The following is a 45438-nucleotide window of genomic DNA, read 5'->3' as shown; positions in this document are numbered from 1 at the left end:
TCCGAACATCGATTTCGGAAAATGGCTAAAAGTGATCGGATAAAACCGAAATAGGCGATCGGATTAAACCGAAATGGGTGATCGGATTGGACCGAAATGAGTGTTCGGATTCATCCGAAACATGCAAGAGCTCTAATATGTCATGTCACCAATAACTACAATTCAACACCTGCTTCTATGCAGAGTAATAAGGAAAGACTGATGCAACGACTACGATGGATTAATAAGAACTGGTATCCGACCTATGCGCCGCAAATACATTTACCAAGCTACACCTTATATAGCTATAAGCAGAACGACAAAGTAATTAAAGTGGAAATTAGCTTTTACCTAGGCAAATAGACCAAGTAGTGGAAGATCAAACGATCACGACATCAATGAGAGAAGCTAAGCCAGCGGGAATATATCTTAAACCTAGAGTAACAGCAGTCGACTTTGAATTTGCAAGCAGCACAGAGCAGGATCTGTGTATTGAGATAAGCTTCTTTGTTACTACAACGAATTTTGGAACTTTGACGTAAAAAAAAGCCGGCAGTAGCCGGCTTTTTAAGTTCGAGTAAATTACTCAGCTGCAGTTTCTTCAACTGGCAGAGCGCCCACTTCTGGACGGTCAACTAACTCGATATATGCCATTGGTGCATTGTCACCGGCACGGAAGCCACACTTCAGAATACGAGTGTAACCACCTGGACGCACGTTATAACGCGGACCCAGCACGTTGAACAACAAACCAACAACTTCTTTATCACGAGTACGGGCAAAAGCTAAACGGCGGTTTGCAACGCTATCAATCTTAGCCAGTGTAATCAGAGGTTCGATTACACGACGTAACTCTTTTGCTTTTGGCAAAGTCGTTTTGATGATTTCGTGCTTCACCAATGAGCTTGCCATATTACGGAACATCGCCTGACGGTGGCTGCTGTTCCGGTTTAACTGACGACCACTCTTACGATGGCGCATGATCTATTCCTTCTCACTAAACCAGGAACTGGTGTCTGGTTAGTCTTTGTTTACCAAACTAGCTGGCGGCCAGTTTTCCAGGCGCATGCCTAAGGACAAACCGCGTGACGCCAACACGTCTTTAATTTCGGTAAGTGACTTTTTACCCAGGTTTGGCGTCTTAAGAAGCTCAACCTCGGTACGTTGCACCAGATCACCGATATACTGAATCTGCTCTGCTTTCAAACAGTTGGCAGAACGAACTGTTAATTCCAGGTCATCAACCGGACGCAACAGAATCGGATCAAACTCCGGCTTCTCTTCGCGTTTTTCAGGCTCACTCTTATCACGCAGTTCAACAAAGAATTCCAGCTGTTCAGCTAAAATCGTTGCGGCGCGACGAATGGCTTCCTCTGGCTCAACAGTGCCATTGGTTTCCATGTCAATAACCAGTTTGTCCAGGTCAGTACGTTGTTCTACCCGAGCGGCTTCAACTGAATAAGCAATACGCTCAACAGGACTGAAAGACGCATCAAGTAACAAACGACCAATCGGACGTTCGTCATCTTCAGAGGAGACACGGGCTGATGCAGGCACATAACCGCGACCACGTTGCACTTTCAGACGCATACTGAATTCAGTTTCGCCAGTCAGATTGCAAATAACGTGTTCAGGGTTAACGATGACAACACCGTCGCCACGCTGGATATCACCAGCTGTTACAGGGCCAGCACCTTTTTTCGTTAAAGTCAGTGTGACTTCATCTTTGTCTTCCAAACGAACGGCTAAGCCTTTCAGGTTCAAAAGGATATCGATGATATCTTCTTGCACGCCTTCTTTGGCGCTGTACTCATGAAGCACGCCGTCGATTTCCACTTCCGTCACTGCACAACCTGGCATTGACGATAAAAGGATGCGACGTAACGCGTTGCCCAAGGTATGCCCGAAACCGCGCTCAAGTGGTTCCAAAGTAACTTTGGCACGAGTTGGGTTGATTTTTTCGATACCAACTAATCTCGGCTTAAGGAATTCGGTGACAGAACCCTGCATTGTATCCTCTCTTAAGAAAATGCCTTACTACTTAGAGTAAAGTTCGACGATTAACTGTTCGTTGATGTCAGCTGACAAATCTGAACGCTCTGGATGACGTTTGAAAACACCTTCCATTTTCTTCGTGTCAACTTCAATCCAAGTTGGCTTTTCGCGTTGTTCAGCGACTTCCAAAGCAGCAACGATACGCGCTTGCTTCTTAGCTTTCTCACGAACTGCGATAACTTGTTCTGGAGCAACAGCATAAGAAGGAATGTTCACAACTTTACCGTCAAGCAGAATAGCTTTGTGGCTTACTAACTGACGCGCTTCTGCACGTGTGCTAGCAAGACCCATGCGATAAACCACGTTATCTAAACGTGACTCCAGTAACTGAAGCAGGTTTTCGCCAGTGTTACCTTTTAAACGAGCAGCTTCTTTATATAAATTGCGGAACTGCTTTTCAAGAACGCCATAAATACGACGAACTTTTTGTTTTTCGCGTAATTGCAAACCGTAATCTGATAAACGACCGCGACGAGCGCCGTGCTGACCAGGAGCAGTTGCTAAATTACACTTTGAATCAATTGCTCGGACGCCGCTTTTCAGGAACAGATCTGTACCTTCGCGACGACTCAGTTTGAGCTTAGGACCCAAATATCTTGCCATCTTCTTTCTCCAATAATCTTAGAAGCGCTAATTACACGCGACGTTTTTTCGGTGGACGACAACCATTGTGTGGAATCGGCGTCACGTCGGTGATGTTTGTGATGCGGTAACCAGCAGCGTTCAGCGCACGAATGGCTGATTCACGGCCTGGACCAGGACCATTAACAAACACTTCAAGATTCTTCAGACCATATTCTAACGCGGCAGTACCAGCACGCTCAGCAGCAACCTGTGCAGCGAACGGCGTAGACTTACGCGAACCACGGAAACCAGAACCACCGGCAGTTGCCCAGCACAGGGCATTACCTTGACGGTCAGTGATCGTGACAATGGTATTGTTGAAAGACGCATGGATATGAGCCATACCGTCAGAAACTTGCTTTTTTACCCGTTTACGAGTACGAACTGGTGCTTTAGCCATGTTGAATCACCTTATTTCTTAATCGCTTTACGTGGGCCCTTGCGGGTACGCGCATTTGTTTTAGTGCGCTGACCACGAACCGGCAGACTACGACGATGGCGCAGGCCACGGTAGCAACCCAGGTCCATTAAACGCTTAATATTTAATGTAACTTCACGGCGCAAGTCACCTTCAACGGTGTACTTAGCAACTTCTTCACGAAGAGAATCCAACTCAGCGTCTGATAACGTAGAGATTTTACGGTTTTCTTCGATACCCACTGCAGAAAGGATAGCCTTTGAGCGGGTTTTACCGATACCAAAAACATAAGTCAAAGAAATGACTGCATGTTTATTATCGGGGATGTTAATGCCAGCGATACGGGCCACTAACGTTCTCCTATAAAAGATTAAAAGGGTGCCGATTTGAAAAGCCCGTAAGGATACTCAAACGGCGGCCATATTGCAACAATAAGTCGGGGCTAAACTAAATAGTCTAGCCCTTTCTTAATATTTTTCTGCTGTATTAGCCTTGGCGTTGTTTATGCTTTGGCTCTACGCAAATTACCCGCACAACGTTGTTGCGCTTGATAACTTTACAGTTACGGCAGATCTTCTTAACGGAAGCTCGTACTTTCATGACTTAACTCCGCAAAATTACCTTAACGACCGAAGCCCTTAAGATTTGCCTTTTTAAGCACAGAATCATATTGATGTGACATCAAGTGAGTCTGTACCTGTGCCATAAAGTCCATGATTACCACAACGATAATCAACAATGATGTACCACCGAAGTAGAATTGCACGTTCAGTGCAACCATCATGAACTCAGGAACCAAACAGATAAAGGTGATATACGCTGCGCCAGCTAAGGTTAAACGCGTCATTACTTTATCAATGTATTTTGATGTCTGTTCACCCGGACGAATGCCTGGAATAAAAGCACCAGATTTTTTCAGGTTATCTGCTGTTTCACGCGGGTTGAACACCAACGCAGTGTAAAAGAAACAGAAGAAAATAATCGCTGAAGCATACAAAATGATGTACAGCGGTTGCCCCTGAGACAGATTTAACGCTAACTCCTGGAAGAAGTTGGCAATCATACCCTCACCTGAGCCGAACCAAGTTGCAATCGTCCCTGGAAACAGGATGATGCTTGAAGCGAAGATTGGTGGAATAACCCCAGCCATGTTCACCTTCAGCGGTAAATGACTGCTCTGCGCGGCAAAAACCTGACGGCCTTGCTGACGCTTCGCGTAATTCACCACAATCCGGCGCTGACCACGTTCGAAGAACACAACGAACCAGGTAACAACCACAACAATCGCAACGATAAACAGCAATAACAAAAAGTGCAGATCGCCTTGACGTGCCATCTCAATCGTCTGGCCTACGGCAGACGGGAAGCCAGCAACGATACCGACAAAGATCAGCAACGAGATACCATTACCAATACCGCGCTCAGTAATCTGTTCACCTAACCACATCAAAAACATGGTGCCGGTGACCAAACTTACAACTGCAGTAAAGTAGAAACCAAAACCTGGGTTAATCACCAGTCCGGGCATCATGTTTGGCAGACCAGTGGCAATACTTGCCGCCTGGACCAATGCTAAAGCTAAGGTACCGTAACGTGTATACTGATTGATTTTGCGCTTGCCTGCTTCACCTTCTTTCTTCAACTCAGCCATCTTCGGGTGCATGACCGTCAGTAACTGGACAATAATTGAAGCAGAAATGTAAGGCATAATGCCAAGTGCAAATACAGATGCACGCTCAAGAGCACCACCGCTGAACATGTTAAACATTTCAACGATGGTACCTTTTTGCTGTTCGAATAATTGAGCAAGCACGGTGGCGTCAATTCCAGGAATTGGCACAAATGAGCCTAATCGGAAAACGATTATGGCCATCAGTACAAATAACAGACGGGATTTCAGCTCGCTGAAGCCGCCTTTTGCACTTTTTGAGTCCTGACCTGGTCTAGCCATCGCGTACTATCCTTATTATTCTTCTACTTTGCCGCCAGCAGCTTCGATTGCAGCACGCGCACCTTTAGTTACACGAAGGCCTTTTACTGTGATTGGACGAGCTAACTCGCCAGACAGTACAACCTTTGCAAACTTGATGTTGCGAGTGATTACGTTCGCTTCAGCCAGAGTAGTCAGATCAGCTACATCACCAACAACCAAGGCCAGCTCGTGCAGACGCACTTCAGCAGACACTAAGCCTTTTAATGACGTAAAACCAAACTTAGGCAGACGCTGTTTCAAAGGCATTTGACCGCCTTCAAAACCTGGACGTACTTTACCGCCAGAGCGTGATTTCAGACCTTTGTGACCACGGCCACCAGTCTTACCTAAGCCAGAACCGATACCACGACCTAAACGGCGCTTCTCTTTTTTCGAGCCTGGAGCCGGAGAAAGTGTATTTAATAACATCGCTTACTCCTCCACTTTAACCATGTAATACACAGTGTTAATCATACCGCGTACTGAAGGTGTATCTTCCAGCGTTACGGTGTGACCAATACGGCGTAAGCCTAAACCAACTAAAGTCGCGCGGTGCTTCGGTAAACGACCGATGCTAGACTTAGTTTGGGTTACTGTTACTGTTTTTTGAGCCATGGCAAATTACCCCAGAATGTCGTCAACGCGTAAGCCACGTTTAGCGGCTACCTGTGCTGGCGATTTGATCGCAGACAGAGCGTTGATAGTGGCGCGAACCACGTTGATCGGGTTAGTTGAGCCGTAGCACTTAGACAGTACGTTTTGTACGCCAGCTACTTCTAACACGGCGCGCATTGCACCACCGGCAATAATACCAGTACCTTCAGAAGCCGGTTGCATATACACGTTGGAACCAGCGTGTACACCTTTAACCGGGTGATGAAGGGTGTTACCGTTTAACTCAACTTGAGTCATGTTACGGCGCGCTTTTTCCATTGCTTTTTGAATAGCAGCTGGTACTTCGCGTGCTTTACCGTAACCGAAGCCAACACGGCCGGTACCGTCGCCTACAACTGTCAGAGCTGTGAAGGAAAAAATCCGACCACCCTTAACAACTTTAGACACACGATTCACAGCAACCAGCTTCTCTTGCAAGTCAGATTGTTGTTTTGCTTCTACGTTAGCCATGATCTACTCCTAGAATTGAAGACCGGCTTCACGCGCCGCGTCGGCTAACGCCTGCACACGACCATGATACTGGAAACCGCTGCGGTCAAAGGCAACATTCGTCACGCCTTTAGCCAGTGCACGTTCAGCAATCGCCTTACCAATAGCTTTAGCAGCGTCGACGTTACCAGTGTACTTCAACGATTCACGGATTGAAGCTTCAACGGTAGACGCAGCAGCAATCACTTCAGCATTTGGTGCGATAAGCTGGGCATAGATGTGACGTGGCGTACGGTGTACAACCAAGCGATTCGCACCTTGTTCGATAATATTTCTGCGAACGCGTTTAGCGCGGCGCAGACGAGCAAGTTTCTTATCCATCGTCCTACCCTACTTTTTCTTCGCTTCTTTACGACGCACGTTTTCATTAGCGTAACGAACACCTTTACCTTTATAAGGCTCTGGTTTGCGATACGCGCGGATGTTTGCAGCGACTTGACCAACTAATTGTTTGTCAGCACCTTTCACCAACACTTCTGTCTGAGAAGGGGTTTCGATCGTGATACCGTTAGGTACCTCGAACACTACCGGGTGAGAAAAGCCAAGGCTCAGGTTTAATACTTTACCTTCAGCTTTTGCACGGTAACCAACACCAACTAACTCAAGTTTACGGGTGTAGCCTTCAGCTACGCCAGTTACTAAGTTGTTGATCAACGCGCGAGCGGTACCCGCTTGTGCGTCTGCGTTATCAAAACCGTCACGTGGATTGGTACGAACTACATTACCATCAACAACGATTTCAACTGCAGGGTTAACGTTTAACGTTAACTCGCCGTTTTTACCCTTTACCACGACGTTCTGACCATTCAGTGTGATAGTCACACCTGCAGGGACGGCGATGGGGGCTTTAGCAACACGAGACATAGATTACTACCTCCGTTACGCTACGTAGCCGATGATTTCGCCACCGATACCAACCTTGCGCGCTGCGCGGTCAGTCATTAACCCTTTAGATGTAGAAATAATTGCTACACCTAAACCGCCCATTACTTTTGGTAATTCGCCGCGTTTCTTATAGATACGCAGACCAGGCCGGCTAACACGATCGATAGTCTCAATAACTGATTTGCCCTGGAAATACTTTAATGTAACTTCCAGCTCTGCTTTTACGTCAGCAGACACAGCGAAATCTTCGATGTAACCTTCGTCTTTTAATACTTTCGCGATAGCAATCTTCATTTTTGAAGATGGCATCTTAACCGCAATCTTTTTGGCAGCTTGGCCGTTGCGGATGCGAGTAAACATATCCGCTACTGGATCTTGCATGCTCATAGCTGTTACTCCCGTGATTCTTACCAGCTAGCCTTACGAAGGCCAGGAATTTCACCGCGCATCGCTGCTTCACGTACCTTGATCCGGCTCATGCCGAACTTGCGAAGGTAACCGTGAGGACGACCTGTTACACGACAACGATTACGTTGACGAGCAGGGCTTGAATCACGCGGCAACGACTGTAACTTCAGAACTGCTGCCCAACGGTCTTCGTCAGAAGTTGCCGGGTTAGCAATAGCGTCCTTCAGTGCATGACGTTGCTCAGCGTATTTGGCTACCAGTACTGCACGCTTTGCTTCACGTGCTTTCATTGATTGTTTTGCCATGACCCTACACCTTATTTCTTGAATGGGAAGTTAAACGCGGCAAGTAATGCACGCCCTTCGTCATCAGTACGAGCTGTTGTCGTGATAGTGATATCTAAACCACGTACCGCGTCAACTTTATCGTATTCGATTTCAGGGAAAATGATTTGCTCACGAACGCCCATGCTGTAGTTACCACGGCCGTCGAACGACTTAGGATTTACACCGCGGAAGTCGCGGATACGAGGAATAGCGATAGACACTAAACGCTCGAGGAAATCCCACATACGTTCGCCACGCAGGGTCACTTTAGCACCAATAGGGTAGCCTTCACGGATTTTGAAACCAGCAACTGACTTGCGAGCTTTAGTAACCAATGGCTTTTGACCAGAGATAGCAGTTAAATCTGCTACGGCGTTATCCAAAACTTTCTTATCAGCAACAGCTTCACCCACACCCATGTTGAGTGTGATTTTCACAATCCGAGGGACTTGCATGACGCTAGTGTAGCCGAACTGTTTAAACAGCTCAGGAACTACTGTGTCTTTATAAATTTCATGCAGTTTCGCCATCGTATTACTCCAATAGCTATTTAGATTTTTTCATTATTCGATTTGAAGAAGCGAACTTTCTTGCCATCTTCAAAACGGAAACCAACGCGATCAGCCTTACCAGTGGCAGGGTTGAAAATCGCTACATTTGATACATGAATCGAGGCTTCTTTCTCGACGATACCGCCTGGTGTATTCAGGGCCGGAACAGGCTTCTGATGTTTTTTAACCAGGTTCACGCCGGTAACATAAACACGATCTTCAGCAACTAAAACTTTAGAAACTGTACCGCGTTTACCTTTGTCCTTACCAGTAAGAACAACAACCTCGTCATCACGACGGATTTTACTAGCCATGGTGACTCCTTACAGTACTTCTGGGGCCAGAGAAACGATCTTCATGAATTTTTCACCACGAAGTTCGCGGGTAACAGGTCCAAAAATACGTGTGCCGATCGGTTCCAGCTTGTTGTTTAACAACACAGCTGCATTGCGATCAAAACGGATCAAAGAACCGTCCTGACGGCGTACGCCTTTGCGTGTACGCACCACCACAGCATTCAGAACGTCACCTTTTTTGACCTTACCGCGAGGAATTGCTTCCTTAACGGTGATCTTGATAACGTCACCAATTGCTGCATAACGGCGATGCGAACCACCTAAGACCTTAATACACATTACGCTGCGCGCGCCGCTGTTGTCTGCGACTTCCAGCATAGATTGCATTTGGATCATCTTAGTGCTCCGCTATTCCACTACGAGTAATCCCGAAGGATTACGATGCTTTTTACTTACAACATTCCCCCATACAAAAGGGCGCGTGATTATAACAGCACTTTCAGCAAATAGGTAGTTCAAAATAAAAACATCTGCTGAAAGTGACAAGTCATGGCTAAAAGCGGTTCGCGAATGCTTAGTTGTCCGGGGCTTTAATAAGAAGATAAAATCAGAATGATATAAATCATTGTTTATATTGAAAGTATTGAAGTTAAAACCTAACAGTTAACTTCTCGTTTTCTCAGGTGCGATTCTGACACAGGAAGCGGATCGAGATGTGTTGAGCACTCCCAAATCGGTTAAATTTTGATCTGCGCTTTTTCGCGCCATTATTTTTTACTCAGATCTCCCTTGCGTCGCCAAATCGAGATGGCGGACAAAATCATAAACCACACACTCTTGCTCCCTGCCATAGGCTCTGAAAACCCGTTAGTAACATATATGCAGCAATGAACCCTGCAGTAATTTGATGCTGCACGTTAACAATCCCCGTTTGACCAGGCAATTTACTTCCTACACCAGTAGCCTGATTACGTTAGCATAATTACACACCGTCCCGGCCAGCTGGTTTATCCGTCCAGCGCTGGAACGGCAGCATCAATGCCTCACCGCCATAACGATCGAACGCATGTTCGTCGGTAAATCACTCATTTTTATGTGACTGTCAGCTTTGTAGTTCGGGTCGGCACAACGCAGGCTCACCGGGAAATCTGAGCCTGAGATGCCAGTCGGGATCGTTATATCGAATAAAAACCATTGCAGGCCCCACTGCTCAGCCATCGCTTGACGGATAAAAGTGGTCAGTTTGTCCTGCAGTAATAATTCGGCACAGATTTGAGCCGTAAAAATCTTCAAACTCAGTCCCCGGGGCGAAGTGGCGGTGCTGCTGCGGTACTAAACCGCCGCTCAAAATTGTACGGTAAACCAAATGCAACCAGCGGATTAAGGAACAGGGTCACAATTTCAAGAGCAAAATACCAGACTGAGACTCAGCTCGCACTTTCCCGCTGTCTTTGTCTGCATCAGTCGTTCTTGTAACGCCGGACTGGCCAGATACAGAGCCTCCAGAGCCGAAGCTTGTGTCAGCCAGTTGTCTAACAAATCATTGAACGTAGCAAGGCTCGCAGGCAAATCCTAAACGAATTTTGTACTTTGCCTTGGTACTCGGATAATAAAAAAGTCGGCGGCTCTCAACTTTTGCCTGGTCATCACTACCACAAATAATTATTTTTTCAGGCTATCAGCAAAGCTTCAGTCCATTGCCGGTCGTGTCCTTGTGCGGCGAGTAAAGCCAGTCCGACACCTGCATAACCTTCTAGCAAACCAGCACAGGCGATATAACCATCACCGGTAAATTTGTCCAGACCAGCTAAACCCCGCATTTCAAAACGCCGCAAGGTAAATTGCAGCCAACTACGTGCGGCCATTGCAAATTCGTCCACAGCAGTGTACTCAAACAATTGACTAAACAGCAACATCACTCCGGCACTACCATGACAAAGACCGGTATCACAGATAATGGTGCTCTCTGGTGTACGTTGTGTGGCGCTCAAGCCAAGTTGAATCGCCAAGTCCAAATAATCAGTACGTCCCAGCAAGATAGCAGCTTTGGCGAAAACCAACGCTATCGGCAAATCGCCATAACACCACCCCAGCCGACTAGGCAGACAAGACCCGGACAACACACTGAAATGACAATTATGCTCTATATGCCGGAAGCGTTGGTTTTCCAACCAGCACAAAGCAGGCTCGAGTAAACGGGTTGCCGCCAAAGCCAGAGTGCTTTCCGATAATATCGGCAGCAGAGCGGCGATCACTGCCGGGCTGCCATGTGCCAGCCCCAAATTGTATTCTGGCGAGGTGAGTGTTTCACGGTTAATACGAAATGGAGAATGACCAGCGGTTGGCCAGGCGTATTGTTGAGCGTTCGGTTTGTCCGCTAGTTGGTGCAGATGATGTAGCATATTAACTACGTTCTCGCGGCCTTTGGCTCTATTACAACGTCTGAGCATGTAAGGCATCCAACCAGCTAGACCATTAACAAATTCAAAGTCGCCAGTCCAACGCTCAACACTAAGGGCTTCACTAATCAACTGATCCAGCCCGCAGTTCAAATCTAATTCACGTAACTGACCGGCACAGATATACTCATACAACCAGGCGATACCAGTCAGGCCATTGCAAATATTTAGTTGTGGGTCAACCAGCCGCACCTGCTCCAGCAACATTTTTAGCTGCTCAGTTAAAACATTGGCATCGACCAAAGTGGCTTTTGCATGTGACAGTTGATATAAGAAAAGTATTTCTCCGGCTCTTCCATTCAACAACCCGGGTTCCTGAGCATGATGCTGCTGAAAGTACAAGGCAAGCGTGCTCAGAATTTGGTCAATTTGTTGATTTTCAGAAAGCGATAACAGCATAGCTATGGTTCCAGAACCAGCAGGTCAAACTGGCTGGCAACAATTTGCCATGTTGGGATAAATTGATTACGGATTGTATTTTTAATTGAAGTTTCATCGGCTTAAAACCTGTGTTGATTAGTGGGTATTAGCCAGTGCACGGCAACATCACTATCTGCGGAATTGGTCGCGATGAAATGACAAATCTATGATAAATCTGTTTATCATAGAAATATAAAAACTTAGGAAAGCGGCTTTTCGACTGTAGTGGGCAGTTGCATGCTCTATCAAATGGGGATCGCGCAGGAGGCGGGATCATTCCTGCTGTCCCCTCACACCACCGTACGTGCGGTTCCGCATAAGGCGGTTCATGTTAACACTGGAACTAGCGATGGCATTTCTGCAGTGATAGCAGTCCCAGCCTGTCGAACCAGCGCTTCTTAATAGCTTGATTCAGATGACTGGCACCGGAGTTCCACCAGGCACCCCGTTGGTTACACGGTGAGGCCAAGCTCTGACTTCATCAAGTCCTGCTTTCATCGGCAGTTTGGCTCGAGTAAAAGATCGCCTCCATTGTCGCCATAACAGGCAACGCAGTTTGCGCTTTATCCAGCCATCCAGTTCGTCGAGCACGCCTTTCACTTCGGTCAGACGGAAGCAGCTTATCCACCCTCGCAACACTGGCGTCAGTTCACTGATAGCGTTTGCTACTGATTTTGAGCCATTTCGCATGGTCAGGCTTCTGATTTTATCCACGCTACTGGCTGCAATCTTCAGTCAGGCTGATTTGTGCTATGTCGGTAGCTGTAACCTAAGAACTTACTCACCCAAGGTGCCACCCTCGACATCAGAATGTCGTAGTCGACCTGGTCAAAGAATTTCTTCAAATCTATGCCTACGACCCAGTGTTTTCCACTATGAATGTATTGCTGTGCTTGTCGCGCCGCTTACCACACATTGCAGTTTGGTCTGAAGCCGTAACAGGAAACTGGAATTCGAAAACTTAGGTTCCACATAAGGTGTTAGTGTCTGTGCGATCGCTTGCTAAATAAGCCGGTCTACCACGGTTGGAATGCCCAGTGTTCTCACATCGCCGTTTGGCTTTGGGATATCCACTTTGCGGATTGCCCGTGGCAGGTAGCTACCTGCTATCAGTGCATTTTTTACGCTCGGCCAATACAGTCAGCCATGCTTTAAACTTCTGCACGCTGAGGTTATCAATCCCCGCCGCACCTTTGTTTTCCACCACCCGCGAATACGCCAGCATTAGGTTCTCTCAGGTTATCACCGCCTCTATCGTCAACGATTGTTCAGCTTTCGTTCGCCCAATGGCCGCCATGTCAATTTCAACACCATCAATCAGCCTCGGCTCTGTTCGCTTCCCCTGTTCATGGCTGCAGCTTGCTGCGCTTGTGCATTATCAATCAACATCGAGTACCAAAGTCCTAATTACGGTTAACGGTGTTCAGCGCGTCATGCTATTAGTTAAAAGCACTACTACGGCCTCGGCTGATATCTCTATGAAAGAAGTGTGTGCCGGGAAATGACGGGAGCATTTCCGGTCTTCTGAACATCCATCCCAACACCTCCCGATGCTAGTAGCACTGTGGCAGACGTTTAGATCTCCCGGGGTAATTCGCGCGACGTTGCTGCTTATATCTGTCGACTGTACGTTGCAGCATTCTCTGCAAGTATTGGGCTTTAGTGATATCGGCCACCTCACCCTGCTACAACACCTAAATCGCTTTATTCGTCGCAAGCTCCTCACACTGACGGGCCAGCATTTTGCTTTCAGCTTCCTTCAGATTTCACCTCACGATGAACACTCTCGGGGAACCCACTTGCCGTTCAGCTAACACTTCCCCTTGCCGGGTATGTAGAGGACTTGCACTTCCAAGTCACCAGTTTGACGACCACCGTCAACCCAGTTGCGCTCACGCGCAATGCGCCGTGCCGGCGCACCTGTAAAAAAAAAGCCAGTCACAAAGACTGGCTTTTTACTCGAATCAACAATTCAATTAAGAAGCTGATCCAACAACAGCAACCAGAGTCCAAGATTTAGTCTTAGACAGAGGACGGCATTCGCGAATAGTCACGATGTCGCCTTCGTTGCACTGGTTAGTTTCATCATGTACATGCAGCTTAGTAGTGCGCGTAATGAATTTCCCATAGATTGGGTGCTTCACGTGACGCTCAATCGCAACAACGATAGACTTGTCCATCTTGTTACTTACTACTTTACCTTGCAGCGTACGGGTGTTTTTTTCGCTCATTATACACCTGCCTTCTCGGTTAAGATGGTCTTCACACGTGCGATATCGCGACGCACCGTTTTCAGCAAATGAGTCTGAGCCAGCTGACCGGTCGCTGCTTGCATGCGCAGGTTGAACTGCTCACGTAACAGGCCCAGTAATTCAGCTTTTAACTCGTCTACGCTTTTTGCTTTCAGTTCGCTTGCTTTCATCACAATACCGTCCGCGTTACAAAGGTTGTCTTAAATGGAAGTTTGGCAGCTGCCAGCGTAAACGCATGACGTGCTAATTCTTCCGACACACCGTCCATCTCATACAGGACTTTGCCAGGTTTAATCTGGCAAACCCAGTATTCCACGCTACCTTTACCACTACCCATACGAACTTCGAGTGGCTTCTGCGTCATTGGCTTGTCTGGGAACACACGGATCCAGATTTTACCAACACGCTTAACGGCACGAGTCATGGCACGACGTGCTGATTCGATTTGACGTGAAGTCATTTGACCACGTTCTACTGATTTCAGTGCGTAAGTACCGAAGCTAACCTTGTCGCCAACATGGGCTAAACCACGGTTACGGCCTTTGTGCACTTTACGAAATTTAGTACGTTTTGGTTGCAACATCGCTCAATACTCCTACTTAGCCTTGCGAGGAGCCGGTTTTTTCGGCGCCTTAGGCTGTTTGTCGTTGTTGGCGTTATTGTTGTTGGCCAGTGGTAAACCACCCAGGATCTCGCCTTTGAAGATCCAAACCTTAACACCAATGATACCGTAAGTAGTCAAAGCTTCTGATGTTGAGTAGTCGATGTCAGCACGCAGAGTGTGCAGTGGCACACGGCCTTCACGATACCACTCATCACGAGCGATTTCAGCGCCGCCTAAACGGCCGGCGACCTGAACTTTGATACCTTTAGCGCCTAAACGCATAGCGTTCTGTACCGCACGCTTCATAGCGCGACGGAACATTACACGGCGTTCCAGCTGGCTGCTGATAGAATCAGCAACTAATTTGGCATCTAATTCCGGCTTACGGATTTCAGAAATATTGATCTGTGCAGGCACGCCAGCGATAGTCGCTACAGCTTTGCGCAGTTTCTCAACGTCTTCACCTTTTTTACCGATGATCACGCCTGGACGAGCAGTGTGAATAGTCACACGGATGCTTTTCGCAGGACGTTCAATATCGATCCGGCTTACTGAAGCGGCTTTCAGTTCTTTTGTCAGATACTGACGAACTTTAAAGTCACCAACCAGGAAATCCGGGAAATCTTTTGTATTCGCGTACCAGGTTGAGCTCCAAGGCTTAGTGATACCTAGGCGAATACCATTAGGATGTACTTTCTGTCCCATTTCTCACTCCTAGTTATCAGCAACAATCACTGTAATGTGACTGGTACGCTTGACGATACGGTCAGCACGACCTTTAGCACGTGGCTTGATCCGCTTCATCGACGGACCTTCGTCAACAAACACAGTTTTCACTTTTAAAGCGTCGATATCGGCGCCTTCGTTGTGTTCTGCGTTCGCAATGGCTGATAAAAGAACCTTTTTAACCAGATCAGCCGCTTTTTTCGGGCTGTAGGTTAAAACATCCAACGCCTTTCCAACTGCCAATCCACGGATCTGGTCAGCGACCAGACGAGCTTTTTGTGCAGATGAACGGGCAAATTTATGTTTTGCTAATGCTTGCATTTATTTACCCCTTAGCGTTTCTTGGCCTTTTTGTCGGCTGCATGACCACGGTAAGTACGAGTAGGTGAAAACTCACCTAACTTGTGACCGACCATCTCTTCCGAGACAAGTACTGGTACATGTTGACGACCATTATGGACAGCGATGGTCAAACCGATCATTTGTGGAATGATCATTGAACGACGGCTCCAAGTCTTAATTGGCTTCTTGTCACCGCTTTCCAACGCTTTCTCTACCTTCTTCAGCAAGTGAAGGTCGATAAATGGACCTTTCTTGAGAGAACGTGGCATGGCAATTCCTCACATTAAATTATTTGTCACGACGACGGACAATGAACTTGTCTGTACGCTTGTTCGAACGGGTTTTATAACCCTTCGTTGGTACGCCCCATGGTGTAACCGGGTGACGGCCACCAGAAGTTTTACCTTCACCACCACCGTGTGGGTGGTCTACCGGGTTCATAACGACACCACGGACAGTAGGACGAACACCGCGCCAGCGCATTGCACCTGCTTTACCGTATTGACGGAGCATGTGTTCAGCATTGCCAACTTCACCGATAGTTGCACGGCAATCAGCTAAGACTTTGCGCATTTCACCACTGCGTAAACGCAGAGTGACATAAGCACCGTCACGCGCCAGGATCTGGGCAAAAGCACCAGCTGAACGCATTAACTGGCCACCTTTGGCAGGTTTCAGTTCGATGTTGTGAACGATTTGACCCACAGGGATGTTGCGCAGTGGCATGGTGTTACCCGATTTGATCGGAGAATCCATACCTGATTGCACTGTGTCGCCTGCTTTTAAGCCTTTTGGAGCCAGGATATAACGACGCTCACCATCTGCATACAACACTAAAGCGATGTTTGCAGTACGGTTTGGATCGTATTCCAGGCGTTCAACTTTAGCTGGGATACCGTCTTTATTACGCTTGAAGTCAACTAAACGGTAGTGTTGCTTATGACCACCACCGATATGACGTGTCGTAATACGACCGTGGTTGTTACGACCACCGGTCTTAGTTTTCTTTTCTAACAAAGGTGCGTAAGGGCTGCCTTTGTGCAGGTCTGGGTTGACCACTTTTAAAACGTGGCGACGACCTGGTGACGTAGGTTTACACTTAACAAGTGCCATTTCCTAACTCCTCTTATTACTCAGCGCCGCCAACTAAATCGAGCTCGCTGCCTTCTTTAAGAGTAACGTAAGCTTTTTTCCAATCGCTACGTTGGCCAGTACGCACGCCAGTGCGCTTGGTCTTACCCTTAACGTTAACAGTGCGAACACCTACAACTTCCACTTCGAACAGTTTCTGAACGGCAGCTTTGATGTCTGCTTTAGTGGCTGTAGTTGCTACTTTGAACACGACTGTGTTGTTGGTCTCTGCCGCAATTGTGCTCTTTTCAGACACATGCGGAGCCAGAATAACCTTCAGTAAACGTTCTTCACGGATCATGCTAACATCTCCTCGATTTGTTTAACTGCAGCAGCAGTCATCAACACTTTGTCGAAGGCGATTAAGCTGACAGGGTCGATACCGTGAACATCACGCACGTCAACCTTGTACAGGTTGCGGGCTGATAAGAACAGGTTCTCGTCAACTTCGTCAGTAACGATCAGAACATCTTTCAGTTCCATCGCTTTTAACTTGGCAGTCAGTTCTTTCGTTTTCGGAGTTTCAACTGCAAAGCTTTCAACTACGATTAAACGTTCTTGACGAACCAGTTCAGAAAGAATGCTCATGATCGCGCCGCGATACATTTTTCTGTTAACTTTTTGGCTGTGATCTTGTGGCTTAGCCGCAAACGTCACACCACCGCCGCGCCAAATTGGGCTGCGAATTGTACCAGCACGAGCACGACCTGTGCCCTTCTGGCGCCATGGCTTCTTGCCGCCACCGCGTACTTCTGAACGTGTCAGTTGAGCACGTGTACCTTGACGGGCACCAGCTGCGTAAGCAACTACAACCTGATGTACCAATGCTTCGTTGAACTCACGTCCAAAGGTAGCTTCGGAAACTTCAAGAACGCCGTTAGCGTCTCTTAATGCTAATTCCATCACTCATCTCCTCTAGACGTTAGCCTTTGACCGCAGGTTTAACAATCACATCACCGCCGATAGCACCCGGGACTGCGCCCTTCACTAACAGGATGTTGCGTGCTGCGTCTACACGTACCACTTCCAAAGATTGGACTGTTACGCGCTCGGCACCCATGTGTCCGGCCATTTTTTTACCTTTGAATACTTTACCTGGTGATTGGTTTTGACCAATTGAACCTGGTGCACGGTGAGATAAAGAGTTACCGTGAGTCATATCCTGAGTACGGAAATTCCAGCGCTTTACAGTACCGGCAAAACCTTTACCTTTTGATGTACCGACGACATCAACTTTTTTCGTCTCTGCGAAAACTTCAACAGTAATCTCGCTACCAACAGCGATGTCAGCACCTTCGTTGTCTTGCAGGCGGAATTCCCACAGACCACGACCGGCTTCGACACCAGCTTTTGCAAACTGACCTGCATCTGGTTTGTTCAGGCGTGAAGCCTTCACTGTGCCAGCAGTCACTTGCAATGCGCTATAGCCATGAACGTCTTGCGTTTTGATGGCAGTAACGCGGTTTGGTGTTGCTTCGATTACGGTTACTGGGATTGATACGCCATCTTCAGTGAAGATGCGAGTCATGCCCACTTTACGACCGATTAGACCGATAGCCATATCCTAAACCTCTCTAAAAACCTGTCTGATTAGCCCAGGCTGATTTGAACGTCAACGCCAGCAGGCAGATCTAAACGCATCAGAGCATCAACAGTCTTTTCTGTTGGTTCAACGATGTCGATTAAACGCTTGTGGGTACGGATTTCGTACTGATCACGTGCATCTTTATTGACGTGAGGAGAAATCAATACAGTGAAACGTTCCTGGCGAGTAGGAAGTGGGATAGGACCACGAACCTGTGCGCCCGTACGCTTAGCTGTGTCAACGATTTCCATAGTTGACTGATCGATCAAACGGTGATCGAACGCTTTCAGACGGATGCGAATCCTTTGATTACTCATAAACCAAAGCCTCAAAGAGCAAAAAAGAGCAAAAATAAACAAGGGCTATCAACCAATTAAATGGAGAATGCCTCTGCACCATGTTACGTTTGCCCCCCAATCGGGGGCACTGTAGTTGCTTGGTCACTACCCAGCTATAAGCTGGCGTCTGACCAGAGCACCCGTCATTTAAAATGACCGGCCGCGCATTATACTCAACTGAACCGGAAACACAAGTCTTTGTCGATAATTTGAGCACGCACCGCGCAAGTGCGTGATCAAACTGTCGTTACCTCAGAATAACTCATCTCTCATTTCAACTAAGGCGCTGATCGGTTGACGAATGATGGCGATAAGACCCTGAGCTTTTGGCATCACCCGCTCAAAGTAGAACTGCGCAGTCAACTGCTTACTTTCAATAAAATCTGCACTATGTTTGACCGGATCAAGGGCTGCTAATGTTTGATGCCACATATACCCGTAGAACAGGTAGCCAGACAGATCCAACAAGTCACAAGCGACCGTAGGCAGCAGCTGCGACTCGTTTTTGCCTTCAATCAATAATTCATTGACCAGGTTTTTATACTCATCCAATAAATTTGATAATGCAGAATGTGGTCGTAGCGCCAACTTTTCCGAGATTTCCGCTAACATTTCATTCAGCACTTCGCCATTATCGGCGGCTACTTTACGGACCGCAAAATCCAATGCTTGAATACCGTTCGTTCCTTCATAGATTTGGGCAATGCGTACATCACGTACTAACTGCTCCATGCCCCATTCCTGAATGTAGCCATGCCCACCAAATACTTGTTGCGCGGTAATACAGGCATCAAGTCCTCGGTCTGTCATAAACGCTTTGGTCACTGGGGTTAATAAGTTCGCCCTTGCTTCGGCTTTTTTGTCGCCAGAATATTTGGCTTGGTCGAGCTGCTGTGCTACATACACCGAAAAACTGCGCCCGGCCTCGTTGATAGCTTTTACATTCAGCAGCATTCGACGCACATCTGCGTGACCTAAAATTGGATCTGCTTTATTGGTGTCTTTGCCAGTCGTTCTACCCTGCAATCGATCTTTAGCATAACTCAATGCATTTTGGTAGGCACGCTCTGCAGCGCCTAGTCCTTGGCTACCCATTGCCAGCCGCTCGTAGTTCATCATGGTAAACATACAGGCAAGACCTTTGTTGGCTTCACCAATCAGATAGCCAACCGCACCGTCAAAATTCATCACACAGCTCGCCGACGCATGGATGCCCATCTTGTGCTCGACTGATCCACAACTTAACTTGTTTCGTTCACCCAGACTTCCATCAGCGTTAACCATAAATTTAGGGACTAGAAAAAGCGATATGCCGCGACTTCCAGCCGGAGCATCAGGCAATTTCGCCAATACCAAGTGGATAATATTCGCCGTTAAATCGTGTTCACCGGCAGTAATAAATATTTTGCTACCGCTGATGCTAAAGCGACCATCATCAAGAGGCGTCGCTTGAGTGCGCATGATGCCCAAATCAGAACCGGCATGCGACTCGGTCAGACACATAGTTCCTGACCACTCGCCACTGTAGAGTTTAGGCAGATAGATTGCTTTTGTTGCTGAGTCGGCATGCTGGTTCAAGGCGACACAAGCGCCGGCAGTCAGACCTGAATAGAGGGAAAATGCGATATCCGCACTGCACAACATTTCTTCATACATGCTAGCAAGTGTTTTCGGCATCCCCATGCCACCATACTCTGGATCGCCAGCGAGTCCAGTCCAACCACCCTCACAAAGTTGCTGATAACAAGTTTTATAATGGTCAGGAGTCGTCACTTCGCCTGCATGCCACTGCACACCTTGCTGATCAGCAAGTTTTGATTGTGGCGCAATCAGTTCGGCTGCCACCTTAGCCGCTTCTTCCAGAATGGCTGATGCGGTCTCCTGATCTAACAGCTCTTTGAGCGCAGGTGACTGATCCCAGTATTTTTGCGTTTGCCAAAGATCAAATAGATTAAAGTACATATCGGTTAAGGGGGCTTGGTAGTGGCTCACAATGCTTCTCCATCTGGTACGATGTGTTGTTCTAACATGCCAGCCTGAAAATTTCAAACGCTTGTTTAAATATCTTCGTCATAGCGACTGGGGGAATACTTTTTCAGTGTAGTCGCAATGAAGTTAGTGAGAGGGCAAGTCGCCACCGCGCATTTCCGGCGTCTCAAATTGTGGCAATAAAAAAGGGCCCCGAAGGACCCTTTCATCAAGTAGCGGTAATTACACCAGTACTTTAGATACTACACCAGCACCTACTGTGCGGCCACCTTCACGGATGGCGAAGCGTAAACCTTCGTCCATCGCGATTGGGTTGATCAGTTCAACAACAAACTTCAGGTTGTCGCCTGGCATTACCATCTCTACGCCTTCTGGCAGTTCTACTGAACCAGTGACGTCTGTGGTACGGAAGTAGAACTGTGGACGGTAACCTTTGAAGAATGGAGTATGACGACCACCTTCTTCTTTAGACAACACGTACACTTCACCTTCAAACTTGGTATGTGGCTTGATTGAACCTGGTTTTGCTAATACTTGACCACGTTCTACGTCTTCACGTTTAGTACCACGTAACAGCGCGCCGATGTTCTCGCCTGCACGACCTTCGTCTAACAGTTTGCGGAACATTTCAACACCAGTACAAGTAGTTGTCACTGTGTCTTTCAGACCTACGATTTCTACTGACTCGCCTACTTTAACGATACCTTGCTCTACACGGCCTGTTACTACAGTACCACGACCAGCAATTGAGAATACGTCTTCGATTGGCATGATGAATGGCTTGTCAATCGCACGTACTGGCTCTGGAATGTAAGAATCTAAAGCTGCTGCCAGCTCAAGGATTTTTGGTTCCCATGCTGCATCGCCTTCCAGACCTTTCAGGGCTGAACCACGGATTACCGGCAGGTCATCACCTGGGAAATCGTAGTCAGAAAGAAGCTCACGAACTTCCATCTCTACCAGCTCTAACAACTCTTCGTCGTCTACCATGTCACATTTGTTCATGAACACAACGATGAATGGTACGCCTACCTGACGAGATAACAGGATGTGCTCACGTGTCTGTGGCATTGGGCCGTCAGTTGCAGCAACAACCAGGATTGCGCCGTCCATCTGGGCAGCACCAGTGATCATGTTTTTAACATAGTCAGCGTGGCCTGGGCAATCTACGTGCGCGTAGTGACGAGCTGGAGTATCGTATTCAACGTGAGAAGTGTTGATCGTGATACCACGAGCTTTTTCTTCTGGTGCTTTATCGATTTGATCGAATGCGAAAGCCTGACCGCCGTAGTGTTTAGCCAATACGTTGGTGATAGCTGCTGTCAGAGTAGTTTTACCGTGGTCTACGTGGCCGATTGTGCCTACGTTTACGTGCGGTTTGTTACGTTCGAATTTAGCCTTAGCCATTTTAATTACCTTCTGTTAAGTAGGCTCAATTTTTATGAGCCGAATTAAATAATTAGTCGCCAGATTTACGAGATGCAATAATCGCTTCAGTCACATTGTTCGGTGCTTCCATATACTTCAATGGTTCCATTGAGTAAGAAGCACGTCCCTGAGTCAGTGAACGCATGCTTGTCGCATAACCGAACATTTCTGACAATGGAACCTGTGCGTCAACGATTTTGATACCGCCAGGAGCATCTTCCATACCATTGATAATACCGCGACGGCGATTTAAGTCGCCAACAATATCACCCATGAAGTCTTCAGGAGTAACCACTTCAACTTTCATCACTGGTTCAAGAATGACCGGCTTAGATTGCAGTGCACCTTTTTTGAAGCCCATAGAAGCAGCAATTTTGAATGCCATTTCGTTAGAGTCAACATCGTGGTATGAACCGTCGAATACCGAAACTTTAACGTCGATGACCGGGTAGCCCGCAAGGATACCGTTTTTCATCTGTTCCTGAATACCTTTGTCGATAGCCGGAATGTATTCCTTCGGAATAACACCGCCAACAACGGCATTCACGAACGTGTAGCCTGCACCTTCTTCCTGAGGTTCGATTTTCAGCCAGCAATGACCAAATTGACCGCGCCCACCAGATTGACGGACAAACTTACCTTCAACTTCTGTGCTACCGCGAATAGTTTCACGATAAGCAACCTGAGGTTTACCAACGTTTGCTTCAACTTTGAATTCACGTTTCATACGATCAACGATGATTTCCAAGTGCAGCTCGCCCATACCAGAGATGATGGTTTGACCCGTTTCTTCATCTGTATGTACGCGGAATGATGGATCTTCTGCAGCAAGTTTGCTCAGCGCGACCCCCATCCGTTCCTGGTCAGGTTTAGTTTTCGGTTCAACAGCAACCGAGATTACCGGCTCAGGGAATTCCATCCGTTCAAGCGTAATAATGTGGTCCGGATCACACAAAGTGTCACCGGTGGTCACATCTTTAAAGCCAATCCCTGCGGCGATATCGCCAGCACGAACTTCTTTAATTTCCTGACGGTCATTCGCATGCATTTGCACGATCCGGCCGACCCGCTCTTTTTTGTGTTTCACCGGGTTATACACGGAGTCACCAGAGTTGATCACACCTGAGTAACAACGGAAGAAGGTCAACGTGCCCACAAATGGATCCGTCGCAATCTTGAACGCGAGAGCCGAAAACGGCGCATCGTCATCAGCGTGGCGTAAGCCTTCTGATTCGTCTTCGTTGATACCTTTGATCGCTTTGACTTCGGTCGGTGATGGCAAGTATTCAATCACGGCATCAAGCATCGCCTGAACGCCTTTGTTTTTGAATGCTGAACCACACAGCACAAGTACAACTTCATTTGCCAGCGTGCGTTGGCGCAAGGCAGAACGGATTTCGTCTTCAGTCAGCTCACCGCCATCCAAATAACGCTCCATCAGCACTTCATTAGCTTCAGCTGCTGCTTCCACCATGTTTGCGCGCCACTCTTCGCAATCTGCCAACATTTCAGCCGGAATTTCTTCGTAAGTGAAAGTCATACCCTGGTCTGATTCATTCCAGTTAATGGCTTTCATTTTCAGCAGGTCAACCACACCTTTAAAGTTTTCTTCAGAACCAATTGGCAGTTGAATAGGAACAATGGTGTGATTAAGACGATCGCGAGCTTGCTTTACCACCCGAAGGAAGTCAGCACCAGTCCGGTCCATCTTGTTGACGAAAATCAAACGAGGAACTTCGTACTTGTTAGCCTGACGCCACACCGTTTCAGTTTGAGGCTGAACACCTGACGAACCGCAAAGCACAACAACAGCACCGTCAAGAACACGCAGTGAACGTTCAACTTCAATGGTGAAGTCGACGTGACCGGGCGTATCAATGATATTTACACGATGCTCTGGGAACTGAGCCTGCATCCCACGCCAAAATGTCGTGGTAGCAGCAGACGTGATAGTGATACCACGCTCCTGCTCTTGTTCCATCCAGTCCATCGTGGCAGCGCCGTCATGCACTTCACCGATCTTGTGAGACAAGCCGGTGTAGAACAAAACTCGTTCAGTTGTCGTGGTTTTACCCGCGTCAACGTGAGCACAGATACCAATATTCCGGTAACGCTCAATAGGAGTTGTACGTGCCACAATGAAATCCTCTTAAAAAGCTCTAACTTACCAGCGGAAATGGGCGAAGGCTTTGTTAGCTTCGGCCATACGGTGTACGTCTTCACGCTTTTTAACAGCAGAACCTTTGTTCTCAATAGCATCCAGCATTTCACCAGCTAAACGCTGAGCCATTGATTTTTCACCACGTTTACGGGCTGCTTCAGTCAACCAACGCATTGCTAACGCATTACGACGAACCTGACGAACTTCACATGGTACCTGATAGGTAGAACCACCTACACGGCGTGATTTAACTTCGACAGTTGGACGAATGTTATCCAGAGCCACTTCGAAAATATCTAAGTGAGCTTTTTTAGATTTCGTCGCAGCGATTTCTAATGCGCCGTATACAATTGATTCAGCGATTGATTTTTTTCCGTCGATCATTACGACGTTTACAAACTTGGCAAGTAATTCACTTCCGAATTTAGGATCTGGAAGGATTTTACGTTGACCTATGACGCGTCTTCTTGGCATTCGAAACTCCGATTGCTTCAGGTGATTCCAAAACTTTTAATGAAAAAAGTTGTTTAGTTTGGCCTTACTTAACGGAGTTAAGTTATTTATTCTTCGGCCGCTTGGCGCCGTATTTAGAACGGCCTTGCTTACGATCTTTAACGCCTGCACAGTCTAAAGTGCCGCGTACGGTGTGATAACGCACACCTGGAAGGTCTTTTACCCGGCCGCCACGGATCAGAACAACGCTGTGTTCCTGTAAGTTGTGGCCTTCACCGCCGATATAAGAAGAAACTTCAAAACCGTTTGTTAAACGGACACGGCATACTTTACGCAGTGCTGAGTTTGGCTTCTTAGGGGTCGTGGTGTATACGCGGGTACAAACACCACGCTTCTGTGGGCAAGCTTCAAGCGCCGGAACGGTGCTCTTAGAGACCACCTGGCTGCGCGGCTTACGCACTAGCTGGTTGATTGTTGCCATTAAATACTCCTGGTTATTAAATACCCAATAAACGTGTAAAAATACGCACCCAAAATTGGGGCTGCGGGATTTTACTGGTCAACCTTTAACCTGTCAAGACAGAAAAGGCCTGACACACCAGAAGTGCGTCAGGCCTTCGTCAGAATAACAACTTATTCGTCGTTACCAGACAGGTTCATATTGAGAGCATCAGTCAGCGCTTGTTCTGCTGATTCTGCACTCATCGCCGGTTCAGCGACTTCGCCATTGGCGACACGTTGACGTTGACGGGCACGGTTTTGATGATATGAAAAACCAGTACCAGCCGGGATCAGACGGCCTACAATAACGTTTTCTTTCAGACCACGCAGCTCGTCGGTTTTACCACCAACTGCAGCTTCGGTTAACACGCGGGTCGTTTCCTGGAATGACGCGGCAGAAATGAACGAGTCAGTCGACAGCGATGCTTTGGTAATACCCAGCAGGCTGCGTTCATACTTCGCTGGCATTTTGCCGGCTTTTTCCAGTTCGACGTTCGCGAGGTTCACCCGTGATACTTCAACCTGTTCGCCTTCAAGGAACTCACTGTTGCCAGGGTGTAAAATCACACACTTACGCAGCATCTGACGGATAATCGTCTCAATGTGCTTATCGTTGATTTTAACGCCTTGCAGGCGGTAAACGTCCTGAACTTCGTTGACGATATAGCTGGCAACATGGTGGATACCACGTAAACGCAGGATATCGTGTGGCGACTCTGGACCTTCAGAAATAACTTCGCCTTTCTCGATCCGCTCGCCTTCAAACACGTTGACCTGACGCCATTTCGGGATCATTTCTTCATGGATATCACCTTGTTCTGGGGTGATCAGCAGACGGCGTTTGCCTTTAGTTTCTTTACCGAAGCTGATAACACCAGAAATTTCCGCCAGGATGGCTGGATCTTTTGGCTTACGGGCTTCGAATAAGTCAGCAACGCGTGGCAGACCACCGGTGATGTCCCGTGTTTTCGAGCTTTCTTGTGGAATACGCGCCAGTACCGCACCCGCTTTCACATTCTGACCATCGGTAATTTCGATAGTGGTGAAGCTTGGCAGGCGGATTTCCTGCAGTGCACCGTCGTCCATTTCCAGAATTAACTTCGGCTCTTTCGCGTTGGCTTTGGACAAATCCTTCACCACGGTACGCGTCAGACCGGTCAGGTCATCCTGTTGTACTTCGGTATTGGTATCATCTACATCGCTGTAAGATACCTTGGCGCCGCGCTCAACGATAATCGGGTGAGAATGCGGATCCCAGTTTGCGACGATTTGACCTGACACGATGGCAGCATTGTCATCCGTGGTCATGATCGAACCGTATGGCAGTTTATAACGTTCTTTTTCACGGCCCAGTTCGTCAAATACGGTGACTTCAGCTGAACGTGAAGTAATAACGATTTTATTGTCGCTGTTACGAACAAACTTGGCGTTGTGCAGTTTCAGGATACCGGCGTTTTTGACCTGTACGCTGTTTTCAGCAGAGGCCCGCGATGCCGCACCACCGATGTGGAATGTACGCATCGTCAGCTGTGTACCAGGTTCACCGATAGACTGCGCCGCGATAACACCAACCGCTTCACCAGCATTGATGATATGGCCACGGGCTAAGTCACGACCGTAACACTTGGCACAAACACCGAAGTTGGTCTGACAGGTAATTACTGAACGAACATAGACTTCGTCGATTGAATTTTTTTCAATCGCGTCACACAGTTTTTCGTCCAGCATGGTGCCATCTTCAACCAGCACTTCGCCAGTTGCAGGAACCACCACATCACCAATCACTACCCGGCCTAATACGCGCTCACGCAGACCTTCTACAACGTCACCACCTTCAATCAGCGGTTTCATCATGATGCCTTTGTCTGAACCACAATCGGATTCAGTCACGACTAAGTCTTGTGCAACGTCTACCAGACGACGAGTCAGGTAACCAGAGTTTGCTGTTTTTAACGCGGTATCCGCCAAACCTTTACGAGCACCGTGAGTAGAGATGAAGTACTGAAGTACGCTCAGACCTTCACGGAAGTTTGCGGTAATTGGCGTTTCGATGATTGAACCATCTGGTTTTGCCATCAGACCACGCATACCCGCCAACTGACGGATCTGGGCCGGAGAGCCCCGCGCGCCTGAGTCTGCCATCATATAAACAGAGTTAAACGATGGTTGGGTAACGGTATTACCGTCGCGGTCAACCACAGACTCTTTTGACAGATTGTCCATCATGGCTTTTGACAAAGTTTCGTTAGCTGTTGACCAGATATCGATAACTTTGTTGTATTTTTCACCGGCAGTAACCAGACCTTGTTGGAACTGGTCATTGATTTCCGATACTTCGGCTTCAGCTGCAGCGATGATGTCCACTTTTGCATCAGGAATAACCATGTCGTTGATACCAACAGACACACCTGACAACATTGCGTAGTGGAAACCGGTATACATGATTTGGTCAGCCAGGATAACAGTGTTTTTCAGACCGATCCGACGGTAAGAACCGTTCAGTAAACGAGAGATCTGCTTTTTACCCATCGCCTGGTTCACTGAATCAAACGCCAAACCTTCTGGCAGAATTGAGTACAGGATCGCACGGCCCACAGTGGTATCACGCACTTTGGTTGATGTGGTTCTGTTGCCTTCTTCATCGGCTAACACTTCAACAATCCGGACTTTAACGCGAGCGTGTAAACTGGCCACGCCGGCACGGAAGGCTTTTTCAGCTTCCTTCGGATTTTTGAACATCATGCCTTCGCCTTTGGCGTTGATGGCATCACGAGTCATGTAGTACAGACCCAATACAACGTCCTGTGAAGGAACGATGATTGGTTCACCGTTGGCTGGTGACAGTACGTTGTTGGTCGACATCATCAGCGCGCGGGCTTCTAACTGGGCTTCCAGCGTCAGCGGTACGTGGACCGCCATCTGGTCACCGTCGAAGTCGGCGTTGTATGCAGCACACACCAATGGGTGTAACTGAATCGCTTTACCTTCAATCAGTACTGGTTCAAATGCTTGAATACCCAGACGGTGCAGTGTTGGTGCGCGGTTCAGTAATACCGGATGTTCGCGGATCACTTCATCTAACACGTCCCATACTTCACCGACTTCGCGCTCAACCATTTTCTTGGCGGCTTTGATAGTAGTGGCCAAACCACGGGCTTCCAGCTTGCCGTAAATAAACGGCTTGAACAGCTCAAGTGCCATTTTCTTCGGCAGACCACACTGGTGCAGACGCAGTGTAGGACCTACGGTAATAACCGAACGACCTGAATAGTCGACGCGCTTACCAAGTAAGTTCTGACGGAAACGACCTTGTTTACCTTTGATCATGTCGGCTAAAGACTTCAGCGGACGCTTGTTCGAGCCAGTAATGGCGCGACCGCGACGACCGTTATCTAACAACGCATCAACCGCTTCCTGCAACATCCGTTTTTCGTTACGAACGATGATATCAGGTGCTGACAGGTCCAGAAGACGCTTCAGACGGTTGTTACGGTTGATTACACGACGGTACAAATCGTTCAGATCTGAAGTTGCAAAACGGCCGCCGTCCAGTGGTACCAAAGGACGTAAATCCGGTGGCAGTACTGGCAGCACTGTCATGATCATCCACTCAGGCTTGTTGCCTGAAGTGAAGAATGCTTCCATCAGTTTTAAGCGTTTGCTGATCTTCTTACGTTTAGTTTCCGAGTTGATCGTCGGTAACTCTTCACGCATTTGCTTAATTTCTGTCGCAAGTTCGATACCACGTAAAATGTCCAGAATTGCTTCTGCACCCATTTTCGCTTCGAACTCGTCGCCGTGCTCTTCCAGCACGTCTAAGTATTCTTCTTCAGTCAGCATCTGACGACGCTCTAAAGACGTCATACCTGGTTCGGTCACTACGTAGCTTTCGAAATACAGCACGCGCTCGATATCACGTAACGTCATATCCAGCAGCAAACCGATACGGCTCGGCAGTGACTTCAGGAACCAAATGTGGGCAACTGGACTTGCCAGTTCAATGTGACCCATGCGCTCACGACGCACTTTAGTCAGTGTGACTTCAACACCACACTTTTCACAGATCACACCACGGTGCTTCAGACGTTTGTACTTACCGCACAGACATTCGTAATCTTTGACCGGGCCAAAGATCCGGGCACAGAACAGACCGTCACGCTCAGGCTTAAAAGTACGGTAGTTGATCGTTTCAGGCTTTTTCACTTCACCAAATGACCATGAACGGATCATGTCAGGTGAAGAAAGACCGATACGGATCACATCGAACTCTTCAGTTTTTGTTTGTTGTTTCAGAAACTTTAATAAGTCTTTCACTTTGCTCTCCTGTCAGAGGTTTAACCGGTAACGGGACGGCTTGCGCCCCAATTCAGCACTCAGATAACAGCCCCGGTTGCCCGGGGCGCTGAGGGTTATTCCTCTTCCAATTCGATGTTGATACCGAGCGAACGGATTTCTTTCATCAATACGTTGAAAGATTCTGGCATGCCTGGTTCCATGCGGTGGTCGCCATCCACGATGTTTTTATACATCTTGGTCCGGCCATTCACGTCATCAGACTTCACAGTCAACATTTCCTGCAGGGTATAGGCTGCACCGTATGCTTCCAGTGCCCACACTTCCATCTCACCGAAGCGCTGACCACCGAACTGAGCTTTACCGCCCAGTGGCTGTTGGGTAACCAGACTGTACGAACCGGTAGAACGGGCGTGCATCTTGTCATCAACTAAGTGGTTCAGCTTCAGCATGTACATGTAGCCAACTGTAACTTTACGCTCAAAGGTATTACCGGTACGACCATCGTATAACGTGATCTGACCGCTGGTTGGCAAGTCGCCAAGTGCCAGCAATTCTTTGATTTCGCTTTCTTTCGCGCCATCAAACACCGGAGATGCCACTGGTAAGCCTTTACGCAGGTTCTGCGCCAGACGACGAACTTCGTCATCTGTGAAGCTGCCAACGTCAACATCCTGACGAGATTCACCCAGTTCATAGACCTTGACTAAGAAATCACGGATGTCCGAGATTTCACGTTGGTCTTTGATCATGCCGTCAATCTTGTCACCGATACCACGAGCCGCTAAGCCTAAGTGAGTTTCCAGGATCTGACCGATGTTCATCCGCGACGGAACACCTAACGGGTTCAGTACGATATCAACCGGCTGACCTTTTTCGTCATATGGCATGTCTTCAACTGGCACGATAGAAGAGATAACACCCTTGTTACCGTGACGGCCGGCCATCTTATCACCAGGCTGAATACGACGTTTAACCGCCAGATAAACTTTAACGATCTTCAGCACGCCAGGTGCCAAATCATCACCCTGGATGATTTTGCGGCGTTTCGCTTCGAACTTCTTATCGTATTCGATACGGATTTCTTCGTACTGAGCCGCTAATTGTTCTAAATCGTTTTGTTTATCTTCGTCCGCTAAACTTTGCGCTAACAGCACGTCAGCACGCATGTTGTTCAGCTTGGTGCGGTCAACACCAGTACCTTCGATTAGGTTACGGGCACGAGAGCAAATACCTTCTTCCAGGATCCGGAATTCTTCATTCAGGTCTTTCTTAGCCTGTTTGACTTCCATCTCCTCGATTTCACGGGCACGTTTATCTTTTTCTACGCCATCACGGGTAAACACCTGAACGTCGATGACAGTACCTGTCACAGAGTTAGGAACGCGTAATGAAGTGTCTTTTACATCTGAAGCTTTTTCACCGAAGATTGCGCGTAACAGTTTTTCTTCTGGTGTTAACTGGCTTTCACCCTTAGGAGTGACTTTACCAACCAGAATGTCGCCGCCTTTCACTTCAGCACCGATGTACACAATACCGGCTTCGTCCAGCTTCGACAGCGCAGACTCACCCACGTTAGGGATATCTGCAGTAATTTCTTCTGCACCTAACTTAGTATCACGGGCAATACAGCTCAGTTCCTGAATGTGAATAGTGGTCAGGCGATCTTCCTGCACTAAACGCTCAGATAATAAAATCGAGTCTTCGAAGTTGTAACCGTTCCATGGCATGAATGCCACGCGCAGGTTTTGACCCAGAGCCAATTCACCTAAGTCCGTAGACGGACCATCGGCCAGAACATCACCACGCTCAATCGGCTCACCATGGTTCACACATGGGCGCTGGTTGATACAGGTGTTCTGGTTAGAACGGGTGTATTTGGTCAGGTTATAAATGTCGATACCGGCTTCACCGGCCACCATTTCTTCTTCGTGTACTTTAATAACAATACGGCTGGCGTCGACATAATCAACAGTACCACCACGTTTTGCGACCACAGTTACACCAGAATCTTTGGCAACCACACGCTCTACACCAGTACCTACTAACGGCTTATCAGCACGTAAAGTTGGTACGGCTTGACGTTGCATGTTTGAACCCATCAATGCGCGGTTAGCATCATCGTGTTCCAGGAACGGGATCAAGGCAGCGGCTACTGATACGATTTGTTGCGGGGCAACGTCCATGTACTGGACTTTGTCCGCTGGCATCAGCGTAAATTCGTTTTTGTAACGGCAAGGAACCAGTTCTTCAACCAGACGGTTATCTTTGTTCAGCTCGGCGTTTGCCTGAGCGATCACGAAGTTACCTTCTTCAATGGCTGATAAGAAATCTACTTCGTCAGTCACAATACCGTCTTCAATGCGACGGTAAGGGGTTTCCAGGAAACCATACTCGTTGGTCTGTGCGAACATAGACAATGAGTTGATCAGACCGATGTTTGGACCTTCAGGCGTTTCGATTGGACAAACACGACCGTAATGCGTTGGGTGAACGTCACGGACTTCGAAGCCTGCGCGCTCACGGGTCAAACCGCCAGGGCCTAACGCAGAGATACGACGTTTGTGTGTCACTTCTGACAACGGGTTGTTCTGGTCCATGAACTGTGACAGCTGGCTTGAGCCGAAGAATTCTTTCACTGCCGCCGAAATTGGCTTGGCATTGATTAAATCCTGTGGCATCACTGCGTCTAAATCGCCCAGTGATAAACGCTCTTTCACCGCACGTTCAACGCGGACTAAACCAACGCGGAACTGGTTTTCAGCCATTTCACCAACAGAACGAATACGACGGTTACCTAAGTGGTCGATATCGTCCACTTCGCCATTACCGTTACGGATATCAATCAGTACTTTCATCACGGCTAAGATGTCGTCTTTCGACAGCACACCGGCGCCTTTACCTTCTTCAAAGTTCACGCGGCGGTTGAATTTCATCCGGCCAACGGTTGACAGATCATAACGATCTTCTGAGAAGAACAGGTTTTGGAATAACGTTTCTGCAGCTTCGCGTGTTGGCGGTTCGCCAGGACGCATCATGCGATAGATTTCGACCAGCGCTTCCATCCGGTTGTTGCTCGGATCAATGCGAATGGTGTCAGAGATATAAGCACCCTGATCCAAATCGTTGATATACAATGTTTTAAAGCTGTCATAGCCAGCTTTTGCTAATTTCGCCAACAACTCCAATGTGAGTTCAGCGTTCGCCTCGGCAATAATCTCTCCGGTTGAACGGTCAGCATAATTTTGTGCAAGCACACGGCCGACGACGTACTCATGCGGTACTTCCATCAGGGTCAAGCCGGTTTTTTCCAACTGACGAACGTGTTTAGCGGTGATACGACGACCCGCTTCAACGATAATTTCGCCGTTGTTGTCTTTGATGTCGAATTGGGCAGTTTCACCACGTAAGCGGTTTGCCACAACAGCCATCATCAACTTGCCATCTTTGATTTCAAATGTAGTATTTTCAAAGAAGGTGTTCAGGATGTCTTCAGTGCTTAACTCAAGTGCACGTAATAAAATCGTAGCCGGCAGTTTGCGGCGACGGTCAATACGGACGAATAACGCATCTTTGGCATCAAATTCAAAATCTAACCATGAACCACGGTAAGGAATGACGCGCGCGTTATACAGGACTTTACCTGATGAGTGAGTTTTACCACGGTCGTGATCAAAGAACACGCCCGGACTACGGTGCAGCTGAGAAACAATTACCCGTTCAGTACCATTAATCACGAAGGTACCGTTTTCAGTCATGAGCGGAATTTCGCCCATATAAACTTCTTGCTCGCGGATGTCTTTGATTGTGCCTGGTGCTTCTTTATCAAATAACACCATCCGCAGTTTCACACGCAGCGGCGCTGAGTATGTAACACCACGGATTTGACACTCTTTTACATCAAACACAGGTTCGCCGATCCGGTAACTGACATATTGCAGTTCTGCGCTACCTGAATAGCTTTTGATCGGGAATACAGAGCGGAAAGCGGCTTCTAAACCGTATCCACCTTCTGGATCTGGCTCAATAAATTTGCTGAACGATTCGATTTGAATCGACAACAGATATGGTACGTCCAACACTTGTGGGCGTTTACCGAAGTCCTTACGGATACGTTTCTTTTCAGAATAAGAGTAAGTCATGGGGTTCCTCAGCTTGCTGATTTTTTACCCTACCTACCCTTGCGGGGCGGTGGTTATGACATCCACAATGGCGTCATAAGGGGCGGGGAAAATCAATGTCCCACAGCGCAAAAAGGCCGGTGGTTATTTCACCACCAGCCTAGCCTGAAATCAGGCGGCTAATCCAGAATAATCTGGATTATTTGATCTCAACAGTAGCACCAGCTTCTTCTAACTCTTTCTTCAGAGTTTCAGCTTCGGCTTTAGAAACGGCTTCTTTGATTGCTGCTGGAGCAGATTCAACCAGGTCTTTCGCTTCTTTCAGGCCTAAACCAGTTGCGCCACGTACTGCTTTGATCACAGATACTTTGTTCGCACCGATAGTGGCCAGGATTACGTTGAATTCAGTTTGTTCTTCAACAACTGCAGCTGGACCAGCAGCAACTGCAACAGCAGCTGAAGCAGAAACGCCGAATTTTTCTTCCATAGCGCTGATCAGTTCTACAACTTCCATTACAGACATTGCAGCGATTGCGTCTAAGATTTGATCTTTAGTAACTGACATTGCTCAGATTCCTAAACTAAGGGGAATATTTCCCGTATTAAACTTTACTTACCAAACAACACGTAAAATTACGCGGCTTGATCCTGTTTTTGGTCGCGAACCGCGGCAATTGTACGTACAAGTTTGCCGGCTGCTGCTTCTTTCATAGTGCTCATCAGGCGTGCAATAGCTTCGTCGCGCGTTGGCAGACTTGCTAAAACATCGATACTGACTGTGGCGCCATTGAAGGCTGCGCCTTTCAGCTCAAACTTTTGGTTCTCTTTGGCGAAATCTTTGAAGATCCGCGCTGCAGCACCTGGGTGCTCTTTAGAGAACGCAATCAGCGTTGGGCCGACGAACGCGTCGCTTAAACACTCGAACTCAGTGCCTGATACTGCACGGCGTACCAGCGTGTTACGGACAACTTTCATCCAAACGCCAGCTTCACGAGCCTGCTTACGCAGAGTTGTGATTTTGCCTACAGTGACACCACGAGCGTCTGCGACTACCGCAGATAAAGCACCTTTGGCAGCTTCCTGGACTTCAGCAACGATCGCTTTTTTGTCTTCAAGCTTAATAGCCATTGGCTCTTAACTCCTGGTTCATCCGGACGGGATTGTCCGGGTGCCTACACATCGCTTCTAATCAGTAACCTGAAAATAAGCGCGCGATTTACGGTGAGAGCCAGATTGATAGGAATCTTTCTGGGGCTAACACCGTCTGCGTAGGTTGATTTTTTAAGCTACGCGGCTAAGCCTTTGTAGCACCTACGGTCTTGGACGGAAGCCAGACACTTTGCAAGCAAAGCCCGGCTTCTACCCTAAAATTTGAGCGCGAGATTATAAAATAACCTCGCGACTCTGTAAAGCAGCTTATTTAAGCAACTTCAATTAGACTTTGGCATCCAAAGAAGCCTGGTCCAGGACGATACCAGCACCGTGTGTTGAAGAGATAGTTACTTTCTTGATGTAAGTACCTTTTGCAACAGATGGTTTTGCACGTTTCAGTGCAATTAACAGAGATTCAATGTTTTCTTTGATCTTGTCAGCTTCGAAAGTCAGCTTACCAACAGTAGAATGGATGATACCATTCTTGTCGTTACGGTAACGAACCTGACCAGCTTTAGCGTTTTTCACAGCTTCAGCTACGTTAGGAGTTACAGTGCCAGTTTTCGGGTTTGGCATCAGACCACGTGGGCCTAAGATTTGACCTAACATACCAACTACACGCATTGCGTCTGGAGAAGCGATAACGACGTCAAAGTCCATTACGCCTTTCTTAACTTGTTCAGCTAAGTCTTCCATACCTACGATGTCAGCACCGGCAGCTTTAGCAGCTTCAGCGTTTGCACCTTGGGTGAACACAGCAACACGAACCGTACGGCCAGTACCGTGTGGCAGTACCGTAGCACCACGCACGTTCTGATCAGATTTACGGGCGTCGATACCGAGGTTGATTGCAACATCGATACTTTCAACGAATTTGCCGGCAGTTAATTCTTTTAATAACGCAACTGCGTCATTGATCGCGTATTCACGAGTAGAATCTACTTTTGAACGGATTAATTTAGCACGCTTTGATAATTTAGCCATTGATTAACCCTCCACCACTAAGCCCATGGAACGAGCAGTACCAGCAATAGTGCTGACCGCTGCTTCGTCGCTACCCGCTGTTAAATCAGCACGTTTGACCTTTACGATCTCTTCGAGCTGAGCACGAGTTACTTTACCCACTTTCTGGGTGTTAGGACGGCCTGAACCACCTTTTAAACCAGCAGCTTTCAATAATAAGAAAGAAGCAGGTGGGGTGCGGGTTTCAAATGTAAATGAACGGTCGCTATAAACAGTGATCACAACTGGAATTGGCATGCCTTTTTCCAGTGATTCTGTACGGGCGTTAAAGCCTTTACAGAATTCCATGATGTTTACACCGTGTTGACCCAAAGCTGGACCAACTGGTGGCGACGGGTTTGCCATACCAGCTTTAACTTGTAATTTTACAAGTGCTGTGACTTTCTTTGCCATGTTTCACCTCGTTATTGGGTCATTGCCTCGTAAATGTGAGGACACTTACTCAAACGGCTTCCCAGATGTTAAAAAGGCCGCGATTATATTTTAATCAGCGGCCCAGTTCAAATTTTATTTGAGCTGGAATAAAAATTCCTAGGCTTTTTCGACCTGGCCAAATTCCAACTCGACCGGAGTGGAACGACCAAAAATCAGTACAGATACTTTTACGCGGCTTTTTTCGTAGTCGACTTCTTCAACCACACCGTTAAAGTCAGCAAATGGGCCTTCAGTAACACGAACCACTTCACCAGCTTCAAACAGAGTTTTTGGCTTCGGCTTATCGGCGTTATCCTGCAAGCGATTCAGAATGGTATTGGCTTCTTTTTCAGTGATTGGTGCTGGACGATCAGAAGTGCCACCAATGAAACCAAGTACACGCGGCACACTTTTAACTAAGTGCCATGCTTCTTCACACATTTCCATCTGAACTAAAACGTAGCCTGGGAAGAATTTGCGTTCGGATTTACGTTTTTGCCCGGCGCGCATTTCGATAACTTCTTCGGTAGGCACCAAGACTTCGCCAAATTTTTCTTCCATTTGGTGGATCTTAATGTGTTCACGTAATGAAGTAGCGACGCGTTGTTCAAAACCGGCAAATGCCTGGACCACATACCAACGTTTTTTATCTGACATGGTTTAGATCCCCAATCCGGTTAAAAATGACACCAACTTTAATAAACCTAAGTCCAGTACATACAGGACCATAGCCATGATAAGCGTCACAATCGCGACGATTAAAGTTGTTTGATTGGTTTCTTTCCGGGTTGGCCATACCACTTTGCGTACTTCTAACTTTGCTTCTTTAGCGAAAGTCAGAAAATCACGGCCTTTACCGGTTTGAGCTGCAACAAAACCAGCCAGTGGGATCATCACGACCAAACCGATGGCACGTTCCAGGGTAGAAAATTCGAAAATATAGTTGGCGACAACTAATAAGGTCAGGATCGCGAATACGACCAACCATTTGACTAAATCTAATCCGCTTTTTGGCGCTTCTGTTGCTGCGTTCATGCTTTAACTCACTTTCCGTGCTTGTCGAACAAGCCACTACTACAGCTGCACTGCAGGATACAATGCTGCACTCAAGCCACTAAATTGGCAGGGGCGGAGGGATTCGAACCCCCAACCATCGGTTTTGGAGACCGCTGTTCTACCAATTGGAACTACGCCCCTAAATATTTTGCTACCAACCTACGAAGGTATCAAAAATAGCCGCTCATTATACTGCCTCAGACAGCTAAAACAAGCGCCTGTCTGAATTGAAGGCTAAATTTCTGTACATAAAAGAAAAGTGGTTTCTTTTTCAACTGCTTGCATGAGTTTTCAGTTTTTTTGACGGTGTTTGATGGCGGTATTTTTTTTACTGCATTTATCACAAGAATCGGAATTTATAGTGCTTTTGCAAACTTCAGATACAAAAAAGGGCCCCGAAGGACCCTTTCATCAAGTAGCGGTGATTACACCAGTACTTTAGATACTACACCAGCACCTACTGTGCGGCCACCTTCACGGATAGCGAAGCGTAAACCTTCGTCCATCGCGATTGGGTTGATCAGTTCAACAACAAACTTCAGGTTGTCGCCTGGCATTACCATCTCTACGCCTTCTGGCAGTTCTACTGAACCAGTGACGTCTGTGGTACGGAAGTAGAACTGTGGACGGTAACCTTTGAAGAATGGAGTATGACGACCACCTTCTTCTTTTGATAACACGTACACTTCACCTTCGAACTTGGTGTGTGGCTTGATTGAACCTGGTTTTGCTAATACTTGACCACGTTCTACGTCTTCACGTTTAGTACCACGTAACAGCGCGCCGATGTTCTCGCCTGCACGACCTTCGTCTAACAGTTTACGGAACATTTCAACACCAGTACAAGTAGTTGTCACTGTGTCTTTCAGACCAACGATTTCTACTGACTCGCCTACTTTAACGATACCTTGCTCTACACGGCCTGTTACTACAGTACCACGACCAGCAATTGAGAATACGTCTTCGATTGGCATGATGAATGGCTTGTCAATCGCACGTACTGGCTCTGGAATGTAAGAATCTAAAGCTGCTGCCAGCTCAAGGATTTTTGGTTCCCATGCTGCATCGCCTTCCAGACCTTTCAGGGCTGAACCACGGATTACCGGCAGGTCATCACCTGGGAAATCGTAGTCAGAAAGAAGCTCACGAACTTCCATCTCTACCAGCTCTAACAGCTCTTCGTCGTCTACCATGTCACATTTGTTCATGAACACAACGATGAATGGTACGCCAACCTGACGAGATAACAGGATGTGCTCACGTGTCTGTGGCATTGGGCCGTCAGTCGCAGCTACTACCAGGATTGCGCCGTCCATCTGAGCAGCACCTGTGATCATGTTTTTAACATAGTCGGCGTGGCCTGGGCAGTCTACGTGCGCGTAGTGACGAGCTGGAGTATCGTATTCAACGTGAGAAGTGTTGATCGTGATACCACGAGCTTTTTCTTCTGGTGCTTTATCGATTTGATCGAATGCGAAAGCCTGACCGCCGTAGTGTTTAGCCAATACGTTGGTGATAGCTGCTGTCAGAGTAGTTTTACCGTGGTCAACGTGGCCGATTGTGCCTACGTTTACGTGCGGTTTGTTACGTTCGAATTTAGCCTTAGCCATGGAGTAGACCCTTTTTAAACAAAACGGCGGTTAGATAAAATTAGGTTTTGGATGTTAAAGCAAGAGAAGGCAATTAAGAAGTGGTGCTGATACCCAGAATCGAACTGGGGACCTCATCCTTACCAAGGATGCGCTCTACCGCCTGAGCTATATCAGCATCTATTTCAAATTTTGGAGCGGGCAGCGGGAATCGAACCCGCATCATCAGCTTGGAAGGCTGAGGTAATAGCCATTATACGATGCCCGCGGCCTACTCGTAGCTATTCTTCCTGACGAAGATGGTGGAGGGGGAAGGATTCGAACCTTCGAAGGCAGTGCCGGCAGATTTACAGTCTGATCCCTTTGGCCACTCGGGAACCCCTCCACTAAAACTGGTGCCGCTTATCCGAGTCGAACGGATGACCTACTGATTACAAGTCAGTTGCTCTACCAACTGAGCTAAAGCGGCTACGTCAGTGGGTGCGAATTCTAGTGGAATGAATTGGGAGGTGCAACTCTAAATCTGAAAAAAACTTGGTTTTTCGGGTCAAATGCTCAATAGATCGCCAATAAGGCTCATTTTTAGATATAAAGGCTTAAACCACGAAAGATTAACAACGGCTCAACTTGTGGATCCAGCTGAGTTAAATGCGGCATTAATAAGTTTGCATCGCCACCGGTCAGCACCACTTTTGTCGCCGTTTGTAGCGAAAAGCCCTGCAAGATGACTGCAACTGCAGCACTCAGACAGCCATTTTGCAGACAACTGCTGGTATCGGTCCCTAAGGCTACTTGTGCGTGTTGCATGCTGTTATTAAAAACCTTGGCAGTTTGGCCAATCACAGCTTGTTGTTGCAGACGAAAACCCGGAATGATCCAGCCGCCCAGGTGTTGCCCGCTCTCATCAACCCAATCTAATGTTAGGGCAGTGCCGGCATCGACCACCATCAGCGATTGCGCCGGCCAAAGTTTTATCGCACCCAGCATCGCGAGCCAACGGTCGACGCCTAATAAATGTGGTTCTGTGTATTGACTGCGAAGTCCGGATTTAGTAGCTTCACTGTGTACAATCCGCCACGCAACATGCTGCAACCCGGTTTCCTCGCGAACCGCGGCAATCCGTTCGTCACGCGCGACCGATGCACAAAAAACGGCCGAAATATCATATTGCTGGATGCTGGTCGCAAAATGATCCGGCAACAAAGTGAAGCGACCGTCCTGGTGCAATACCGCTTTTGTCCGGCTATTGCCGATATCTAACAATAGTTCAGCCACGCGCCAGCTCCCGTAAACTCAATTCACCGCCATAAAAACTCTGCGCGCCGTCAGCCTGCTCTAACAACAGCCCACCTTGGCTATCAACACCCAAACTTAGGCCGCAAAATTGTTTGTCGCCGCTACTTAAACAAACCATTTTCCCTAAAAACTGATCCCGTTGATTAAATGCAGCGCTAAAGGTTTGAAATCCTGACGCTTCGAAACTGCGTAAATGCAGCACAATCCGTTGTTGTAGCAGCGCAATCAATTGATTTCTGTCGATGGGTTGTGCCACATGTTGCTGTAAATCGGTCCAGGCCTGGCTGATTTGCTGATCGGCTTGTCGCGGCATGTGCAGGTTCAGACCCAGACCAATCACCAGATCACATTGCGCGTGACTTTGACCGGCAAGTTCAATCAGGATGCCAGCAAGTTTTTTGTCTGCTAAATAGATGTCGTTTGGCCATTTTAACCGTACCGGCAGCAGATACTGCTGCTCCAGGACTTCAGCGACCGCCAAACCAATCACCAGGCTTAACCCCATGGCGCCCTGAATACCTTGCTCAAGCTGCCAATACATTGAAAAATAGAGATTTGCACCAAAAGGCGAGAACCAACTGTTACCACGTCGGCCACGTCCGGTGGTCTGCGCCTCGGCGACCAACACCGAGCCTTTACTGAGCTGTTGGCCATCCTGTAGCCGCCGCATCAGCTGACTGTTGGTCGAATCCGTGACGTGCTGTAACAAGACTTCCGCCATCCCGGCTGTTTGATAGTGCCGGATTTTCGCAGCATCGAGCAATTGCAGCGGTGCGCTTAACTTGTAACCTTTACCTTTAATCGAATAGATATCAACGCCATAACTTTGTAGCTGTGAAATGTGACGGGCAATCGCAGCACGGCTTATTCCGGCTTGTTCGGCCAACAGTTCACCCGAGTAAATTCTACCGTCACTGAGTTGCTGGATTAACTGCCGTTGCAAGGCAAGGCTTTGTGGCAAAGATCTAGTCATCTTGAGTGAGCAACCGCACTTCCGGCTCCAACAAAATATCGAACATTTGCTGGACCGATCTTTGAATAAGCTGAATAAGCTCGCTTAATTGCGCTGAGGTGCCCGCACCATAATTCACCAACACCAACGGCTGCAACGGGTAACAAGCAACATCACCAATACGGTGACCTTTTAAACCCGCCTGTTCAATCAACCAGGCTGCGGCAACTTTGACTTGTGAGTCTGGCTGCGGGTAATGCGGTAGCGTTGGGTGTTTTTCAATCAGCGCCTGGAACTGGTTTGCGCTTAGCAGCGGGTTTTTGAAAAAGCTACCGCAATTGGCCAATGTCGCCGGATCTGGTAGTTTACTTTGACGTACGGCGATCACGGCATGCATCACATCCAGCGGACGACTGTCCAATGGCAAATGATCCAGACCTTTATAGCTAAGTCGTGGAACTCCTTTTCGTTGGAGCTGAAAACCAACCGCCACGATGACACCTTTGCCGGCGAATGAGTGTTTAAAAATGCTGTCCCTGTAGCCGAAAACGCATTCTTCACGACTTAGTCGTTGAACCGACTTCGTTTGCCAATGGAAGAAATCAACGTATGTACAACAATCCGCCATTTCAACGCCATAAGCACCAATGTTTTGCACTGGCGCTGCACCCACGGAGCCTGGGATCAAAGCCAGATTTTCCAGTCCCCACCACCCTTCGGCCACAGTGTTTTGCACGAGTTGATGCCAGTTACAACCAGCTTCAACATGCAACATCAGCGTCTCGCCCTGTTGATTTCGAATGACACTATCAGCCACAAAACGCAGGATATCGGTGTGCCAATCAGAGAGGAAAATACAGTTACTACCTTCACCCAGGACCAACGGTGGCTGTAACGGCTGATAACGCTGCAACTCTGCCAGCGAAGATATTTTAATGACCTGAGACAGGGTTGCCGCCAACCGAAATGTCGAGTAGCGCCGGGCATCCTGCGCCAAAAGTTGTTGCATAGCGAAACCAACGATCAGAGGAAAACGTTATTGTAATAAATTGTGCTGCATTGCAGAAGCTTTAATCCGTGACGGTGCTTTAAATCCAGGCTTTTAGCATGGCGACGACACTGCGCCCTAACGCATTTAAAGCGTAGCCGCCTTCGAGGCAGGCTACGATTCTGCCGTCACAGCATTCATTTGCGATGAGTTTGAGCTGCTGCGCCAGCCAATGATAATCGGCATCGGTCCATTTGAGGTGCGCCAGTTCATCTTCGATATGGGCGTCAAAACCCGCTGAAATCATCAGCAGCTGCGGCTGAAAGGCCCGTATTTGTTCAAACCACTGGGCGCTTGCCCTGCGCCGGAATTCCTGACCGTCGCTGTTGCCGGGTAGCGGGATTTTCAGCAACAAATTGTGACTGGCAGGATCGGTAAATGGATAATAAGGATGTTCGAATGACGAGCAAAACAGCACCCGCTGGTCGTTACGGAATATTTGCTCAGTGCCATTCCCGTGGTGCACATCAAAATCGACAATCGCAATTCGTTGCAAGCCATAGGTCTGCATCGCATAAGCCGCGCCGACTGCAACATTATTAAACAGACAAAACCCCATGGCCTGGGCAGATTCCGCATGATGTCCAGGTGGGCGAATAGCACAAAATGCTTGTTGATCCGGTAGCTGCATCACCAGATCGACGGCATTAACAACTGCACCGGCAGCATGTCTCGCTGCGTGCAAGGATTTATTCATGATTGCGGTATCGTCATCCAGCCATGCGCAGCCATGCTCAGGCACTTTGGCTATGACTTGTCCGATGTACGCCCGGTCATGGACCAGCGCCAACTGATCGTCAGTGACCGGTGTCGCATCTCGTTGCTGCAGCACATACTCTAAGCCGGAACTTAACAGTTGATCGGCAATGGCATGCAACCGCGCCGGCTGCTCTGGGTGATCCAAGCCGACATTATGCTGTAAACAACCGGGATGGCTGAAAATAGTGACGCTCATTGTTGCTGATCCATAGAATCTGTTGCCGATGGCGCTGTTGGCTGCGTATTCCAGAAAGGTTGCAACAGCAATTGTAAATTCACTTCGTCCGCTTCTTGCGATTGCAAGCGTTGAAATCCGGCTTTTTCAAATACACTTAACATCGCTTTATTCTCCGCTCGGACAAAGGCGGTCATCGCATAAACCTTCCGTAGTGCCGCGATAGCGATCATTTCCTGGAGCAAGATCTTGGCCATGCCTTTGCCCTGATGTCGTTCACGGGTGACAAAGGCAACTTCACAACTTTGAGTGCTCTCAATCAGGTAATACCGGCCAACCGCCTGAATTTCCAGTACTGAACCTTGTTGCTTCACAATACAAAGCGCTAAATCCTTTGATTGGTCGACGCTCACCAACACACTCGATTTTTCACGACTCATCTGTTTGGGGTGATGGTTATAACGCAACAATAACGTCTCTTTGGTATGCGAGTAGAAAAATTCCTGCAGCCGACGTTCATCCGCGGGATTAAGTGGCCGTAAATCAAAAGTCTCACCGCCGATTTTCAGAATTTTTAGTCCCACAGCACCAAGTTCCGGGACTTCCATCGGCGTTAACACCTGATAGTTCGGCACCCAATAATGTTTACGTACTTCTGCCAGCAGTTCCGCCCGAAATTTCGGATGGGCAACCCGAATCAATTCCAGCGCGCGTTCGCGGATACTTTTACCGCGCAGTGACGCCACACCGTATTCGGTTACCACATAATGAACATGGCCGCGCGAAGTCACCACACCACTGCCTTGCGCAATATGCGCCACAATACGCGAAACCGTGCCGTTTTTAGCGGTCGCTGGCATGGCGATAATCGGCTTGCCACCTTTACTCATCGAAGCGCCACGACTGAAATCGACCTGCCCGCCAATCCCGCTATAAAACTGGTAGCCGATTGAATCAGATACAACCTGCCCGGTTAAATCAACTTCAATAGCACTGTTGATCACCACCATATTGTCATTGCGGGCAATATTGGTGGGTGAATTCACATATTCACTTGGGTAGAACTCAATGTGTGGATTTCTATCAACAAAATCATATAGATGCTTTGTACCCAAGCAAAAGCTAGTCACCGTTTTTCCTGGGTGAAAGGTCTTCTGGCTATTGTTAATCACGCCTTTGACCATCAAATCGATAATGCCATCGGAGATCATTTCACTGTGGACACCGAGGTTTTTGTGGTTACCAAGATAACGTAAAACGGCTTCCGGAATTTTACCAATGCCAATCTGCAAGGTAGAGCCGTCGGCAATTAACATCGAAACATACTGCCCGATCCGTTCGATCCGTTGCTCAAACTCTGGCGCCGGAACTTCAGGTAACGACTGCGATACTTCAATAAATGCATCAATTTTGCTTTTATGAATATATGCATGACCGCTGGTTCTTGGCATCAACGGATTAAATTGCGCTATCACTTTTTTGGCATAACGCACGGCAGATGACACCACGTCGACAGATACGCCTAATGAACAATAGCCATATTCATCAGGTGGGCTGACCATCACTAACGCTGCATCAAGGGGCAGGATATTCGTACTGAATAACGTTGGAATTTCTGATAAAAAACAAGGCGTGTAATCGGCACGACCTTCAGCAACCGCTTGGCGCACCTTGTCACCACCAATGAATAAGCTATTCACTTTAAACAGATCTTTATAGGTCTCTTCCACCCACTTGTTGTCTGAAATGGTTTGGATATGCACCACTTCAATGTCATGCAGCTGCCGGGCGTTGCTGATCAAATCATCAATCAGGGCATTTGGCACCGCAGCGTTGGAGCCGATAAAGATCCGATTACCGGACTGCAATAACTGGCTCCAGTTGAGTGACTTCGGTGTTTTCGCCATGATGCCGTTCCCTGATCTTCCCAATCACACTCTATCACTGCGCTGCAATAATTTTAGGTGGTATTTATTTTATGTGTATACCCAAAATCATTGAAGATTCGGCTACTTTGTCCAGTTGTTGTAAGCACCTTAAGCAAATACAGTGACGGTCCAGGTCAAGGAGCTCGCGGCAGCAGGTGCCGACAATAAAATAAGACTAATCGGAGACCAGGCATCAATAAGCGCTAATAACACGTTTTCACACCCAAAGCTGGAGTGTTTTTTGTACAGAAAATCGTGAATTTGTACCTATAATACTATTAAAAACCTCGCAAAACCGTTTGCGTTTCGAAACGCTGGCCTCTTCGCTCTGCGAAGGGCGTTTAGCTGGCAAAAGCCAAATTGTTAGCTTTTTGAAAGCTCAGCTTATACTACCTTGCATGGGAATGCCCTGCTCGGGCAATAGACCGCCAAATTCAAAAATGCAAAAAGCCCGCTCACTGAGCGGGCTTTTTGACTGATTGGGAGCCTGGCGGTGTACTACTCTCGCATGGCATCTGCCACACTACCATCGTCGCAGCTGCGTTTCACTTCTGAGTTCGGAATG

52 protein-coding genes, 5 tRNA genes and 1 rRNA gene are annotated in these 45438 nt (G+C 47.8%); 2 read left to right on the top strand and 56 right to left on the bottom strand.

Going from position 1 to position 45438, the window contains the following annotated elements; all coding sequences use genetic code 11:
* The first annotated feature begins 201 nt into the window (after positions 1-201).
* The gene (locus tag EOE67_RS20580) at positions 202-342 is read left to right on the top strand and encodes a hypothetical protein (RefSeq protein ID WP_164852436.1); all 141 of its coding nucleotides are present in this window, start codon (positions 202-204) and stop codon (positions 340-342) included.
* Between the two features lie 219 nt (positions 343-561).
* Here EOE67_RS20580 and rplQ read toward each other — a convergent pair whose 3' ends face one another.
* From rplQ to EOE67_RS21125, 20 genes are all read right to left on the bottom strand, one after another.
* Positions 562-960, bottom strand: coding sequence for a 50S ribosomal protein L17 (gene rplQ, locus EOE67_RS18855; protein ID WP_068059859.1), 399 nt, complete (start codon positions 958-960; stop codon positions 562-564).
* Positions 961-999: 39 nt separating this feature from the next.
* On the bottom strand, positions 1000-1989 hold the full coding sequence (locus EOE67_RS18850) for a DNA-directed RNA polymerase subunit alpha (protein WP_031568298.1): 990 nt from the start codon (positions 1987-1989) through the stop codon (positions 1000-1002).
* A 27-nt stretch (positions 1990-2016) separates the two neighbouring features.
* The gene (rpsD, locus tag EOE67_RS18845; RefSeq protein WP_068059858.1) at positions 2017-2637 is read right to left on the bottom strand and encodes a 30S ribosomal protein S4; all 621 of its coding nucleotides are present in this window, start codon (positions 2635-2637) and stop codon (positions 2017-2019) included.
* A 31-nt stretch (positions 2638-2668) separates the two neighbouring features.
* Positions 2669-3058 carry a 30S ribosomal protein S11 gene (rpsK, locus tag EOE67_RS18840; RefSeq protein WP_008899098.1) on the bottom strand — a complete coding sequence of 130 codons (390 nt, stop codon included), beginning with the start codon at positions 3056-3058 and terminating at the stop codon, positions 2669-2671.
* A gap of 11 nt (positions 3059-3069) precedes the next feature.
* Positions 3070-3426, bottom strand: a complete 357-nt coding sequence (gene rpsM / locus EOE67_RS18835; RefSeq protein ID WP_068059855.1) for a 30S ribosomal protein S13 — start codon at positions 3424-3426, stop codon at positions 3070-3072.
* A gap of 136 nt (positions 3427-3562) precedes the next feature.
* On the bottom strand, positions 3563-3676 hold the full coding sequence (rpmJ, locus tag EOE67_RS18830) for a 50S ribosomal protein L36 (protein WP_082335860.1): 114 nt from the start codon (positions 3674-3676) through the stop codon (positions 3563-3565).
* Positions 3677-3698: 22 nt separating this feature from the next.
* Positions 3699-5027, bottom strand: coding sequence for a preprotein translocase subunit SecY (gene secY / locus EOE67_RS18825; protein ID WP_127700885.1), 1329 nt, complete (start codon positions 5025-5027; stop codon positions 3699-3701).
* A 15-nt stretch (positions 5028-5042) separates the two neighbouring features.
* Positions 5043-5477, bottom strand: a complete 435-nt coding sequence (gene rplO, locus EOE67_RS18820) for a 50S ribosomal protein L15 (RefSeq protein WP_068059850.1) — start codon at positions 5475-5477, stop codon at positions 5043-5045.
* Positions 5478-5480: 3 nt separating this feature from the next.
* Positions 5481-5663, bottom strand: a complete 183-nt coding sequence (gene rpmD / locus EOE67_RS18815; RefSeq protein WP_068059849.1) for a 50S ribosomal protein L30 — start codon at positions 5661-5663, stop codon at positions 5481-5483.
* A gap of 6 nt (positions 5664-5669) precedes the next feature.
* A complete protein-coding gene (gene rpsE / locus EOE67_RS18810; RefSeq protein ID WP_442966039.1) occupies positions 5670-6176 on the bottom strand; it encodes a 30S ribosomal protein S5 in 507 nt (168 codons plus the stop codon).
* A gap of 6 nt (positions 6177-6182) precedes the next feature.
* Entirely contained in the window at positions 6183-6533 is a 351-nt protein-coding gene (gene rplR / locus EOE67_RS18805) for a 50S ribosomal protein L18 (protein ID WP_068059846.1), read from the bottom strand.
* 9 nt (positions 6534-6542) lie between these two features.
* On the bottom strand, positions 6543-7076 hold the full coding sequence (gene rplF / locus EOE67_RS18800) for a 50S ribosomal protein L6 (RefSeq protein ID WP_068059843.1): 534 nt from the start codon (positions 7074-7076) through the stop codon (positions 6543-6545).
* Positions 7077-7091: 15 nt separating this feature from the next.
* Positions 7092-7484 (bottom strand): 30S ribosomal protein S8, encoded by a 393-nt coding sequence (gene rpsH / locus EOE67_RS18795; protein WP_068059841.1) that lies wholly within the window; start codon positions 7482-7484, stop codon positions 7092-7094.
* A gap of 20 nt (positions 7485-7504) precedes the next feature.
* Positions 7505-7810 (bottom strand): 30S ribosomal protein S14, encoded by a 306-nt coding sequence (rpsN, locus tag EOE67_RS18790; RefSeq protein WP_068059838.1) that lies wholly within the window; start codon positions 7808-7810, stop codon positions 7505-7507.
* A gap of 11 nt (positions 7811-7821) precedes the next feature.
* Positions 7822-8361, bottom strand: coding sequence for a 50S ribosomal protein L5 (gene rplE / locus EOE67_RS18785; RefSeq protein WP_068059836.1), 540 nt, complete (start codon positions 8359-8361; stop codon positions 7822-7824).
* Between the two features lie 20 nt (positions 8362-8381).
* A complete protein-coding gene (rplX, locus tag EOE67_RS18780; protein WP_068059835.1) occupies positions 8382-8696 on the bottom strand; it encodes a 50S ribosomal protein L24 in 315 nt (104 codons plus the stop codon).
* 9 nt (positions 8697-8705) lie between these two features.
* Entirely contained in the window at positions 8706-9074 is a 369-nt protein-coding gene (gene rplN / locus EOE67_RS18775; RefSeq protein WP_031568313.1) for a 50S ribosomal protein L14, read from the bottom strand.
* Positions 9075-9713: 639 nt separating this feature from the next.
* Positions 9714-9971, bottom strand: coding sequence for a hypothetical protein (locus EOE67_RS21170; protein ID WP_127700883.1), 258 nt, complete (start codon positions 9969-9971; stop codon positions 9714-9716).
* A 377-nt stretch (positions 9972-10348) separates the two neighbouring features.
* Positions 10349-11536 carry a lanthionine synthetase LanC family protein gene (locus tag EOE67_RS18765; protein ID WP_127700881.1) on the bottom strand — a complete coding sequence of 396 codons (1188 nt, stop codon included), beginning with the start codon at positions 11534-11536 and terminating at the stop codon, positions 10349-10351.
* A 432-nt stretch (positions 11537-11968) separates the two neighbouring features.
* Positions 11969-12247 (bottom strand): group II intron maturase-specific domain-containing protein, encoded by a 279-nt coding sequence (locus EOE67_RS21125; protein ID WP_420849793.1) that lies wholly within the window; start codon positions 12245-12247, stop codon positions 11969-11971.
* A 398-nt stretch (positions 12248-12645) separates the two neighbouring features.
* Here EOE67_RS21125 and EOE67_RS20570 point away from each other — a divergent pair, with 398 nt between their 5' ends.
* Positions 12646-13062, top strand: a complete 417-nt coding sequence (locus tag EOE67_RS20570; RefSeq protein WP_164852435.1) for a hypothetical protein — start codon at positions 12646-12648, stop codon at positions 13060-13062.
* A gap of 471 nt (positions 13063-13533) precedes the next feature.
* Here EOE67_RS20570 and rpsQ read toward each other — a convergent pair whose 3' ends face one another.
* The 36 genes from rpsQ to rrf all read right to left on the bottom strand — a co-directional run.
* On the bottom strand, positions 13534-13788 hold the full coding sequence (gene rpsQ, locus EOE67_RS18755; RefSeq protein ID WP_127700879.1) for a 30S ribosomal protein S17: 255 nt from the start codon (positions 13786-13788) through the stop codon (positions 13534-13536).
* Positions 13788-13979: a 50S ribosomal protein L29 gene (rpmC, locus tag EOE67_RS18750; protein WP_127700877.1), complete on the bottom strand. Its 192-nt coding sequence runs from the start codon at positions 13977-13979 to the stop codon at positions 13788-13790. Before rpmC ends, rpsQ begins: the two co-directional genes overlap by 1 nt.
* Positions 13979-14392 carry a 50S ribosomal protein L16 gene (gene rplP / locus EOE67_RS18745; protein ID WP_068059829.1) on the bottom strand — a complete coding sequence of 138 codons (414 nt, stop codon included), beginning with the start codon at positions 14390-14392 and terminating at the stop codon, positions 13979-13981. The genes rpmC and rplP overlap by 1 nt, the downstream gene beginning before the upstream one ends.
* Before the next feature lie 12 nt (positions 14393-14404).
* Positions 14405-15118: a 30S ribosomal protein S3 gene (rpsC, locus tag EOE67_RS18740; RefSeq protein ID WP_068059826.1), complete on the bottom strand. Its 714-nt coding sequence runs from the start codon at positions 15116-15118 to the stop codon at positions 14405-14407.
* A gap of 9 nt (positions 15119-15127) precedes the next feature.
* Positions 15128-15460: a 50S ribosomal protein L22 gene (gene rplV, locus EOE67_RS18735; RefSeq protein WP_068059823.1), complete on the bottom strand. Its 333-nt coding sequence runs from the start codon at positions 15458-15460 to the stop codon at positions 15128-15130.
* An 11-nt stretch (positions 15461-15471) separates the two neighbouring features.
* Entirely contained in the window at positions 15472-15750 is a 279-nt protein-coding gene (gene rpsS / locus EOE67_RS18730; protein WP_053426061.1) for a 30S ribosomal protein S19, read from the bottom strand.
* Between the two features lie 19 nt (positions 15751-15769).
* Positions 15770-16594: a 50S ribosomal protein L2 gene (gene rplB, locus EOE67_RS18725; protein ID WP_068059820.1), complete on the bottom strand. Its 825-nt coding sequence runs from the start codon at positions 16592-16594 to the stop codon at positions 15770-15772.
* A gap of 16 nt (positions 16595-16610) precedes the next feature.
* Positions 16611-16913 carry a 50S ribosomal protein L23 gene (gene rplW, locus EOE67_RS18720; RefSeq protein WP_068059819.1) on the bottom strand — a complete coding sequence of 101 codons (303 nt, stop codon included), beginning with the start codon at positions 16911-16913 and terminating at the stop codon, positions 16611-16613.
* Positions 16910-17515 (bottom strand): 50S ribosomal protein L4, encoded by a 606-nt coding sequence (gene rplD, locus EOE67_RS18715; protein WP_068059816.1) that lies wholly within the window; start codon positions 17513-17515, stop codon positions 16910-16912. Before rplD ends, rplW begins: the two co-directional genes overlap by 4 nt.
* A gap of 19 nt (positions 17516-17534) precedes the next feature.
* Complete coding sequence (gene rplC / locus EOE67_RS18710; protein WP_068059813.1) at positions 17535-18173, bottom strand: 50S ribosomal protein L3; 639 nt, start codon at positions 18171-18173, stop codon at positions 17535-17537.
* A gap of 29 nt (positions 18174-18202) precedes the next feature.
* The gene (rpsJ, locus tag EOE67_RS18705; protein WP_008899121.1) at positions 18203-18514 is read right to left on the bottom strand and encodes a 30S ribosomal protein S10; all 312 of its coding nucleotides are present in this window, start codon (positions 18512-18514) and stop codon (positions 18203-18205) included.
* A 273-nt stretch (positions 18515-18787) separates the two neighbouring features.
* Positions 18788-20584 (bottom strand): acyl-CoA dehydrogenase family protein, encoded by a 1797-nt coding sequence (locus EOE67_RS18700; RefSeq protein WP_240652879.1) that lies wholly within the window; start codon positions 20582-20584, stop codon positions 18788-18790.
* Positions 20585-20746: 162 nt separating this feature from the next.
* A complete protein-coding gene (gene tuf / locus EOE67_RS18695) occupies positions 20747-21931 on the bottom strand; it encodes an elongation factor Tu (protein WP_127700863.1) in 1185 nt (394 codons plus the stop codon).
* A gap of 52 nt (positions 21932-21983) precedes the next feature.
* Complete coding sequence (fusA, locus tag EOE67_RS18690) at positions 21984-24089, bottom strand: elongation factor G (RefSeq protein WP_127700875.1); 2106 nt, start codon at positions 24087-24089, stop codon at positions 21984-21986.
* A gap of 27 nt (positions 24090-24116) precedes the next feature.
* Positions 24117-24587 carry a 30S ribosomal protein S7 gene (rpsG, locus tag EOE67_RS18685; RefSeq protein ID WP_068059805.1) on the bottom strand — a complete coding sequence of 157 codons (471 nt, stop codon included), beginning with the start codon at positions 24585-24587 and terminating at the stop codon, positions 24117-24119.
* 82 nt (positions 24588-24669) lie between these two features.
* On the bottom strand, positions 24670-25047 hold the full coding sequence (gene rpsL, locus EOE67_RS18680) for a 30S ribosomal protein S12 (protein WP_031564163.1): 378 nt from the start codon (positions 25045-25047) through the stop codon (positions 24670-24672).
* Between the two features lie 152 nt (positions 25048-25199).
* On the bottom strand, positions 25200-29381 hold the full coding sequence (rpoC, locus tag EOE67_RS18675; RefSeq protein WP_127700873.1) for a DNA-directed RNA polymerase subunit beta': 4182 nt from the start codon (positions 29379-29381) through the stop codon (positions 25200-25202).
* Between the two features lie 95 nt (positions 29382-29476).
* Complete coding sequence (gene rpoB, locus EOE67_RS18670) at positions 29477-33502, bottom strand: DNA-directed RNA polymerase subunit beta (RefSeq protein ID WP_127700871.1); 4026 nt, start codon at positions 33500-33502, stop codon at positions 29477-29479.
* A gap of 178 nt (positions 33503-33680) precedes the next feature.
* On the bottom strand, positions 33681-34046 hold the full coding sequence (rplL, locus tag EOE67_RS18665; RefSeq protein WP_127700869.1) for a 50S ribosomal protein L7/L12: 366 nt from the start codon (positions 34044-34046) through the stop codon (positions 33681-33683).
* Positions 34047-34114: 68 nt separating this feature from the next.
* Positions 34115-34609, bottom strand: coding sequence for a 50S ribosomal protein L10 (gene rplJ, locus EOE67_RS18660; protein ID WP_068059794.1), 495 nt, complete (start codon positions 34607-34609; stop codon positions 34115-34117).
* A 306-nt stretch (positions 34610-34915) separates the two neighbouring features.
* Positions 34916-35617 (bottom strand): 50S ribosomal protein L1, encoded by a 702-nt coding sequence (gene rplA, locus EOE67_RS18655; protein WP_127700867.1) that lies wholly within the window; start codon positions 35615-35617, stop codon positions 34916-34918.
* A 3-nt stretch (positions 35618-35620) separates the two neighbouring features.
* Entirely contained in the window at positions 35621-36049 is a 429-nt protein-coding gene (rplK, locus tag EOE67_RS18650; protein WP_068059789.1) for a 50S ribosomal protein L11, read from the bottom strand.
* A gap of 138 nt (positions 36050-36187) precedes the next feature.
* On the bottom strand, positions 36188-36727 hold the full coding sequence (gene nusG, locus EOE67_RS18645) for a transcription termination/antitermination protein NusG (protein WP_068059786.1): 540 nt from the start codon (positions 36725-36727) through the stop codon (positions 36188-36190).
* Between the two features lie 3 nt (positions 36728-36730).
* Positions 36731-37105: a preprotein translocase subunit SecE gene (gene secE, locus EOE67_RS18640; protein WP_127700865.1), complete on the bottom strand. Its 375-nt coding sequence runs from the start codon at positions 37103-37105 to the stop codon at positions 36731-36733.
* Positions 37106-37190: 85 nt separating this feature from the next.
* Positions 37191-37267, bottom strand: a tRNA-Trp gene (locus EOE67_RS18635).
* Between the two features lie 284 nt (positions 37268-37551).
* Positions 37552-38736 carry an elongation factor Tu gene (gene tuf, locus EOE67_RS18630; protein ID WP_127700863.1) on the bottom strand — a complete coding sequence of 395 codons (1185 nt, stop codon included), beginning with the start codon at positions 38734-38736 and terminating at the stop codon, positions 37552-37554.
* An 81-nt stretch (positions 38737-38817) separates the two neighbouring features.
* Positions 38818-38893, bottom strand: a tRNA-Thr gene (locus EOE67_RS18625).
* Positions 38894-38908: 15 nt separating this feature from the next.
* Positions 38909-38983: transfer RNA gene (locus tag EOE67_RS18620), tRNA-Gly, on the bottom strand.
* 32 nt (positions 38984-39015) lie between these two features.
* Positions 39016-39100, bottom strand: a tRNA-Tyr gene (locus tag EOE67_RS18615).
* 8 nt (positions 39101-39108) lie between these two features.
* A tRNA-Thr gene (locus EOE67_RS18610) sits at positions 39109-39184 on the bottom strand.
* Positions 39185-39297: 113 nt separating this feature from the next.
* Positions 39298-39990: a type III pantothenate kinase gene (locus EOE67_RS18605; RefSeq protein ID WP_127700861.1), complete on the bottom strand. Its 693-nt coding sequence runs from the start codon at positions 39988-39990 to the stop codon at positions 39298-39300.
* Positions 39983-40984, bottom strand: a complete 1002-nt coding sequence (birA, locus tag EOE67_RS18600) for a bifunctional biotin--[acetyl-CoA-carboxylase] ligase/biotin operon repressor BirA (protein ID WP_127700859.1) — start codon at positions 40982-40984, stop codon at positions 39983-39985. The genes EOE67_RS18605 and birA overlap by 8 nt, the downstream gene beginning before the upstream one ends.
* A complete protein-coding gene (murB, locus tag EOE67_RS18595) occupies positions 40977-41972 on the bottom strand; it encodes a UDP-N-acetylmuramate dehydrogenase (RefSeq protein ID WP_127700857.1) in 996 nt (331 codons plus the stop codon). The genes birA and murB overlap by 8 nt, the downstream gene beginning before the upstream one ends.
* 79 nt (positions 41973-42051) lie before the next feature.
* On the bottom strand, positions 42052-42966 hold the full coding sequence (locus EOE67_RS18590; protein ID WP_127700855.1) for a histone deacetylase family protein: 915 nt from the start codon (positions 42964-42966) through the stop codon (positions 42052-42054).
* Positions 42963-44852: a GNAT family N-acetyltransferase gene (locus tag EOE67_RS18585; RefSeq protein WP_127700853.1), complete on the bottom strand. Its 1890-nt coding sequence runs from the start codon at positions 44850-44852 to the stop codon at positions 42963-42965. Before EOE67_RS18585 ends, EOE67_RS18590 begins: the two co-directional genes overlap by 4 nt.
* Before the next feature lie 506 nt (positions 44853-45358).
* Positions 45359-45438: ribosomal RNA gene (gene rrf / locus EOE67_RS21165) — 5S ribosomal RNA — on the bottom strand; the annotation flags it as partial.

This window comes from Rheinheimera riviphila, assembly GCF_004005945.1.
GTDB lineage: Bacteria > Pseudomonadota > Gammaproteobacteria > Enterobacterales > Alteromonadaceae > Pararheinheimera > Pararheinheimera riviphila.
Note: the sequence above shows the minus strand (reverse complement) of the source record. Positions and strands in the feature narration are given on the sequence as shown.

Excerpts from the sequence above, each read along its gene's own strand:
- EOE67_RS18850 (WP_031568298.1), bottom strand. The coding sequence starts at position 1,989 with ATGCAGGGTTCTGTCACCGAATTCCTTAAGCCGAGATTAGTTGGTATC.
- rpsH (WP_068059841.1), bottom strand. The coding sequence starts at position 7,484 with ATGAGCATGCAAGATCCAGTAGCGGATATGTTTACTCGCATCCGCAAC.
- EOE67_RS18765 (WP_127700881.1), bottom strand. The coding sequence starts at position 11,536 with ATGCTGTTATCGCTTTCTGAAAATCAACAAATTGACCAAATTCTGAGC.
- rpoB (WP_127700871.1), bottom strand. The coding sequence starts at position 33,502 with ATGACTTACTCTTATTCTGAAAAGAAACGTATCCGTAAGGACTTCGGT.
- rplE (WP_068059836.1), bottom strand. The coding sequence starts at position 8,361 with ATGGCGAAACTGCATGAAATTTATAAAGACACAGTAGTTCCTGAGCTG.
- EOE67_RS21125 (WP_420849793.1), bottom strand. The coding sequence starts at position 12,247 with ATGCGAAATGGCTCAAAATCAGTAGCAAACGCTATCAGTGAACTGACG.
- murB (WP_127700857.1), bottom strand. The coding sequence starts at position 41,972 with ATGCAACAACTTTTGGCGCAGGATGCCCGGCGCTACTCGACATTTCGG.
- birA (WP_127700859.1), bottom strand. The coding sequence starts at position 40,984 with ATGACTAGATCTTTGCCACAAAGCCTTGCCTTGCAACGGCAGTTAATC.
- EOE67_RS18585 (WP_127700853.1), bottom strand. The coding sequence starts at position 44,852 with ATGGCGAAAACACCGAAGTCACTCAACTGGAGCCAGTTATTGCAGTCC.
- tuf (WP_127700863.1), bottom strand. The coding sequence starts at position 21,931 with ATGGCTAAGGCTAAATTCGAACGTAACAAACCGCACGTAAACGTAGGC.
- rpsL (WP_031564163.1), bottom strand. The coding sequence starts at position 25,047 with ATGGCAACAATCAACCAGCTAGTGCGTAAGCCGCGCAGCCAGGTGGTC.
- rplK (WP_068059789.1), bottom strand. The coding sequence starts at position 36,049 with ATGGCAAAGAAAGTCACAGCACTTGTAAAATTACAAGTTAAAGCTGGT.
- rplL (WP_127700869.1), bottom strand. The coding sequence starts at position 34,046 with ATGTCAGTTACTAAAGATCAAATCTTAGACGCAATCGCTGCAATGTCT.
- rplJ (WP_068059794.1), bottom strand. The coding sequence starts at position 34,609 with ATGGCTATTAAGCTTGAAGACAAAAAAGCGATCGTTGCTGAAGTCCAG.
- rplV (WP_068059823.1), bottom strand. The coding sequence starts at position 15,460 with ATGCAAGCATTAGCAAAACATAAATTTGCCCGTTCATCTGCACAAAAA.
- rplC (WP_068059813.1), bottom strand. The coding sequence starts at position 18,173 with ATGGCTATCGGTCTAATCGGTCGTAAAGTGGGCATGACTCGCATCTTC.
- rplA (WP_127700867.1), bottom strand. The coding sequence starts at position 35,617 with ATGGCTAAATTATCAAAGCGTGCTAAATTAATCCGTTCAAAAGTAGAT.
- rpsK (WP_008899098.1), bottom strand. The coding sequence starts at position 3,058 with ATGGCTAAAGCACCAGTTCGTACTCGTAAACGGGTAAAAAAGCAAGTT.
- rpmD (WP_068059849.1), bottom strand. The coding sequence starts at position 5,663 with ATGGCTCAAAAAACAGTAACAGTAACCCAAACTAAGTCTAGCATCGGT.
- rpsC (WP_068059826.1), bottom strand. The coding sequence starts at position 15,118 with ATGGGACAGAAAGTACATCCTAATGGTATTCGCCTAGGTATCACTAAG.
- EOE67_RS18590 (WP_127700855.1), bottom strand. The coding sequence starts at position 42,966 with ATGAGCGTCACTATTTTCAGCCATCCCGGTTGTTTACAGCATAATGTC.
- rplR (WP_068059846.1), bottom strand. The coding sequence starts at position 6,533 with ATGGATAAGAAACTTGCTCGTCTGCGCCGCGCTAAACGCGTTCGCAGA.
- rplW (WP_068059819.1), bottom strand. The coding sequence starts at position 16,913 with ATGATCCGTGAAGAACGTTTACTGAAGGTTATTCTGGCTCCGCATGTG.
- secE (WP_127700865.1), bottom strand. The coding sequence starts at position 37,105 with ATGAACGCAGCAACAGAAGCGCCAAAAAGCGGATTAGATTTAGTCAAA.
- rplN (WP_031568313.1), bottom strand. The coding sequence starts at position 9,074 with ATGATCCAAATGCAATCTATGCTGGAAGTCGCAGACAACAGCGGCGCG.
- rplP (WP_068059829.1), bottom strand. The coding sequence starts at position 14,392 with ATGTTGCAACCAAAACGTACTAAATTTCGTAAAGTGCACAAAGGCCGT.
- secY (WP_127700885.1), bottom strand. The coding sequence starts at position 5,027 with ATGGCTAGACCAGGTCAGGACTCAAAAAGTGCAAAAGGCGGCTTCAGC.
- rplB (WP_068059820.1), bottom strand. The coding sequence starts at position 16,594 with ATGGCACTTGTTAAGTGTAAACCTACGTCACCAGGTCGTCGCCACGTT.
- rpsJ (WP_008899121.1), bottom strand. The coding sequence starts at position 18,514 with ATGAGTAATCAAAGGATTCGCATCCGTCTGAAAGCGTTCGATCACCGT.
- rpmJ (WP_082335860.1), bottom strand. The coding sequence starts at position 3,676 with ATGAAAGTACGAGCTTCCGTTAAGAAGATCTGCCGTAACTGTAAAGTT.
- rpsN (WP_068059838.1), bottom strand. The coding sequence starts at position 7,810 with ATGGCAAAACAATCAATGAAAGCACGTGAAGCAAAGCGTGCAGTACTG.
- rplD (WP_068059816.1), bottom strand. The coding sequence starts at position 17,515 with ATGGAATTAGCATTAAGAGACGCTAACGGCGTTCTTGAAGTTTCCGAA.
- rpsS (WP_053426061.1), bottom strand. The coding sequence starts at position 15,750 with ATGCCACGTTCTCTCAAGAAAGGTCCATTTATCGACCTTCACTTGCTG.
- EOE67_RS20580 (WP_164852436.1), top strand. The coding sequence starts at position 202 with ATGCAACGACTACGATGGATTAATAAGAACTGGTATCCGACCTATGCG.
- rpsQ (WP_127700879.1), bottom strand. The coding sequence starts at position 13,788 with ATGAGCGAAAAAAACACCCGTACGCTGCAAGGTAAAGTAGTAAGTAAC.
- rplQ (WP_068059859.1), bottom strand. The coding sequence starts at position 960 with ATGCGCCATCGTAAGAGTGGTCGTCAGTTAAACCGGAACAGCAGCCAC.
- rplO (WP_068059850.1), bottom strand. The coding sequence starts at position 5,477 with ATGTTATTAAATACACTTTCTCCGGCTCCAGGCTCGAAAAAAGAGAAG.
- nusG (WP_068059786.1), bottom strand. The coding sequence starts at position 36,727 with ATGTCAGATAAAAAACGTTGGTATGTGGTCCAGGCATTTGCCGGTTTT.
- rpmC (WP_127700877.1), bottom strand. The coding sequence starts at position 13,979 with ATGAAAGCAAGCGAACTGAAAGCAAAAAGCGTAGACGAGTTAAAAGCT.
- rpsD (WP_068059858.1), bottom strand. The coding sequence starts at position 2,637 with ATGGCAAGATATTTGGGTCCTAAGCTCAAACTGAGTCGTCGCGAAGGT.
- rpsG (WP_068059805.1), bottom strand. The coding sequence starts at position 24,587 with ATGCCAAGAAGACGCGTCATAGGTCAACGTAAAATCCTTCCAGATCCT.
- tuf (WP_127700863.1), bottom strand. The coding sequence starts at position 38,736 with ATGGCTAAGGCTAAATTCGAACGTAACAAACCGCACGTAAACGTAGGC.
- rplF (WP_068059843.1), bottom strand. The coding sequence starts at position 7,076 with ATGTCTCGTGTTGCTAAAGCCCCCATCGCCGTCCCTGCAGGTGTGACT.
- rplX (WP_068059835.1), bottom strand. The coding sequence starts at position 8,696 with ATGGCTAGTAAAATCCGTCGTGATGACGAGGTTGTTGTTCTTACTGGT.